Origin of the sequence: Rheinheimera pacifica, from assembly GCF_900108485.1 — a bacterium.
Taxonomy (GTDB): domain Bacteria; phylum Pseudomonadota; class Gammaproteobacteria; order Enterobacterales; family Alteromonadaceae; genus Alishewanella; species Alishewanella pacifica.
The window spans coordinates 1-55711 of the sequence record NZ_FNXF01000021.1; the positions used below are offsets into that span (position 1 = coordinate 1).

At 48.5% G+C, this 55711-nt stretch carries 50 protein-coding genes, 1 tRNA gene and 2 rRNA genes; 35 read left to right on the forward strand and 18 right to left on the reverse strand.

Annotation, left to right across the window (positions count from 1 at the left end; translation table 11 throughout):
* The 3 genes from BLW68_RS18825 to BLW68_RS18835 all read left to right on the forward strand — a co-directional run.
* A 23S ribosomal RNA gene (locus tag BLW68_RS18825) occupies positions 1–441 on the forward strand; the annotation flags it as partial.
* Positions 442–549: 108 nt separating this feature from the next.
* Positions 550–664: ribosomal RNA gene (gene rrf, locus BLW68_RS18830) — 5S ribosomal RNA — on the forward strand.
* Between the two features lie 334 nt (positions 665–998).
* A complete protein-coding gene (locus tag BLW68_RS18835; RefSeq protein ID WP_245728401.1) occupies positions 999–2420 on the forward strand; it encodes an EAL domain-containing protein in 1422 nt (473 codons plus the stop codon).
* Here the strand turns inward: BLW68_RS18835 and BLW68_RS18840 are convergent.
* A complete protein-coding gene (locus BLW68_RS18840) occupies positions 2377–3330 on the reverse strand; it encodes a 1-aminocyclopropane-1-carboxylate deaminase/D-cysteine desulfhydrase (RefSeq protein WP_092796605.1) in 954 nt (317 codons plus the stop codon). The genes BLW68_RS18835 and BLW68_RS18840 overlap by 44 nt on opposite strands.
* 820 nt (positions 3331–4150) lie before the next feature.
* Between BLW68_RS18840 and BLW68_RS21705 the strand changes: the two genes are divergently transcribed.
* From BLW68_RS21705 to BLW68_RS18960, 24 genes are all read left to right on the forward strand, one after another.
* Positions 4151–4909, forward strand: a complete 759-nt coding sequence (locus tag BLW68_RS21705) for a PilN domain-containing protein (protein WP_425438505.1) — start codon at positions 4151–4153, stop codon at positions 4907–4909.
* On the forward strand, positions 4906–5556 hold the full coding sequence (locus BLW68_RS18850; protein WP_092796609.1) for a cupin domain-containing protein: 651 nt from the start codon (positions 4906–4908) through the stop codon (positions 5554–5556). The genes BLW68_RS21705 and BLW68_RS18850 overlap by 4 nt, the downstream gene beginning before the upstream one ends.
* Positions 5534–5854 carry a hypothetical protein gene (locus BLW68_RS18855; RefSeq protein ID WP_068227490.1) on the forward strand — a complete coding sequence of 107 codons (321 nt, stop codon included), beginning with the start codon at positions 5534–5536 and terminating at the stop codon, positions 5852–5854. The genes BLW68_RS18850 and BLW68_RS18855 overlap by 23 nt, the downstream gene beginning before the upstream one ends.
* Entirely contained in the window at positions 5844–7511 is a 1668-nt protein-coding gene (gene mshL, locus BLW68_RS18860) for a pilus (MSHA type) biogenesis protein MshL (RefSeq protein WP_092796611.1), read from the forward strand. The genes BLW68_RS18855 and mshL overlap by 11 nt, the downstream gene beginning before the upstream one ends.
* A 2-nt stretch (positions 7512–7513) precedes the next feature.
* Positions 7514–8431, forward strand: a complete 918-nt coding sequence (locus BLW68_RS18865) for an ExeA family protein (RefSeq protein ID WP_092796613.1) — start codon at positions 7514–7516, stop codon at positions 8429–8431.
* Positions 8428–9558: a tetratricopeptide repeat protein gene (locus BLW68_RS18870; RefSeq protein WP_092796615.1), complete on the forward strand. Its 1131-nt coding sequence runs from the start codon at positions 8428–8430 to the stop codon at positions 9556–9558. Before BLW68_RS18865 ends, BLW68_RS18870 begins: the two co-directional genes overlap by 4 nt.
* A 4-nt stretch (positions 9559–9562) precedes the next feature.
* On the forward strand, positions 9563–11290 hold the full coding sequence (locus tag BLW68_RS18875) for a GspE/PulE family protein (protein WP_092796617.1): 1728 nt from the start codon (positions 9563–9565) through the stop codon (positions 11288–11290).
* A 5-nt stretch (positions 11291–11295) separates the two neighbouring features.
* Positions 11296–12525: a type II secretion system F family protein gene (locus BLW68_RS18880; RefSeq protein WP_092796619.1), complete on the forward strand. Its 1230-nt coding sequence runs from the start codon at positions 11296–11298 to the stop codon at positions 12523–12525.
* 86 nt (positions 12526–12611) lie between these two features.
* A complete protein-coding gene (locus BLW68_RS21610; protein ID WP_092796621.1) occupies positions 12612–13175 on the forward strand; it encodes a prepilin-type N-terminal cleavage/methylation domain-containing protein in 564 nt (187 codons plus the stop codon).
* A 16-nt stretch (positions 13176–13191) separates the two neighbouring features.
* Positions 13192–13698 (forward strand): prepilin-type N-terminal cleavage/methylation domain-containing protein, encoded by a 507-nt coding sequence (locus BLW68_RS18890; RefSeq protein WP_092796623.1) that lies wholly within the window; start codon positions 13192–13194, stop codon positions 13696–13698.
* Between the two features lie 15 nt (positions 13699–13713).
* Entirely contained in the window at positions 13714–14166 is a 453-nt protein-coding gene (locus BLW68_RS21615; RefSeq protein WP_092796625.1) for a type II secretion system protein, read from the forward strand.
* Positions 14160–14708, forward strand: a complete 549-nt coding sequence (locus BLW68_RS18900; protein WP_092796627.1) for a type IV pilus modification PilV family protein — start codon at positions 14160–14162, stop codon at positions 14706–14708. The genes BLW68_RS21615 and BLW68_RS18900 overlap by 7 nt, the downstream gene beginning before the upstream one ends.
* Positions 14708–15451, forward strand: a complete 744-nt coding sequence (locus BLW68_RS18905; protein WP_092796629.1) for a PilW family protein — start codon at positions 14708–14710, stop codon at positions 15449–15451. The genes BLW68_RS18900 and BLW68_RS18905 overlap by 1 nt, the downstream gene beginning before the upstream one ends.
* Positions 15441–15851 carry a type II secretory pathway component gene (locus BLW68_RS18910; protein ID WP_092796631.1) on the forward strand — a complete coding sequence of 137 codons (411 nt, stop codon included), beginning with the start codon at positions 15441–15443 and terminating at the stop codon, positions 15849–15851. The genes BLW68_RS18905 and BLW68_RS18910 overlap by 11 nt, the downstream gene beginning before the upstream one ends.
* The gene (locus BLW68_RS18915; RefSeq protein ID WP_092796632.1) at positions 15851–20266 is read left to right on the forward strand and encodes a DUF6701 domain-containing protein; all 4416 of its coding nucleotides are present in this window, start codon (positions 15851–15853) and stop codon (positions 20264–20266) included. The genes BLW68_RS18910 and BLW68_RS18915 overlap by 1 nt, the downstream gene beginning before the upstream one ends.
* A 218-nt stretch (positions 20267–20484) precedes the next feature.
* Positions 20485–21528 carry a rod shape-determining protein gene (locus BLW68_RS18920; protein ID WP_008219881.1) on the forward strand — a complete coding sequence of 348 codons (1044 nt, stop codon included), beginning with the start codon at positions 20485–20487 and terminating at the stop codon, positions 21526–21528.
* A 28-nt stretch (positions 21529–21556) separates the two neighbouring features.
* Positions 21557–22435: a rod shape-determining protein MreC gene (mreC, locus tag BLW68_RS18925; RefSeq protein ID WP_092796634.1), complete on the forward strand. Its 879-nt coding sequence runs from the start codon at positions 21557–21559 to the stop codon at positions 22433–22435.
* Positions 22435–22917 (forward strand): rod shape-determining protein MreD, encoded by a 483-nt coding sequence (mreD, locus tag BLW68_RS18930; RefSeq protein ID WP_092796636.1) that lies wholly within the window; start codon positions 22435–22437, stop codon positions 22915–22917. Before mreC ends, mreD begins: the two co-directional genes overlap by 1 nt.
* Positions 22860–23489, forward strand: coding sequence for a Maf family protein (locus tag BLW68_RS18935; RefSeq protein WP_331162512.1), 630 nt, complete (start codon positions 22860–22862; stop codon positions 23487–23489). Before mreD ends, BLW68_RS18935 begins: the two co-directional genes overlap by 58 nt.
* Positions 23486–24952: a ribonuclease G gene (gene rng, locus BLW68_RS18940; RefSeq protein ID WP_092796640.1), complete on the forward strand. Its 1467-nt coding sequence runs from the start codon at positions 23486–23488 to the stop codon at positions 24950–24952. Before BLW68_RS18935 ends, rng begins: the two co-directional genes overlap by 4 nt.
* Positions 24952–28857 (forward strand): YhdP family protein, encoded by a 3906-nt coding sequence (locus tag BLW68_RS18945; RefSeq protein WP_092796642.1) that lies wholly within the window; start codon positions 24952–24954, stop codon positions 28855–28857. Before rng ends, BLW68_RS18945 begins: the two co-directional genes overlap by 1 nt.
* A complete protein-coding gene (locus BLW68_RS18950) occupies positions 28850–29695 on the forward strand; it encodes a carbon-nitrogen hydrolase family protein (protein ID WP_092796644.1) in 846 nt (281 codons plus the stop codon). Before BLW68_RS18945 ends, BLW68_RS18950 begins: the two co-directional genes overlap by 8 nt.
* Entirely contained in the window at positions 29692–31134 is a 1443-nt protein-coding gene (tldD, locus tag BLW68_RS18955; protein WP_092796646.1) for a metalloprotease TldD, read from the forward strand. Before BLW68_RS18950 ends, tldD begins: the two co-directional genes overlap by 4 nt.
* 63 nt (positions 31135–31197) lie before the next feature.
* Complete coding sequence (locus tag BLW68_RS18960; RefSeq protein ID WP_092796648.1) at positions 31198–32193, forward strand: branched-chain amino acid aminotransferase; 996 nt, start codon at positions 31198–31200, stop codon at positions 32191–32193.
* Between the two features lie 232 nt (positions 32194–32425).
* Here BLW68_RS18960 and yjgA read toward each other — a convergent pair whose 3' ends face one another.
* Positions 32426–32944 carry a ribosome biogenesis factor YjgA gene (gene yjgA / locus BLW68_RS18965; RefSeq protein WP_068227546.1) on the reverse strand — a complete coding sequence of 173 codons (519 nt, stop codon included), beginning with the start codon at positions 32942–32944 and terminating at the stop codon, positions 32426–32428.
* 117 nt (positions 32945–33061) lie between these two features.
* On the opposite strand from yjgA, the gene pmbA reads away from it, so the two are divergent.
* Positions 33062–34408 (forward strand): metalloprotease PmbA, encoded by a 1347-nt coding sequence (gene pmbA / locus BLW68_RS18970; RefSeq protein ID WP_092796650.1) that lies wholly within the window; start codon positions 33062–33064, stop codon positions 34406–34408.
* An 85-nt stretch (positions 34409–34493) separates the two neighbouring features.
* Here the strand turns inward: pmbA and BLW68_RS18975 are convergent, their stop codons facing one another.
* Positions 34494–36677, reverse strand: coding sequence for a M3 family metallopeptidase (locus BLW68_RS18975; RefSeq protein WP_092796652.1), 2184 nt, complete (start codon positions 36675–36677; stop codon positions 34494–34496).
* A gap of 138 nt (positions 36678–36815) precedes the next feature.
* On the reverse strand, positions 36816–38753 hold the full coding sequence (locus tag BLW68_RS18980; RefSeq protein ID WP_092796654.1) for an ATP-binding protein: 1938 nt from the start codon (positions 38751–38753) through the stop codon (positions 36816–36818).
* Between the two features lie 168 nt (positions 38754–38921).
* Here BLW68_RS18980 and BLW68_RS18985 point away from each other — a divergent pair.
* The 3 genes from BLW68_RS18985 to BLW68_RS18995 all read left to right on the forward strand — a co-directional run bounded on the left by BLW68_RS18985 (position 38922) and on the right by BLW68_RS18995 (position 42649).
* A tRNA-Arg gene (locus BLW68_RS18985) sits at positions 38922–38998 on the forward strand.
* Positions 38999–39135: 137 nt separating this feature from the next.
* Positions 39136–41631, forward strand: a complete 2496-nt coding sequence (locus BLW68_RS18990) for a TnsA endonuclease N-terminal domain-containing protein (RefSeq protein WP_092796656.1) — start codon at positions 39136–39138, stop codon at positions 41629–41631.
* A 1-nt stretch (position 41632) separates the two neighbouring features.
* Entirely contained in the window at positions 41633–42649 is a 1017-nt protein-coding gene (locus BLW68_RS18995) for a TniB family NTP-binding protein (RefSeq protein WP_092796658.1), read from the forward strand.
* Between the two features lie 333 nt (positions 42650–42982).
* Here the strand turns inward: BLW68_RS18995 and BLW68_RS21005 are convergent, their stop codons facing one another.
* From BLW68_RS21005 to BLW68_RS19050, 12 genes are all read right to left on the reverse strand, one after another.
* Positions 42983–43237 (reverse strand): hypothetical protein, encoded by a 255-nt coding sequence (locus BLW68_RS21005; RefSeq protein ID WP_143039988.1) that lies wholly within the window; start codon positions 43235–43237, stop codon positions 42983–42985.
* A gap of 445 nt (positions 43238–43682) precedes the next feature.
* A complete protein-coding gene (locus BLW68_RS19005) occupies positions 43683–44030 on the reverse strand; it encodes a hypothetical protein (protein ID WP_092796662.1) in 348 nt (115 codons plus the stop codon).
* Positions 44031–44039: 9 nt separating this feature from the next.
* Positions 44040–44255, reverse strand: coding sequence for a hypothetical protein (locus tag BLW68_RS19010; protein ID WP_092796664.1), 216 nt, complete (start codon positions 44253–44255; stop codon positions 44040–44042).
* A gap of 19 nt (positions 44256–44274) precedes the next feature.
* Positions 44275–44760 carry a hypothetical protein gene (locus tag BLW68_RS19015; RefSeq protein ID WP_143039989.1) on the reverse strand — a complete coding sequence of 162 codons (486 nt, stop codon included), beginning with the start codon at positions 44758–44760 and terminating at the stop codon, positions 44275–44277.
* A gap of 205 nt (positions 44761–44965) precedes the next feature.
* Entirely contained in the window at positions 44966–45229 is a 264-nt protein-coding gene (locus tag BLW68_RS19020) for a hypothetical protein (protein WP_092796668.1), read from the reverse strand.
* Positions 45230–45261: 32 nt separating this feature from the next.
* Entirely contained in the window at positions 45262–45801 is a 540-nt protein-coding gene (locus BLW68_RS19025; protein WP_092796670.1) for a hypothetical protein, read from the reverse strand.
* Positions 45802–46063: 262 nt separating this feature from the next.
* The gene (locus BLW68_RS19030; RefSeq protein WP_092796672.1) at positions 46064–46273 is read right to left on the reverse strand and encodes a hypothetical protein; all 210 of its coding nucleotides are present in this window, start codon (positions 46271–46273) and stop codon (positions 46064–46066) included.
* Positions 46274–46285: 12 nt separating this feature from the next.
* The gene (locus BLW68_RS21010; protein ID WP_143039990.1) at positions 46286–46651 is read right to left on the reverse strand and encodes a hypothetical protein; all 366 of its coding nucleotides are present in this window, start codon (positions 46649–46651) and stop codon (positions 46286–46288) included.
* A 16-nt stretch (positions 46652–46667) separates the two neighbouring features.
* Positions 46668–46853, reverse strand: coding sequence for a hypothetical protein (locus BLW68_RS19035; RefSeq protein WP_092796674.1), 186 nt, complete (start codon positions 46851–46853; stop codon positions 46668–46670).
* Between the two features lie 128 nt (positions 46854–46981).
* Positions 46982–47626: an Abi family protein gene (locus BLW68_RS19040; protein WP_092796676.1), complete on the reverse strand. Its 645-nt coding sequence runs from the start codon at positions 47624–47626 to the stop codon at positions 46982–46984.
* 738 nt (positions 47627–48364) lie between these two features.
* Positions 48365–48847 carry an ImmA/IrrE family metallo-endopeptidase gene (locus tag BLW68_RS19045; protein ID WP_092796678.1) on the reverse strand — a complete coding sequence of 161 codons (483 nt, stop codon included), beginning with the start codon at positions 48845–48847 and terminating at the stop codon, positions 48365–48367.
* Positions 48840–49208 (reverse strand): helix-turn-helix domain-containing protein, encoded by a 369-nt coding sequence (locus tag BLW68_RS19050; protein ID WP_092796680.1) that lies wholly within the window; start codon positions 49206–49208, stop codon positions 48840–48842. The genes BLW68_RS19045 and BLW68_RS19050 overlap by 8 nt, the downstream gene beginning before the upstream one ends.
* Positions 49209–49483: 275 nt before the next feature.
* Here BLW68_RS19050 and BLW68_RS19055 point away from each other — a divergent pair, with 275 nt between their 5' ends.
* From BLW68_RS19055 to cas6f, 4 genes are read left to right on the forward strand one after another with little or no spacing between them, the layout of a single operon-like run.
* Positions 49484–50680, forward strand: a complete 1197-nt coding sequence (locus tag BLW68_RS19055) for a TniQ family protein (RefSeq protein ID WP_143039991.1) — start codon at positions 49484–49486, stop codon at positions 50678–50680.
* Positions 50681–50685: 5 nt separating this feature from the next.
* On the forward strand, positions 50686–52593 hold the full coding sequence (locus tag BLW68_RS19060; RefSeq protein ID WP_092796684.1) for a type I-F CRISPR-associated protein Csy2: 1908 nt from the start codon (positions 50686–50688) through the stop codon (positions 52591–52593).
* Positions 52571–53593, forward strand: coding sequence for a type I-F CRISPR-associated protein Csy3 (gene csy3, locus BLW68_RS19065; protein WP_092796685.1), 1023 nt, complete (start codon positions 52571–52573; stop codon positions 53591–53593). Before BLW68_RS19060 ends, csy3 begins: the two co-directional genes overlap by 23 nt.
* Complete coding sequence (gene cas6f, locus BLW68_RS19070; protein WP_177172294.1) at positions 53590–54207, forward strand: type I-F CRISPR-associated endoribonuclease Cas6/Csy4; 618 nt, start codon at positions 53590–53592, stop codon at positions 54205–54207. The genes csy3 and cas6f overlap by 4 nt, the downstream gene beginning before the upstream one ends.
* A 576-nt stretch (positions 54208–54783) precedes the next feature.
* On the opposite strand, the gene BLW68_RS19075 is transcribed toward cas6f, so the two are convergent.
* Positions 54784–55071, reverse strand: coding sequence for a type II toxin-antitoxin system TacA family antitoxin (locus BLW68_RS19075; RefSeq protein WP_092796689.1), 288 nt, complete (start codon positions 55069–55071; stop codon positions 54784–54786).
* 313 nt (positions 55072–55384) lie between these two features.
* The coding region (locus tag BLW68_RS19080) for a transposase (protein WP_143039992.1) at positions 55385–55711 on the reverse strand (327 nt) is incomplete at its 5' end.

Genomic DNA, 55711 nt, shown 5'->3' on the forward strand with positions numbered 1-55711 from the left:
GCCCAAGAGTTCATATCGACGGCGGTGTTTGGCACCTCGATGTCGGCTCATCACATCCTGGGGCTGAAGTCGGTCCCAAGGGTATGGCTGTTCGCCATTTAAAGTGGTACGCGAGCTGGGTTTAGAACGTCGTGAGACAGTTCGGTCCCTATCTGCCGTGGGCGTTGGATGATTGAGTGGAGTTGCTCCTAGTACGAGAGGACCGGAGTGAACGAACCGCTGGTGTTCGGGTTGTCATGCCAATGGCATTGCCCGGTAGCTACGTTCGGAACGGATAACCGCTGAAAGCATCTAAGCGGGAAGCCGGCCACAAGATGAGTCATCCCTTAGACTTCAAGTCCACTAAAGGGTCGTTGGAGACCACAACGTTGATAGGTGAGGTGTGGAAGCGTGGTGACACGTTAAGCTAACTCATACTAATTGCCCGAGAGGCTTAACCATACAACGCCCAAGATGTTTTGCGCCTGCTAAGAAAGAGCAGCGTAGAAAGAATACAGTGTGTAAATACTACTCAGCCTGCTAAGTTAAAGAACAACAAACAGTTTTTTGCCTGGTGGCAATAGCGCTGTGGAACCACCTGATCCCATTCCGAACTCAGAAGTGAAACGCAGCTGCGACGATGGTAGTGTAGCATTCGCTATGCGAGAGTAGTTCACCGCCAGGCTCCCAATTAAGTAAACAAGCCTCACGCGCAAGCGTGGGGCTTTTTGCTTTGTTAAGATTATTTTTCTATATTAACCTGCAACTCAGCTGCTAAGCTATAGCATTGTGACAAGGTTCAAAAGGAGTTGTCCTTGGCCCGCACACCTCAATCATATTCTTCCTCTGTTTGGTTGCAGCTTGCTGCGCTTTTGCTTGGCGCTGTGTTTATCAATGCTGTCATGTTGGCTGTTCAGCCGATAGTGTCTGCTGTTTTATTGTATGTTAGTGTTAACATTGTGCTGCTATGTACTGGCGCATATACGCTCTGGTTTAGCATTCGTATACAAAAAATCTATATGGCTGATGCTGATAAACTGCGCTCAGCTGTTGCGTTGTTGGAAGATAAGCTGGAGCTTAAAGCGTCGCGGGATGACTCTCCTGCAGCTGCTTTGGCTAAAGTTACCAGCCAGGTTACGCATTTGCTAAAGCGCGATCAGGAAGTACGGCATCTGGTGCGGGTGCAGGGGCTGATCGATCATGAGCTGGCCGTTGGCAACCGGGTATTTTTTGAAAGCAAGCTGCAGCATTATCTTAGTGACCAGTCTGAAGTGGGTTATGGCGCGGTTTATATTGTCCAGTTATCGCACCCTGAGATCAGCCGTGCAGGCATCAAGCAGGTAAGCCGGCTTAAAGGTTGTGTCGATGTGCTCAATGGTATTGCGGCTGGTTATGCCGATACCGTTATTGCACGTTTATCTGATACTGATCTGGTGATGCTGATTGCAGGGCTGAGCGGAAAAGAAATGGAAAAGCTCGGTGACAGGATGGCAGTGCTGTTAAGCCGGGCCAGCTGTTTTGCCGATTGTGCCGGGCAGGATGTATTACACATTGGCTATGCCGGATATCAGCGAGAGCAAACGTCGTATCAGATTTTATCTGAAGCAGATATGGCGTTAAAGACAGCACAGCTGCATGGCCCGAACGCCGCTTTTGGTTTTATTTTACAAAGTGACAAACCGCAAGCAAAAGGTTCTGTCTGGTGGCGGTCAGAACTTAATAAAGCATTGCAGGAACAACGATTTGCTTTAAGTTTTCAACCTGTGTTTTCCTGGCATGACGGTGAAATTATCCAGCATGAAGTGCTGGTAAGACTACAAAGCAATGATAATGGCCAGATCCCTGCCGCCATATTTTTGCCTATGGCGCATAACTGCGGTTTATCAAGCCAGATTGATCAGCATGTACTTATTAAAACCGCTAAATTGTGTGCCGCAGACATGGGTAATTATAGCCGGTGCAGTGTAAACATTAGCATTCAGGCCTTACTTGAACCCCAGTGGTGGCAGTGGCTGGATCATATGGTGATCTCTGGCCAGTTAGAGCCAGATACACTGGCGCTTGAGATAACTGAACATCATCTGTTAAAGCACTATAAACAGCTGCGTAAGAGTTTAATTAAATTACATACTCTGGGTTTTGCCTTGATTATTGATCAGGTTGGGCTGGTAATTGATAACGCTGTTTATCTGGATGAGTTGCCGCTTGAGTCGGTAAAATTACATCCTTCTGTGGTCCGGAATATTGATCAGCATCTGGAACAACAGTTATTCGTCCGGGGTTTAATCGCCAGTTATGCCGGTAAGAGTATCCGGGTATTGGCGACAGGTGTTGAGCTTGAAGCAGAATGGCAGGTTTTACAAAAACTGGGTATTGCCGGTGGGCAAGGGTTTTATTTCAGCCAGCCGATGAACCAGATAATAACGCAAAGTCAGCTGTAGTAATAAGGTTGCGGTAGTGTAAGCCAGCCAAGCCCTGCAAGCCGCCGGTATGAAAGAAGCTAAGGCGGCTGCCGGGTGGAAAATAACCCCGCTTTATCAGTGTAAATACACCCGCCAGAGCCTTGCCGGTATAAATGGGCTCCAGATAAAGCCGCTGCTGTGCCATGTCACGGCAAAACTGCAAGATACTATTATCAAATCTGGCGTAGCCAGCGCCGCAAAAGTCCGTGTTTAATGACCAGTGTTGTTGCTTATCATCGCTTTGTAATAGCTGGGTAATACGGTCTGGTAAAGACGGATCTTTTACCACCGCGATACCGAGTATCTTGCAGCCTGAGCCATTAATCACACCCGCCAGAGTGCCACCACTGGCAGCAGCACAAATAATATGGCTGGCATTTCCTGCCGGGGTTAAATCCAGATCCAGTTCTGCAACTCCCATTGCTCCTGCTATTGACGAGCCACCTTCCGGCACTATTAGCAAGTGCTGATGTTGCTGTTGCAATTGCAGCAGAAAGTCGGCATCGTTACGCCACCGGTATTGATTACGGTTCAGCAATTGAATTTGCATGCCTTGCTGCAGACAAAACGCCAGAGTGGGGTTATGTTTGTCGAGCTGATCGGCACGTACATAAGCCAGGCTTTTCAGGCCATGATATTTACACATAGCAGCTACTGCGGCTAAATGATTAGAAAAAGCACCGCCAAAGGTCAGAAAACCGGCTTTCTGCGCTTGTTGCGCCAGGGCAATGTGGTATTTTAACTTCAGCCATTTATTGCCCGACAGCTGTGGAATTGCAGTATTTAGCTGGTAAACCCATAGCTCAACCTGATGCTGTAGCAGCACAGGCTGATGCACTTGTTGCCAACCAGCCAAAACAGGTACGGCGGTAACTTCTGCTGATTGCATAACAGTATGAAATAATGACAGTTAACGGAATAGCCGCTAGTATAGCTGCATATAAGGAGATCATGGCACCGCTATGCTGAGAAAAATAATAAAACGGCTCCGCCCGGCAGCAATAAATTCAGACACGGTTGTTGCAATTCATTTGGCAACAGCCAACATCCGGCTGGTGATATTACAAGGCGCTGAGCTTAAACAGAGCCAGGCATTTAGTTACAAAGCTGATAACTGGCAGGACAGCCTGCAAGTTGCATTACGGTCAGTCCCCGCAGGCTGTGTTTTGCATCTGGTGCTGTCTGCCGAGCGTTATCAACTGGTGCAATTAGATAAACCAGCACTGGCAGAGCACGAATTACTGCAGGCATTGCCCTGGCAGATAAAAGATCTGGTTACAATAGCGCCGGAAGATATGGTGCTCGACTACATTGACTTACCCGGTGGTAACACCCAACAGGCAAAAATCAATGTAGTGGTGTGTAGTTATGCCTGGTTAAAGCAATTAACCGCAGTAGTTGATGCAGCGGGTCTTAGCGTTAGTTCGATCCAACCCGAAGAATGGCTGCTCAGCCATATTTTGCCTGTATCGGCGCAAGCGACCATGTTGGTAGTGCATCAACCCGAACAGGAAATGCTAATTCAGATCATCCGTGATGGTCAGTTGTATTTTTCTCGCCGTACCCGTGGTTTTAGCCATTTACACCTTAATTCAGAATCAGAGCTGCGCGAAGGCACGCTGGAACGTTTGCTGCTTGAACTGCAGCGCTCAATGGACTATTTCGAAAGCCAGTTAAAACAACCGCCGGTGCGCGATATCCGTATTTTAATGGCACAAACTGAGCTGATATGTGAGTTGTTTGTGCAAAGTGGGTTTAGCCGGGTAGAGCCGTTAAATGTGGCACAGTCTGCTGCGGCGGTAAACCAGGACGATTTACTGCATAACTGGCCAGCCCTGGCTGCCGCCAGTGCAGCCGCTAAAACCAGCCATATTAAACAACGGGTAAACTTATATCAGGCCCGGCTGCATCCGGTACGTGAGCGGTTAAGCCTGCAACGTTTGGTTGGCAGCGCAGCTGCATTAACAGCAGTAGTAGCGCTGGGATGGCTGCTGTTATCGCAACAACAGCAACAGGCTGGTGCAGCGCTGGCAGAGACTGAGCTGCAGTTACAGCGGCAATTACAACAAACCGATTTATATCAGCAAGCATTAGTGCAGCGTAAACCAGATGAAGCACTGGTAAAACAGTATCAGCAGGCTGAATACGCTGTAACACAAAAACAGCAACTGCTAAGTTATCTGGCAGAACAGCAGCAACAGGCCAGCCAGTTTTATAGCCCGGTGCTGCAGCATTTACAACAAGTTGATCTGGCCGAGTTATGGTTAACTAATTTCACCTTACGCCAGGGCAGCAGCAGCTTTAGCGGTGTGACGTTACAGCCTGCCAGCATTACGCTGTGGCTGGAAGGGTTGCAACAACTCGCTTATTTTAAAGGCCAACGTTTCAGCCAGGTGAGCATGGCGCAGGTACCTGATAATACCGCCGTCAGTTTTGTACTGATGGCACAAAAAGGAGAAACGCTGTGAGCCAGTGGCAACTGCTGTCAGATCGTTTCAGCCAACTACAGCGGCGTGAGAAGTCGCTGTTGTTCTTTGGCAGCTTATTATTATTGCTGTGGCTTAGTGTAATTTATGTACTGGAGCCATTGTGGCATCAAACAAAGCAGACGCGTGCACTACAACTTAAAACCAGCCAGCAATTGCAGGGTGCAGAACAACAGGCTGAGGTATTGCTTGCCCAGCTCAGCACCGATTTAAACCAGGACTACCGCGAGCGTATAAGCAACCTCGAACAACAGCAGCAACAGCTGAACGAACGTATCCGGCAAAGCGCCAGCTACTTTATTGGCGCGGAGCAAATGGTAACCTTGCTGCGCAATATATTGCAAAGCAGTAAAGGCGTGCAGGTAAAAAGCCTGCTGACGTCGGTACCTAAAGCTGTGCGTTTGCAGGGGCAGCAACCTGACGACCCTGTTATGTTATTTCAACACACTACAACACTGGTGATTGGCGGTGGTTACACGGATTTATTCAGAGCATTGCAACGTATGGAACAATTGCCCTGGTTGTTGAACTGGTCCGCGCTGGATTACCAGGTGGTTGAATATCCGCAGGCAGAGCTAACCCTGACACTTATTACAGTGAGTGAGTATGAAGACTTTATTCGTTTGTAGCCTGTGGCTTCTCAGTGCCACGGCACTGGCCGATCCTACCCGGCCCGCGCCTTCCTGGCTGGCAGCTACGGCAACAGCAGACTCGGCAGTACAACCGCAAGCATTATCTTTGCAACTGATAAAACAGACAGCAAATGGCCGCATTGCCGTAATAAACGGTAGCTTGCTGCGTAAAGGTGAAAAAATAAGACAGTATCAACTGCATGATATTGCAGCTGATCATGTTGTACTGGATCTAAATGGCGAACGGCAAATACTGCGTTTAGTTAATACGGCGATCAAACAAGATGAAGAATAAGCCAGTGAATAAGTTAGGGTGGTTGTGCGGAAGTATTTTATTAACCGGATGTCAGGCTTTTCAGCAAAGTGATGTGCCACAAGGCGCTCAGCGTGAATTACAGCAAGCAGCCGCGCTGCAGGCTCCGGCACGCGCTTCAGCCGCACCTGTGCCGCTGGCTGTCACGCAGGATTTGCTTAGCAGTAGTTACACGCCGGTACAGCCCGAGTTGCCACGTTTTGATGTGGCGGCCGCAAATGCCGGGCTGAATGATTTTTTCCAGTCATTGGTTGCAGATACACCGTACAGCGTGGTGATGCATCCGGGGGTCAGTGGCGAAATTAACCTGCAGCTAAAACAGGTAACCCTGCCGGAAACGATGGCAATAGTGCAGCAACTGTATGGTTTTGACGTTCGCCAGCAAGGGCTTATCTACAAAATATATCCGGCAGGCCTGCGTACGGAAAGCATAGCGGTTAACTATTTAATGATGCAGCGCCAGGGGTTTTCTTCTGTGGCGGTCAATTCCGGTGGTGTGTCACAAGACAACCAGAATAATCAGAATGGCCAGAACAACAGAAACAATCGCTCGTCACAAAGTAATTTCAATCAGGGCGATTTCAGTAATCAGAGCCAGTCGCAATCTGGTCAGCAACAATTTAACGGCAGCACTATTCAAAGTGAAAGCAAAACCGATTTCTGGAAAGATCTGGAAAAAGCCGTTAGTACAGTGCTGGGAGCCGGGCCGGAGCGTATGGTGGTAGTGACGCCACAAGCCGGTTTAGTTACCGTGCGCGGTATGCCGGAAGAAATCGCTGCTGTTAAGGCTTACCTTGGTCAGTCAGAGCAGCATTTGCAGCGCCAGGTGGTGCTGGAGGCAAAAATTATCGAAGTGACGCTGAACGACGAATATCAGCAAGGCATTAACTGGCAAAATGCCATAATGAACCTGCGCAGCACCGGCTTTAATTTTACTACCAGCGCCGGTGTCGCCAGCAATGCCATTAGCAGTTCACTGGGCGGCGTAACGGCAATCAGCTTTAACAATGCCGATTTTAACGGTGTGATTAACCTGCTGGAAACTCAGGGTAATACTCAGGTGTTGTCCAGCCCCCGGGTTACCGCCATGAATAACCAGAAAGCGGTTATTAAAGTGGGGCAGGATGAGTACTTTGTTACCAATGTCAGTAGCGAAACTACGGCGACAGTGGGCGGCACCATCAGCTCGCCGTCTATCGATCTGCAACCCTTTTTCTCTGGCATAGCACTGGATGTTACGCCGCAAATTGATCAAAACGGCAGTGTTATTTTGCATGTTCACCCTTCGGTTACAGAAACGGCCGAGCAAAATAAAACGATTCGCTTTAGCAACGAGCAAATAGTGCTGCCGCTGGCACAAAGTAATATCCGCGAGTCTGACACTATTATCCGCGCCCGTAGTGGTGAAATAGTGGTAATAGGCGGTTTAATGCAAACCGTTACCACCGACAACGAGTCGCGTACGCCGGTATTAAGCGCTATTCCGTTGCTGGGTAAATTATTTACCAGCATCAATAAAGTGGAGAAAAAGAAAGAGCTGGTAATACTGCTAAAGCCAACAGTGGTTACCGAAGGCGTATGGCAGCAGCAAATTCAGCAGTCTTCAAAGCTGGTGTCTGACTGGAGCCAGGGTAACTAATTATGTACCTGCAGCATTTTCAGCTTAGCCAGATGCCGTTCGGTTTAACACCGGATACCACCTTTTTTGTGCCGCTTGAGCAGCATGAGGATGTGTTGGCTGTGCTGAAAACGGCGCTGTGTGCCGGTGAAGGTTTTATTAAAGTCTGTGGTGAAGTAGGCAGTGGCAAAACGCTGCTATGCCGTAAACTATTGCAACAAACTGAGCCAGACTGGCAACTGGCGTATATACCGGATCCTTGTCTTACGCCGTTGGAATTGCGCTGGGCTCTGGCATTAGAGCTGGGGCTGAAGCACTCTGCCAATATCGAACCGCCCCAGCTGCTGCAATTGCTGCAACGTCAGTTACTGTTACTGGCTGCGCAAGGCAAAAAAGCCATAGTGTTGATTGATGAAGCCCAGGCTCTGCCGGATGAAACGCTGGAGGCGCTGCGTCTGCTAACTAATCTGGAAACAGAAAAACGTAAATTGCTGCAAGTGGTACTGTTTGCCCAGCCAGAGTTGAATAAAAAACTGGCCGGTTATCGTTTTCGGCAGTTGCGCCAGCGTATTACCTTTTCCAGTAACTTAGCCTTAATGAGCAAAAGCCAGATCAGCGCTTATGTCTGCCTGCGCGTACAGCAGGCCGGGTGCAACCGTGCACTCTTCAGTCGGTTTGCCTTAACTGCTCTGGCCCGCTACAGCCGCGGTGTACCAAGGCTGGTAAATATTCTGGCGCATAAAGCACTGCTGCTGGCTTTTGGTGAAGGTAAGCCTTATGCCGCACTACGGCATGTAAAACTGGCGGCAATGGATACCGAAGATGTTACCGCCAAGCCCAAAGCCTGGTGGTGGTACGTCGGTAGCACGGGCTTGCTGGCAATGGCATGTGTGGCTGCCGCATCGCAATCCGGCTTGTTCCGGCTGGCGGGTGGCCAATGAGTGTCATTAATAAAATGCTGCGCGATTTAGATCAGCGCAACCACAATGCCGCCAATGTAAACCAGGTTATTGCCCGCCGGCCTGGTCAGCCGCTTTGGTTAACCGTGCTACTGCTGCTGACCTTTGGTTTACTGTGCTTTGCTATTTACGCAGTATTAAGCCGTAATCCTGTTATGCCAGCGGCCGATTTAACCAGTGCAGTGCCGGAACCGGCAGCACAACAGCTGCCTGCAGAGCCGGCAATACCGGCCGAAATAGTCATATCAGCCAGCCTTGAGCCAACAGACAGCCTTGAGCCAACAGACAGCCCTGAGCCTTCACAAAGCGCAGCGCCAGAGCAAAGCGCAACACCAGAAAACACAGCCACAACCATTATTGCGGCACCAGAGCTGCCTGTTCAGACAGTAGCAAACGTGACCGAGATTGCATCACAACCAGAGCAACAGCCGGCTGATACAGCAGCACCTGTGCCGCAGTCTACTAAAGTTGCACAGGTACCAGTACCACCAGCGGCTAAAACAGACAGCAGTTTAAGCGTAACCAGCCGTGAGCCTACGGCAGCGCAAAGTCAGGCCAAACTACGCCAGCAGGCACTGGCAGCCGCGCAGGCCGGGCAGGGGCAACAGGCACTGCGATACTGGCAGCAGTTGCAGCAGTTAGCACCACAGGATGCGGTGGTTTATCTGGCGCAGGCAAGGCTTTGGTTGCAACTGGGCCAGCCGCAGCAGGCTGAGGCCAGTTTATTGCAGGCAAAAGCCCAGGGAATTATGGATGCCGATATTCAGCTAATGTTGGCCCAGGCAGCTGCCAGCCGTCAGCAATGGTTGCAGGTAGAGGCATTATTACCTGCCGGTTTTGCTGTGCCATTGCACCCCGATTATTACGGCCTTAAAGCTACAGCACTACAACAGCTGGAGCAGCATCAGCAGGCATTTGAATGGTTTGCCGAGCTAAGCCGCCTGCAGCCGCAACTGGGTAAATGGTGGCTTGGTGGCGCGGTATCGCTGGAGGCATTAGCACGCCCGGCAGAGGCACATCAGTACTATCTTAATGCGTTGCAATGGGGTGACAGCTTGTCAGTGCAAAGCAAAACTTTTATTCAACAACGTTTAGTGGCAACAGAGTAGCCTTATGCAAAGACCTCGTTTAAAAATGCGCTTGGGTGATTTACTGGTAGACGAGGGTATTATCTCGCCACCCCAGTTACAGCAGGCGTTGGCCCGGCAACAGGAAACCGGCCGTAAGCTGGGGTCTACGCTTACCGAGCTAAAATTTTTGACAGAGGTACAGTTGCTGCAGTTTTTGGCGCAGCAGCTTAATGTGCCCTTTCTTGATATTGCGCAAAAACAGATAAGCCCTAAAGCAGTACAGTTATTGCCAGAGGTGCAGGCGCGGCGTTTCAGAGCGCTGGTGCTGGAAGATAATGGCGATACCGTGCTGCTTGGCATGAGCGATCCGGCAGATTTGGCTGCACTGGACCAGATTTCACGGCTGTTGGCGCCAAAAGAGGTGGCTCTGGCGGTAGTGCGGGAAAGCCAGCTGATTGAAGCTTTCGACACCCTGTACCGGCGTACCAAAGAAATTGAAAGTTTTGCTACCCAGCTTAAAGCCGAGCATGGTGCCGACACCAACCTTGAGCTGAATGTACTGGATGAACAGGCCGATGCCGACAACACCATCGCTAAACTGCTGCAGTCGGTGTTTGAAGATGCCGTGCAGGTAAAGGCATCGGATATTCATATTGAGCCGGACGAAAAAGTGTTGCGTATTCGTCAGCGCGTCGACGGTGTGCTGCAGGAAAACATCCTGAATGAAGTCAGTATTGCATCAGCACTGGTGCTGCGGCTTAAATTGATGGCAAATCTGGATATTTCAGAAAAGCGCATGCCGCAAGATGGCCGTTTTCAGATTAATGTAAAAAAACACCAGATAGATGTGCGTATTTCCACTATGCCGGTGCAATATGGCGAATCAGTGGTAATGCGTTTGCTTGATCAATCTGCCGGTTTGCTGCAACTGGAAGAAACCGGCATGCCAGCGCCATTGCTGAGTAAACTACGGCGTATTATCAAAAGCCCGCATGGCATGATTCTGGTAACCGGCCCCACCGGCTCTGGCAAAACCACCACCTTGTACGGGCTGTTAAGTGAACTTAACCAGGCTGGCAGCAAAATTATTACTGTGGAAGATCCGGTAGAATATCGTTTGCCGCGGGTTAATCAGGTGCAGGTTAACCATAAAATTGGCCTGAGTTTCAGCAACGTGCTGCGCACCACCTTACGGCAAGATCCCGATATTATTATGGTGGGTGAAATGCGCGATCAGGAAACCGCCGAAATGGGCCTGCGCGGCGCGTTAACCGGCCATTTAGTGCTATCTACCTTACACACCAACGACGCTGTAACCAGTACCTTGCGTTTAATTGATATGGGCGCTGCGCCCTATCTGGTGGCGTCGGCACTGCGCGCTATAGTGGCACAACGGCTGGTACGGCGTTTATGTGATTACTGCAAACAGCCCTATCAGCCGGACGAGCTGGAAAGTAGCTGGTTACGCCATCATAAAGCAGATACTAGCGCGTCGTACTGGCATGCTAAAGGCTGCCAGTCGTGTAATCACAGTGGTTACAAAGGCCGCCTGGGTGTATTTGAACTGCTGTTAATCACCAAGCCACTGGCCGATGCGTTACGGCGCAACGATACGGCCGGTTTTGCCCATCTGGCGCACCACAGTGAAGGTTTTGTCAGCCTGGGTACTATGGCATTACATTATGCGCAGCAAGGCATTACCAGCCTGGACGAGGTAATAAGGGTGTCGGAATATCTTGATACCGAAAGCTTAGTGACAGTGGAGCCCTAAGCACAATGGCTAACTTTGTTTACACCGCACGCGATACCAACGGCAATGCTGTTAGTGGCCAGATAGAGGCCGGCAGCGAAGGCGCCGCCGCTGATTTACTGCGCCGGCGCAGTTTTATCCCGTTAACTATTCAGCGCCAGGCGGAGCAAAGTAAAACCTCCATTGGGCAGTTAGAGTTATGGCAAGCTAAAGTATCGTTAACCGATTTAATTTTGTTTTCCCGCCAGATGTATTCACTGATGAAAGCCGGCATTCCAATAGTGCGGGCTATTGAAGGCCTGGCACAAAGTACCAGCTCTAAACGTTTGCAAAAGGTTTTGGGCGAACTGGTTGGCCAGCTGGAAAATGGCCGCAGTTTATCGGTAGCGCTGGCCGAACACCCCAAGGTATTTAGCCGCTTAATGGTTAGCATAGTGCATGTTGGTGAAAATACCGGCCGTTTAGACGAAGCCTTTTTACAGCTGAATTATTATTTTGAGCAAGAGCTGGAAACCCGCAAACAAATTAAGCAAGCCACCCGTTATCCGTTTTTTGTACTGATAGCACTGGTAGTGGCCATGTTTATTCTTAACCTGGCGGTTATTCCACAATTTGCCAATATGTTTGCCCGCTTTAATGCCGAATTACCCTGGTCTACCAAAGCATTACTGGCCAGTTCGGCATTTTTTGTTGCCTACTGGCCGTTAATTATTATTGCTGCAATTGGTGCTACGTTTGGCTTTCGTAGTTATATCAAAACCGATAAAGGCCGGGTTGTCTGGGGCCGCTGGCGGTTGGTATTTCCCATTATCGGCAATGTTATTTACCGCGCCACGCTGGGCCGTTTTGCCCGTAGTTTTGGCATGATGCTAAAAGCCGGTGTACCGATGACCAGCGCACTAACTCTGGTAGCTGATGCGGTAGACAATGAATATATGGGCGAAAAAATCCGTGATATGCGGCGTAATATTGAGCGCGGTGAAAGTTTATTGCGGGTAAGCCAGCAAAGCGGGATGTTTACCCCCCTGGTATTACAAATGATCGCCGTAGGCGAAGAAACCGGCGCCATGGACGATATGCTGGGTGAAGTAGCCGGTTTTTATGAGCGTGAAGTGGCCTTTGATTTAAAGAGCCTGACCGCAAAAATTGAACCCATTCTTATCGCTATAGTGGCGGTGATGGTACTGATTCTGGCATTGGGTATCTTTACGCCAATGTGGGATATGCTCAATGCTTATAAGGGTAATACCGGTTAACGTTTTTACAATTGTGGGCTACATTGGGATGTAATTACTAATATTAGCGATATACTAACGACAATAAGCAACTTGGAGGCACAGGTATGAAAAAACAAACAGGTTTTACCCTGATAGAACTGGTTATAGTAATTATTATTCTGGGATTACTGGCCGCAACCGCCTTACCGCGGTTTTTAAATGTTACCGCACAAGCCGAAGATGCGGCGATTGAAGGCATCGCCGGTGGCTTTGCCTCTGCCGTTGGTTTGGTTAGGGCGCAGTGGGAAGTTGAAGGCCGCCCTGCAAATGGCACGGTAAACTATGATGGCGTTACCGTTAATGTGGCGGCCAACGGTTATCCGGCTGGTGGAGCAGAAACTGCAAATGATATTAGTGCAGCAGAATGCCAGACAGTGTTAAATACGATTTTACAGGCAGCACCCAGTTCGGTTATTGCAGGCCAGGGCCTTACTGTTGCTGACATGACGGCTCAGAAGCTGTATATCCGTACTCAGCAAGGTTCGAACCAGCCCCCCGCTACGCCGACATTATGTGTATATCACCAAACTGCTGGTTTAACGGCTATCCCGTCTGATCAGTCAAACAGTAATGGTTTTACATACGCTCCAGCGTTGGGCCAAGTCACCGTATTTTTAACTAAACCCTAAGCTATAAGGTCTTACTATGAAACGTAACCAAGGTTTTACATTAATTGAATTAATTATTGTTATCGTTATTCTGGGTATTCTGGCAGTTACAGCTGCACCCAGGTTTTTAAATTTTTCGGGCGATGCCAGAGCATCTACTTTAAGTGGTGTACGTGGTGCATTGGAGTCTGCAGGTGCACTGATTTATGGTAAGGCGATCATTGAAAGTAAGCATACTCAGGCTTCTGGCCAGAGTCTGAATGCTCCGTTTGCTGCAATATCGTTAATATATGGTTATCCAGCTAATGCTACATCTTTACTCGCTGCGGCAGAGCTATCAACTGATGAATGGGTAGTGCAGGACGTGGCTACAGCGGGTGAACCAGTTAATAGTGCAGTCGGCGACGTTGTGGTTGCTCCCACCGGAACGACAATAAACGCTGATTTAGCGTGCCATGTGCTATATAAGCCTGCTACTGCCAGTGCTGGCTCTCCGGTTGTAGTCACCAAGCCCGTGATTACCGTTGTAAGTACAGGCTGCTGATAGCAGTAAACTAATATGAAATTACAGCACCGCGGCTTTACCTTAATTGAGCTTATTGTGGTGCTGGTATTAATCGGGGTACTCGCGGTTAGCGTTGTACCCCGTTTTTTTGATGCTTCCGGTACATCAGAATATTTATACCGCGACCAGGCGCTGAATATACTGCGCCGGGTGCAAATACAGGCCATGCAATGTACCGACTGTGTATCACAGGGCGTTATAGTACAGAGCGACAGAATATTTTCAGGCACTAATGCCTGTTTAAATGATGCCACACACTTATGTATAGCGCCGCGCGATAGCAGTACTATTACGGTAACCAAAACAGGCTTTAATATTCAGCTGAATTTTGACAGCAATGGCCGCCCGCTAAGTAACTGTGCAACAGGCACTTGCCGCATAACCATTGAGGGGGCCGTGGCACTGCCCATTTGTATTGAAGCCGAAGGCTATATTCACCCATGCTAAAACTCAGCCTGAAACATAGCCGCGGCGTTACCTTAATAGAGCTAATTGTCGGCATAGTCGTGCTGGCCATTAGCTTAAGTATTATTACCTCGGTATTAGGCCCGTTATTTATTAAAAGCGCTGATCCCTGGCATCAGGTGCGTGCTGCTGAGCTGGGGCAAAGTTTTATTAATGAAATACTGGGCCGCTCCTATGATCAAAACAGCAGCCGCAGCGGTAGTTTGCTACGCTGTAATGAAACGGGTGCTCAAAGCTGCACTGCTGAGGCAAACTTTGGCCCGGATGGCAGCGAAACCAGGCTGAGTTTTAACGACGTAGATGATTTTCATAATTTTACCGGCACGGGTGAAATTTTTAGCAATATTTTAGATCTCCAGCCAGAACTGTCTGATTATTATCGTAGTTACAAACTTAATGTTACCGTAGCCTATGCTGGCGCGGAATTTGGTTTAAATAACCAGCAGGTTAAAAGAATTACTGTCTCGGTTACTACCCCAACCGGTTCGCAAATAGATTTTGCCGCCTACAAAGGAAACTGGTAATGCGCAACGCCGGTTTTACCCTGATTGAGCTGGTTATCACCATGGTAGTGCTGGCTATACTGGCTCTGGGTATTACCAGTTATATTGGCCTGGGCGCCCGTATGTATACCGATGCCGCCGAGCGTGAGCAGGTGCTGGGACAAAGCCGCTTTGTTGCTGAGCGGATGGTACGCGAGCTGCGTAATGCCGTGCCCAATAGCGTGGTGTTTTCCAGTACCAGCAACTGCCTGCAGTTTCGGCCGATTTTATATAGCGGTATCTATACCAATGCGCCCTTTGAACAAAACGGCACCAGCATGACTGTAATAAGCCCCGATTTACGGGCGGTGAGTCCGCGTACCTATGCTACAGCAAGCAGGCCGCAGCTGATGGTTTACCCTACCAGCGCAGAAAACCCGGGAGGTGCCGTACAGCTGAACAATATCAGCACAGTAGATTCTGCCACTGCGCGCTTTACGCTGAATTTTGCTAACTTTCGCTTTACCCGCCAATCACCTGAGCAGCGTTTTTATATCGCCGATGCCATAGTGCAGTATTGCCTTGTTGGTGCGGGCAGTGGCCGTTTTAATATTATGCGTAATAATGTGCTTATGGCTGAGGGGTTAAGAGAGTCTCAGGTGTTTCGGGTAACTGACGCCGTACTAACCCGCAACTCGGTGGTGAATATCTTTTTGCAGTTTGGCTATGGTGGCAACGCCGATATGTTTTTTAATTACGAGGTGCATATTCCCAATGTACCTTAACTATCAAAAGCAGCGCGGCAGTGCGCTGGTTATCGCCGTTTTTGTTATCGTTGTTATGCTGGCGCTGGCAGTGGGTTTGTCGCGCCTGCTAATCAGCAGCAGTGAAACTGTAGTATATGAAGTGCAGGGCACACGGGCACTGTTTGCCGCACAAAGCGGGCTTGATATTGCGTTAACACAGCTTTTTCCGCTAAATGGCAGTGTAGCTGGTTGTGGTGCTGTTACAGCGTCGCGCAGTTTTAATGCCGCCAGTTTGCAAAGTTGCAGTGTCAGTATCAGTTGCACCCCTTTTACCACTGCGGCGCCAGACAGCATTACTTTGTTTCAGCTTAGCAGCACAGCCGAGTGCACGGCAGGAGGTTTTCAAACCCGCCGTACAGTGCAAATAGAGGTGCGTTGATGTTGGCAATATATCGCTTCGCGATGTTGTGCATAATGCTGTTACCTGTTGGTGCTTATGCAGCCACTTACACTATGGCCCAGGGAAGCCGCCCGCCATGTAGTACCAGTTGGTCAGTTAATGTTAATACTTATACCTGCACCGGCGATGGCCGGGTAACGTTGGCAAACAGCGATATCATTGCCGCTTCAGCTGCCAGTATTACGCTGATAGCTGCCAATGGCGTTCAACTTGGCACAAATGTTACGCTGGGTAGCAACACCAACAGGGTTAACCTGCAAGCAGAATACGGTACTGTGGTTATTTCTGCCGGCGGTGTGATCTGGGGCAATGTGCAGACAACCAGCGGTGCTGTTTCTGCTACCTCAGCTACCATCAATGGTAATGTGCAGACCAACAATACTTATACCCATAATGGCGGCGTGGTAAACGGCGCTATTAACGCGAATAACGGTGTCACGCTGACTGGTGTGGCCGTGTCGGGTACGGTAACGGCAAACAGCGATGTTAATCTTACCGGTGGCAGTGTCGCTGGCAGGGTAACCAGCAGCAGTAACAAAGTGATTACCAATGGCACTAATCTGACGGGCGGGGCGACTGCTCTGTCCGGGTTTTCTATTACCGGCGGCACTATTGCCGGCAGTTTTGTGCTTAATGCCCACAATGAGGCTACGTTTACCGGTGTAACGATGACATCAGGTAGCATCAGCGGTGCCAGTACCGTTGCTATCAACAATAGTCAGCTTGGCTCTGCCGGTAATATGATTAATGTCAGCAGTAATAGCGGTGCCATTACTCTGAGCAATAACAGTGTGGTATACGGCGTATTACAGGCACCAGGCTATTCAAGTGTTAATGTGCAAACGGGTAGCCAGGTGTATGGCCAATGTTTGCCCAATTCAACCCCAGCCAGTGCCTGCACGCTTTATACCGCACCCAGATATGAATATCGTTTTGATCAGTCTGAATGGACAGGAGCAACCGCTGAGGTTCTCGATTCTATTGGTAATAATCACGGCACTGCTTTTGCTGCGCAAACGAGCGCAGCAAGTGCCGGGCAAATATGCCGGGCGGGCGAGTTCAATGGCAGTAGTTATGTTACCGTGCCTGACTTATCAGTACTAACCGGCACGGCCTCGCTGAGTTTTTGGATTAAAACCACGGCAACAGGTAACGACACAGTGTGGCAGGCTCCGGCTGTAACCGGGGTAGAGCAAAGCGGTGGCGCTGATGATATTTTCTGGGGCTGGATTGATAGCCAGGGACGTATTGGCTTAACCAAAGGTGACTACAACTCTGCCGTTGCAAATACCAAGTCAAGCATTGCAATAAACAATGGCCAGTTCCGCCATGTGGTGCTAACCCGAAACGCCGGTACCGGCGCCTTTCAGATTTTTATTGATGGCACATTAAATCAAAGTGGCAGCTATAACGTAATGCAAGGCACGGTTGGCAACCTGTTTAATGATATCGGCAGAGTGCGGCATACAAATGGAACCAGTTTTAACTATCTGAATGCTACGCTTGATGAAGTACTGGTTTATAACAGTGTACTGGACTCGCAGGAGGTACAGCGCCTTTACACTTTGCAGCGGGAAAAACGCGATCTGGGTGGTGAAGTTCGTCAATGTCCGCAATTGCCACTGCAATGCCTTGCGGATAGCTTTACCGGTACCTTATCAGACAGCTGGATCACTGCCCGCAGTAGCGGTACTTTTACCCCGTCGGTGGTTAACGGGCGTTTGCGTATGACGCAAAATGTCGGTAACCAGTCAACCTCGGTGACCTATCAGCGTTTATACCCGGCAGCAAATAACCTGGTAGTGGTTGAGTTTGATTATTTAGCCTATGGCGGCAACGGTGCTGATGGTATGGCACTGGTATTGTCAGACGCTACTGTTACGCCGCAGCCCGGTGCTTTTGGCGGGCCTTTGGGCTATGGTTTTAAACCGGGTATTCCGGGTTTTTCCGGTGGTTGGCTGGGTTTTGGTCTGGATGAGTATGGTAACTATTCTGCTGAGGGTGGTAGTACCAATGTTGGCAGACGGCAGCAGTCTGTGGTGGTGCGTGGCTCAGGTTCCGGCACCACGGGTTATCGCTATTTACGTGGTGCCTGCAACAACGGTACCACTAACACTAATGGTAATTGCCTCACTCCTGCCGTAGATGGCAACCAGAACAACCCGCACCGTTACCGTTTTACTATTGACTCCCGTCAGGCTGGCTCAACCCTGGTGTCTGTGGATCGCAACACAGGCAACGGTTTTGTTAATTTAATTGCGCCTTTTAATGCGCAAGGCCAAACCGGGCAGGCACCAGTGCCAGAGAATTTCTTTGTTTCCATTACCGGCTCTACCGGTGGTTCTAATAATATTCACGAACTGGATAACCTGAGTATTTGCGCGCAAAGATCTATGCCGGTTGGCCAGCAAATTAACCATATTGAATTAACACACCAGGCAGCGGGTATCGCTTGTGTGGCGTCTGCTGTGCAGGTAAAAGCCTGTCTGAATGCAGATTGCAGTAGTTTGTTTACCAGCCCGGTATCGGTTGATCTTTCTAATTCGGCCGGTAACTGGCAAACAGATCCAATAACCCTAACCAATGGCGTGGGCACGGCTTATTTAAGGCACCCGGCCGGTGGGGTGGCCACTATAGGGGTAACAGAAACAGTACCGCCAAGAAAGGCCTTTAGCCAAACGGTATGCAAGGTAGGTAACAACAGCAGTAATTGTCAGATCAATTTTGCCAATGCCGGTTTATTGTTTGCGCAGGCCGATGGTGTTACCCCTCTTAGCCATCAGACCGCCGGTGTTGCTTTTAACGGCGTGCTAAGGGCCATTCGCACTAATACCACTACCGGCGCCTGTGAAGCCAGAGCCAGTGGCAGCCAAACAGTACGTTTAGGCTTTAGTTGTGAAAATCCGTCCAGCTGTATTGCCGGCCAGCAATTTAGTATTAACAATACTCAGATTGCTGCCAATGGTGCCGCAAGCAGCACTAACCGTAGTAATGTTAATCTGACATTTAATGCCAGCGGCAGTGCACCGCTTACCATGCGCTATTCCGATGTGGGCCAGTTAGCTCTGCATGCCAGCCTGGCATTGGCGGAACAATCTCCTGATCCTGCAATAACGCTAAACGGCAGCAGCAATGCCTTTGTGGTGCGGCCGCATACGCTGGCAGTGGTGCAGGCACTGCGGCAAAACGGTAGCGCTAACCCGGCTACTCAAATCGGTGGAAATGGCTTTGTCGCTGCCTCAGAGCCATTTAATGTGGTAATGGAAGCCCGTAATGCTGACGGGCAGGCCACACCAAATTTTGGTAAAGAACTAAACCGGCAAAGAGTAGAGGCGGTATTTAATCAGCTGGTTTATCCGTCGTCAGGTAACAACGGTACCCTTAGTGGCGGTGCAGTTGATACTGCTACTGCTGCACTTAACGGGCGGCAAACAGTAACAGGCGTCAGTTGGAATGAAGCCGGCAGCATCACACTGCGGGCAAAACTGTTAAATGATACCTATCTTGGCGTTGCCGACATTTCGGCTAAACCGGTAAGTGAAACCGTAGGCCGGTTTTATCCGGATAATTTTGCCCTTGCTAGCAGTGAAGTCAGAAACAGCTGCACCAATTTCAGTTATATGTCGCAACCGGCTCTGACCGTGAATTACCAGTTGGAAGCCAAAGGCCGCGGTGGTAATACGTTGCAAAACTACCACAGTGGTCATTATCCTGCCGGTGCTGCAACTATGCTAACGGTAGCGCAGGACAATAGCACACGGCTGGCGGCAGAGCGTTTAGCCGTGCAGACAGCACAATGGCAGCATGGTGTGTACCGGGTACAGCAGAATAACGTCAGTTTTAACCGGGCAGCAGTGCCTGACGGGCCTTATAGCAATATGCAACTGGGGTTGCAGATAGTGTCAGAGCAGGATAGCCGTAATTTTCCGGCATTTACGCTGGGTACTGATGCACTGGCATTAAGCGGTACGCTAAATATGCGCTATGGCCGGCTGGTACTGCAAAACAGCGGCGGCCCTGAGGATGAGCCTGTGCCACTGGCTTTTAATACGGAGTACTGGCAGGGCGGGCGTTTTATCAATAACATTGACGATAATTGCAGCTTAATCAGCAACAGTTCAGCTTTACTGAGCACAATAAGTGGCACTCCGGCGCTAAGCATGACAGGTGTGGGCGGTGTGGTACAAAATGGCCGCTTCCCTGCACAGTCTTTAACGCTGGCGCCACCTGGTATTCCCGGTGTCTGGCAGGTTGAATATATGGCAGAACCCTGGTTGCAATATTACTGGCGTGGCGCTTCGGCGAATTATCAGCAAAACCCGCAGGCAGAGATTATGTTTGGCCGTTTTCGCGGTAATCCAAGGCAAATTTTCTGGCGTGAACTATTCCGTTAAACGCCAGCCTAATGCAGGCTGAGCGCTGGTAAGTGGTTGCTGACAGATAAATGCAGGCAATACTTGGTTTAATTGCACAAAAATGTAAGATAAGGCTATTCACACGCTGGCGAGTTACTTAGAATAAACGCCGCTATATTTACCATTGCTGCGACCTTAGTGCGGTGCAGTGCTGACCTGCCTTTGGCGGCTCAGGTTTATAAGGATCCGGTTTCTTCATGTTTAATAAATTGCGTGGCCTCTTTTCAAACGATTTATCTATCGACCTGGGTACTGCCAATACACTGATTTACGTTAAAGATCAGGGCATAGTACTGAATGAACCCTCAGTTGTTGCAATTCGTCAGGAGCGTGCTGGCGGGCCAAAAAGTGTTGCGGCGGTAGGCCATGCAGCAAAACGTATGCTTGGGCGCACCCCCGGCAACATTAAAGCGATCCGACCGATGAAAGATGGCGTTATCGCCGACTTTTACGTCACGGAAAAAATGCTGCAGCATTTTATCCGTCAGGCGCACAGCAATAGTTTTCTGCGCCCCAGCCCACGTGTGCTGGTGTGCGTGCCTTGTGGCTCTACCCAGGTAGAACGCCGGGCGATCCGTGAATCTGCCCAGGGGGCCGGTGCACGCGAAGTGTATTTAATTGACGAACCTATGGCTGCGGCTATCGGTGCCGGCCTGCCGGTATCAGAAGCTACCGGTTCTATGGTGGTTGATATTGGTGGTGGTACTACTGAAGTGGCCATTATCTCGTTAAACGGCGTGGTGTACTCGTCTTCGGTGCGTATTGGTGGCGACAAGTTTGACGATGCCATCGTTAACTACATCCGCCGTAACTACGGCATTCTGATCGGCGAAGCCACTGCCGAACGCATTAAAACTGAAATTGGCTCAGCCTATCCCAGCGATGACGTACTGGAAATTGAGGTACGCGGCCGTAATCTGGCCGAAGGTGTGCCGCGCAGCTTTACCATGACCAGCAATGAAATTTTAGAGGCACTGCAAGAGCCGTTAGCCGGTATTGTCAGTGCCGTTATGGTTGCGCTGGAGCAATCACCACCTGAGCTGGCATCTGATATTTCTGAGCGTGGTATGGTACTAACCGGTGGTGGTGCTTTACTGCGCGATCTGGACCGTTTACTGATGGAAGAAACCGGTATTCCGGTAGTAGTGGCTGACGACCCGCTAACGTGCGTGGCGCGTGGTGGCGGTAAGGCACTGGAGATGATCGATATGCACGGTGGTGATGTGTTCAGTTATGACTAACTGAGCCATCGCCGGTGCAGGCAGCGTTATGAATCAAAGTTATAGTCGGGGCTCGTCACTGCCACTGCGGCTTTTTCTGGCCGTAGTGTGCAGTGCTGGGCTGATGTTTCTTGACCGTTACACCGACAGTTCAACCCAGCTTCGCAGTTATCTTACTACCGCAGTAAGCCCGTTGTTTTATGTGGCCAGCTTGCCGGAAACCCTGTTTTCCGGCGCGTCAGAACAATTTATGTCGCAGCAGGCCGTGCTGGACGAAAACGCCCGTTTAAAAGAAACCCTGCTGCAGCAAAGTGGCCAGTTACAGCTATTGCGCTATTTACAGCAAGAGAATGAAAAACTGCGGGCTTTGCTGGGGTCTTCTGCGGTAATTGAAGATAAACGGTTGGTGGCAGAAGTGCTGGCGGTGTACAGCCATCCGTTCAGCCATCAGGTAGTGCTGAATAAAGGCACTAAAGATGGCGTAACCGAGCATCAGGCAGTAATTGATGATCAGGGCATTGTTGGCCAGATTGTCAGCGTAGGCCCCACCAGCAGCCGGGCGCTGCTGATTTCTGATAATACCCATGCCATAGCAGTACGGGCAGAACGTACCGGTGTGCGCGCTATTGTTGAAGGCCTGGGCCAGTGGGATGCACTGCGCGTAATGCACCTGCCACACAGTACTGATATCCGCGAAGGCGACAGGTTGTTAACGTCCGGGCTGGATGGCCGTTTCCCTGAAGGCTACCCGGTAGCAAGGGTAGCGAAAATAAGCCAGGACGCCAGCCAACCTTTTATGGTGGTGTATGCTGAGCCTTACGCCTTACTCGATCGCATCCGCCATGTACTATTGTTATCCAATACGCCGCGCATGCCCGAGCCGCCAGAAGAACCCGCGGCTGGCGCTGTACCACAGGAGCAACCCTGATGCGAAAAGCTGGCCGCATTGGCTTTATTTATCTGTCGTTATTTGTGGCGCTGATCCTGACAGTGATGCCTATGCCGCAACTGGTAAAGCTGGCTCGGCCCGATTGGGTACTGCTGGTGCTGATGTACTGGGCCATGGCCTTGCCGCAGCGGATCAGTGTTGGTACGGCGTTTTTCAGTGGTTTTATTGTTGATGTGCTGGTGGGCACTGTGCTGGGTGTTAATGCGCTGGCGTTTTCGGTGGTGATTTTTATTGTTGCCCAGCACCATCTTAAGATCCGTAATTTCTCCGTGGTGCAGCAGTCTTTACTGCTGGGGTTATTGCTGGCGCTGTATCAGTTACTGCTATTCTGGCTTAGCCATTTTCTAACCGGCGTATACTTTATGCCGCAGTATCTGTGGCCGGTTGTTACCGGTATGCTGGTATGGCCCTGGTTGTTCTGGTTACTGCGGCGCTATCGCCGACAGTTGAAAATTCAATGAGTTATCCACGTATTGCCTTAGCCTCTTCCTCTCCTCGCCGGCGTGAATTGCTGGCGCAACTCGGTGTAGATTTTCAGCTGGTGAAAGCTGATATTGACGAAACGCCCTACCCAAATGAAGCCCCCAGGCTGTATGTTACCCGCTTAGCGCGGCAAAAAGCGCTGGCCGGGCTGGCATGTTTAACCACCGCAATGCCTGTGCTGGGCGCCGATACTATAGTAGTAGCCAATAATGAAATTTTGGGTAAACCAGCCGATTTTGCCGAGTTTAACCGCACTATGCAGTTATTGTCTGGCCGCAGCCATAAAGTGATGACAGCCGTGGCGCTTGTAAGCAGTGAGCGCACTTTGCAGCAATTGGTTAGCACTGAAGTGTATTTCAGGACATTAACGGCGCAAGATATTGACAGCTACTGGCAAAGTGGCGAGCCGCACGATAAAGCCGGCGGTTATGGTATTCAGGGGCTGGCGGCAAAGTTTGTCCAACGCATTAATGGTAGCTATACCGCCGTAGTGGGCCTGCCATTATGTGAAACCGAACAATTATTGCAGCAGTGGCAGGAGCCGGTATGAGCGCAGAACTACTACTGAATGTGACACCCAGTGAAACCCGGGTTGCTTTAATCGAAAACGGCGTACTGCAGGAACTGCATATAGAGCGTCAGGCCAAATTAGGTTTGGTTGGCAATATGTATGTCGGTAAAGTCAGCCGGGTGCTGCCAGGCATGCAGGCTGCTTTTGTTGATATTGGCCTGGATAAAGCCGCGTTTTTACATGCATCAGATATAGTACAGCACGATAGCCTGGCCGAGCTGGAAACCAAACCGGCAGTCAGCAAGGATATCCGTGTGCTGGTGCGCGAAGGGCAGTACTTATTGGTGCAGGTGGTAAAAGATCCGCTGGGCACCAAGGGCGCGCGGTTAACTACCGACATTACCTTGCCGTCGCGTTATCTGGTGTTTATGCCTGGTTCGCCGCATGTTGGCGTATCGCAGCGGCTGGAAAGCGAAGGCGAGCGTCAGCGTTTAAAAGATATTGTCAGCCAGAACCTGGACGACAGCGGTGGTTTTATCGTGCGCACTGCTGCCGAAGGTGCCAGCGCTGAAGAACTGGCACAGGACGCCAGATTCCTGAAAAAGCTGTGGGCCAAAATAGTTAAACGTAAACAAAAAACCCGTAAAGAAGGCGTGGTCTACGAAGATTTAACTCTGACGTACCGTATTTTGCGTGACTTTGTTGGCGCCGATCTGGAGCGGGTACGGGTAGATTCCAAGCTGACCTTCCAGCAACTGACCGCGTTTTGCGAAGAGTTTATTCCGCATTTATCGCCATTGCTGGAGTATTACCCCGGTGAGCGGCCGATTTTTGATATGTTTGATGTTGAAAATGAAATTCAGCGCGCGCTGGAGCGCAAGGTACCACTAAAAAGCGGTGGTTATCTGATCATCGACCAAACCGAAGCGATGACCACCATAGATGTCAACACCGGTGCTTTTGTTGGCCATCGCAATTTAGAAGAAACCATTTTTAATACCAATACTGAAGCTACCCAGGCTATTGCCCGTCAACTGCGGCTGCGTAATCTGGGGGGTATTATTATTATCGACTTTATTGATATGCAAAGCGCAGAGCATAAACGCCGGGTATACCATAGTTTAGAGCTGGCGTTGGCACGTGACAGAGCCAAAACCAATATTCACGGCTTCTCGGCACTGGGTCTGATAGAGATGACCCGTAAAAGAACCCGCGAAAGTCTGGAACATATCCTCTGTTCAGAGTGTCATGTATGTAAGGGCCGTGGCAGTTTAAAAACCGTTGAAACGGTGTGTTTTGAAGTGCTGCGCGAAATCGTCAGGGTAAACCGGGCTTATGCCGCCGACAAATTTGTCGTATATGTGTCGCCGGCAGTAAAAGATGCCTTAACCAACGACGAGTTTCACAGCCTGGCCGAAGTACAGGTGTTTATTGGTAAACAAATCAGTATTCACACTGAACCTTTATACACGCAGGAACAATTTGATGTGGTGATGATGTAGTGCAACGCACAAAACGGGTATGTTTTTATTGTTTACATAAGTTCTGGCTGGCACTGGCTGTTACGCTGGTGCTGCTGGCTGTGTTGATCTCCGTTTTGCGTTACACCCTGCCACATGCCGACAGTTACAAGCACCATATTGAACAACTGATTAGCAGCCGTTACGGCGCCGATGTCAGCATTGGCGAGCTTAGTGCCGGTTGGCAAAAGTATGGCCCGGCGCTGTTGCTGCGAGATGTTAAGTTGTTGGATAGTACCGGCCAATTACAACTGAGTATCAGTGAAACCCGGGTACGGCTGGATTTTTGGCGCAGCCTGAGAAACTGGCAACTGACTGCGCAACATTTTGAATTGAGTGGCCTGCAGTACTATATTGACGCCGACAGTCTGCTAAGCAGTGAAGGCGCGGCAGCACTGGACAGCGCCCCTGTTTTTGCTGCGCTGGAGCAATTGTTTTTTCAGCAGCTGACCTATTTCTCTGTAGTAGACAGCCAACTGATACTGCAAAATGATCACAACCCGGATCTGGTTGTAGATATTAAACAGCTGGACTGGGCTAACCGCGGCAACCGGCATCAGGGCTACGGCGATTTAGCACTGGCTGGTGTTACAGCCAATACGGTGTCATTTATTCTCGATTTACACGGCGATACGCTGGACGATGCCAGCGGCCAGCTGTATCTGGAAAGCGACAAGCTGGACGTACTGCCATGGTTTCGTACCCTGTTACCACCCAGCCAGAAACTGCAGCAGGCCAGCATCAATTTTAAAGCCTGGGGCCAGGTAGACAAAGGTTTGCTACAACGGATACAGGTAGAGCTGGCCGATAATAGCTTAAGCTGGCACCGCGGCGACACAGCCCATAGCCTGCAACTGGGCCCGGGGCAGTTGTTATGGCAGCCGGCAGCAGATGGCTGGGTATTGCATTCCGGCCCGTTAACCTTGTCGGATCAACAACAGCGCTGGCAAGGGCTGCAGTTTCAGTTGCAGCGCAGCGAACAACAGTGGCTGGGGCAGGTAAATAACTTTTCGCTTAACGCCGTTACGCCGCTGGCGAACCTGCTGGCAGACGATATCAGTATTTTGCAACAACTGGTGGCGTATCAGCCCGCCGGTGACATACAGCAGTTGCAATGGCGCTTTGCCGATCAACAGTGGCAGCTGCAGGGCCGGTTAGATAATGTCAGTTCGCTGGCACAGGGCGATATTCCCGGTGTCAGTAATATGCGCGGCGATTTTATTGCCACGCCAACGCTGGCCAGAATACAGCTTGAAAGTTTAGGCGGTGAGCTAAGCTGGGATGGCCTGTTCAGTGAGGCCACTGCTTACGATGTGTTGTCGGCCCGGGTGTATTTACACAACGTAGCCGGTAACTGGCAGCTGAGTATACCGCAGCTGAGTATGCACAGTGCCGATTTGCAGTTAGACGCCAGTATAAAACTAACCGACGAGCTAAGCATTCTGGCCCGGTTGCAGCAGCTTGATGCCAGCCGGGCAGCGCATTATTTTCCGCAACGGTATATGCCGCAAAGTGTGCGCGAATATCTGAGCGACGCCATTATCAGTGGCCGGGTAAACAACGCCACTATGCTATGGCAGGGTAAACCGGCCGAGTTTCCTTACACCGAACAACAAGGCGTGTTTCAGGTACTGACACAACTGGAACAAGGCCGTTTCGCCTTCGCCCCCGATTGGCCGCAAATAGAAGATTTAAGCGCGCAGCTGTGGTTTGAAAATGCCGCCATGACTATTCAGTCTGCAGCGGGCAGCTTAAACGGCATTGAACTTGAACAGGGCGTTAGCGCCGTGATCCCGGATTTGTTTGATGCGCAAACCCTGGATATCCATATTCAGCGCCAGGTACAAGCCAGTGCTGTTACGGCGTTAATGCTGCAATCGCCGTTACACGATAGCCTGGGTAAAACACTGCAGCACCTGGGCGCGCAAGGGCTGGCCGACGGTGATGTCACGCTGGCTGTCGGCCTGAAGCAAACTGCAGTGCTGGCCAGCGGCACGGTCAGTTTTACTGACGCCAGCCTTAACCTGCAGGCACCGGCAATGCAGGTGCAACAGCTTACCGGCAGCCTGAGTTTTGCCAATGACAACATCCGAGCCGATAAACTGCAGCTAAGCTGGCGCGGCCTGCCGGTTACGGCCGCCATGCAGGGCGAAAATACCGCTGATGGTTACCAGCTGGCGCTGCAGTTAAATGGCGGCCAGAACAGCCAGCAATTATTGCAGGCGCTACATGCCCCGGCTGCTACCTTGGTGGCTGGTACAACCGACTGGCAATTGCAGCTGGCGCTGAATCTGGCAGCGGATGACATAAATTATCAGGCCCAGCTGCGCAGCAATTTGCACAACACCGCTTTGTTGCTGCCTGCGCCCTATACCAAAGCTGAAGATGAAACGGCAGAGCTAACGCTAACCGTAACCGGTAACAGCGCGCAATCTGCCATAGCGCTTGGCTATGCTCAACAAAATGGTGCCAAACAGAAGAATGCCCAACAGCTGCACTTTAATGCTTTATTGCAACACGATACCCAGCAACTACGTCGCGCCCACCTTAGCCTGGGCCAGCAAGAACCCGTACCGGCGGCGGATGAGTTTACTATCAGCATTAACTTACCTGAGCTCGATTTTCTGGCCTGGTTTGATTTGATAAAGCAGCAGCTGGATGCCAGTGCCAGCGATACCGAGCAGCAATTTTTTCCGCGCTTAGCTCAGGTGCGCGGTAAGGTAGCGCAACTGGACGTAGCGCCGGGAGTCAGGCTGCACAATACGGTGTTTGACGCTGAGCAACAGCCGGATCATTGGCAATTACAGTTAAATGGCACCGAGCTGGCCAGCCGCTGGCAATTTAGCAAAAACTGGCAGCAGCAGGGTATAGAGGCTGCTTTTGATTACCTGCACCTGCCACTGAGTGAAACGGTCAGCGCCAGTGAGCAGGCCGCCAAAGTAACCGAAAAACTGGCACTGACAGCCCAGCGCTGGCTGTTAGAGTTACCACCGCTAACAGTAAGTTGCGCCGATTGCAGCATAGGTAACTATCGTTTTGGCCAGGTTGAAGCCCAGGCACACAGTAGCGCAGAGCGCTGGGAGCTCACCAAACTTAATGCACGTTATAAAAGACACCAGCTAAATGTACAGGGTTTCTGGCAAGACGACGGCAGTGCCGGTTACAGTGAGTTTACCGGCAAGCTGCAAAGCCCGAATATTGGCGCCATGCTGGCAGAGTTTCAGCTGACATCCGCCATTGCCGGCAGCAATGCCGACATTAAGTTTGCGCTGAACTGGCCCGGTGCGCCTAACCAGTATGCCTTAGCGGATTTATCCGGCAATGTCAGTTATACACTGGGCGAGGGCTCGTTAACTGAAGTCAGCGATCAGGGTTCACGGCTGTTTTCTATATTCAGCCTTGACTCACTGGTGCGCAAACTGCGGTTGGATTTTCGTGACGTATTCGCCAAAGGCTTTTTTTACAACAAAATGAGCGGTAATCTGGCTATTGCAAAAGGTGTGGCGCAAACCAGCGATGCCAGTATTGATGGCGTGCCGGGCAACTTACAAATTCAGGGTTATGCCGACTTGGTTAGCAAACAACTGGATTATCAGATGGCGTTTTCACCTAAAGTAACCTCCAGTTTGCCGGTGATTATTGCCTGGATGGTAAACCCCGCTACCGGGCTGGCGGCACTGGCGCTGGATGAAGTGTTTCAAAGCGCAGAAGTGATTTCGAAAATTAATTTTACCGTTACCGGTAGCTTCGAGCAGCCAGTGGTTACCGAAGTAAACCGCCATAGTACAGAAATACCAGTGCCGGTGCGGATCGCCCAGCCCGAGGCTATTATTCAGCTGCCGGCGGCAACGCAACCAGACCCGCAAAGGAATAAACCGCATGGCTAACTGGCGTGTATCGGCCATTCAGCTAACCAGTACACCTGATCCTGCACAAAACCTGGCGCAGGTAGCACTGTACCTGCAACAGCTGGCAGATACTTATACCGACGGCCTGCCGCATTTAGTGGCACTGCCCGAATGCTTTGCCGTGTTTGGTGGGCGCGACGGTCTGCAATTGCAGTATCAGGCGCCGTTGGGGCAGGGTGTTATTCAGCAGGGCTGCTCTGCGCTGGCCAAACAGTTTGGCGTGTATTTACTGGCAGGCTCTTTACCCACCAGCAGCCCACAGCCGCAGCGTTTTAGTGCCAGCAGTATCTTATTTGCGCCGGATGGCAGCATAGTGGCCGATTACCAGAAAATGCATTTATTTGATGTCGAAGTGAGTGACAGCACCGGCAGTTACCGCGAATCGGCCAGCACTTATCCGGGGCAGAAAATCACGCTGGTGGAACTGGCTGAGTTAAAGCTTGGCCTGACTATATGTTATGATGTGCGCTTTGCTGGCCTGGCGCAGGCGTTAGCCAGTAAAGGCATGAACCTGCTGACAGTGCCATCGGCTTTTACTAAAGTTACCGGCGAGGCACACTGGCATACGTTACTAAGGGCGCGGGCGATAGAAAACCAGTGCTTTGTGCTGGCACCCAACCAAACCGGCGTGCATGCCAATGGCCGCGAAACTTACGGCCACAGCCTGATTATCGACCCCTGGGGCCGGGTACTGGCCGATGCCGGTACTGCAACGGGTTGGGTATCTGCAAAAATAGATTTAACTGACGTTGTGCAACTGCGGCAAAGCATGCCGCTGGCGCAACATAACCGATTTAACAGTGAGCTCAAACCATGACTGCACCAGAGCAGAATCTGATCACCGCTTCCGAGCTGACCGCTGCTGATTTACAGCAAACGCTGGGCTATTTATTTGACCATCAGCTTGATTTTGCTGATTTGTATTTTCAATCCAGCGTGCATGAATCCTGGGTGCTGGAAGACGGTTTGGTTAAAGACGGTTCTTTTAATATTGAACGTGGTGTGGGTGTGCGAGCTATCAGCGGTGAAAAAACCGGTTTTGCCTATGCCGACACCATCAGCGCTGCGGCGTTAAAGCAGGCAGCAACAGCGGCGCGTGGCATAGCCGCTCAAGGCCAGAACGGCAGTGTCAAAGCCTTTAGCAAAAGCAGTAACAGCAATATTTATTTGCCATGCGAGCCGCTGCAAAGCTTAACCAATACCGACAAAGTGGCCCTGCTGCACCAGATTGAAGCTTATATCCGCACGCTGGATAACCGCGCCGAGCAGGTGATGGTAAGTATTTCCGGCGTGTATGAGGAAATACTGGTGGCGGCTACCGATGGCACCTACGGCAGTGATATCCGCCCGCTGGTGCGGTTAAACTGTTCCGTGTTGCTGCAACAGGGCGACCGGCGCGAGCGTGGCAATGCCGGTGGCGGTGGCCGCACCGATTATAGTTATTTCTACGAGCTTGTTGATGGCACACCGCGCTGGCAGCATTATGCCCGCGAAGCCATACGCCAGGCCCAGGTTAATTTAACCGCCATAGATGCACCGGCCGGTACTATGCCGGTAGTACTGGGCAGCGGCTGGCCGGGAGTGTTACTGCACGAAGCCGTAGGCCATGGCCTGGAAGGCGATTTTAACCGTAAAGGTTCATCAACATTTTCTGGCCGCATTGGTGAGCAGGTAGCGTCTAAGCTGTGTACTATTGTTGATGACGGCACTCTGGCACACCGCCGTGGCTCGCTGAATATCGACGATGAAGGCGTACCCAGCCAGCACAATGTGCTGATCGAAAACGGTATTTTAAAAGGCTATATTCAGGACAAACACAACGCCATGCTAATGGGTGTGGCGCCAACCGGTAATGGCCGGCGCGAGTCGTTCGCCAACCTGCCGATGCCGCGTATGACTAACACCTATATGCTGGCCGGCCAGAGCGACCCGGCTGAGATTATCGCCAGTGTGAAAAAAGGCATTTATGCGCCTAACTTTGGTGGCGGCCAGGTAGATATTACCTCCGGTAAGTTTGTGTTTTCGGCCTCTGAAGCCTACTTAATTGAAAACGGCAAAATTACTGCACCGATTAAAGGCGCAACGCTAATTGGTATGGGGCCGGAGGCGATGCAACAGGTTTCAATGGTGGGTAACGACTTAGCACTGGACGCCGGCGTAGGTGTGTGTGGTAAGCAGGGCCAGAGCGTGCCGGTAGGTGTGGGCCAGCCGACATTAAAACTGGATGCCATTACCGTAGGTGGCACCCAGCACTAAATAACAGGCAAAGCCGCGTGAAGGCGGCATTTAAACCAAAACAACAGCAGGAAATAGAACAAGATGGCAGCGTTTGGCACTGTGTTTGTCCCAGAGATGGTGATCTCCCGTTATGAGCAATCCGGCTGGAGCCAGCCACAAATGGTTCCGGTTGACAGCATCCGCCTGCACCCGGGCGCGCATGTGCTGCATTATTCCAGCACTTGCTTTGAAGGCTTAAAGGCATTTCGCCACGCTGATGGCGGTATTTATGTGTTCCGCATGGACCGCAACGTCAACCGTTTGCAGCAAAGCAGCGAGCTGCTGTCTCTGCCCAAAGTAGACGGCGCCATGCTAAGCCGGATGATTCTGGATATTGTGAAGCACTATGCCGCAGATGTGCCGACTCCGCCGGGTTCTATGTATATCCGCCCGACGCATATCGGTACTGAGGCTTCAATTGGCAAAGCCGCGGCACCGAGCCTGGAATCCATGCTGTATGTGTTGTTATCACCGGTAGGTGATTATTTTGCCGGTGGTGCCAAGCCACTGCGCTTGTTGCTGGAAGACAACGCCCGCTGTGCCGCCCATATGGGTATGGTAAAAAGCGGTGGTAACTATGCCAGTGCACTGCAGCCCATTATGAAAGCCCGCGCCGCAGTGCAGGCCGATCAGGTACTGTTTTGCCCTAATGGCGACGTACAGGAAACCGGCGCAGCTAACTTTTTGCTGATCGACGGCAACGAAATTATTACCAAGGCACTGGATAGCTCGTTCTTACACGGCGTAACACGTGATTCTATTTTAACGCTGGCGCGCGACCGCGGTATGAAAGTATCCGAGCGTGAGCTAACGGTAGATGAACTGCTGGAACGTGCGGCAAAACCGGGCGCAGAAGCCGCCTTATCGGGCACCGCTGCGGTATTAACGCCGGTGGGTACGCTGATCCATAACGGCAAAGAATATCAGGTGGGCTCAGGTGAAGCCGGCAGTACTACCAATGCACTGCGCCAGGCACTAAATGATATTCAGTGGGGCAAGGCTGAAGATAAACATGGCTGGCTAACCAAAGTTTGTTAAGTCGGGCTTGTTAAGCAAGGCTTGCTGAGATTGGAATTCCGCTGTGCTCGCCACAGTGGAATTCGGGGCAATCCTGCCCCTCATCTGGCGGGCCAGCTTGCGCTGACGGCATTCGTTCCTGACGAATGCCTTACCCGCCTTCGCTAACGCGAAAATGGTCTGTGGCTGTGCGCAACGGCATCCCAATCTGGCTCTGTTAGCACAACAGAGTTGTAACACCAGCTAGCTCTAGCTATTCTTGAATAATCAAAGGCTTAATTAGCTGGAATAACTCGCGGAATGCTTTAGGCGGCTGCTGTTTTTCCTGCTCTTTTTTCGCATTACGAATAAGCTGGCGCAACTGTTGTACGTCAACATCAGGGTAGGCGGCAATAAAGTCGGTTACGGTGTCATTGTCGGCCAGCAGCTTATCGCGCCATTGCTCTACTTTATGAAACTGCCGTGTGGCCGCCTGGTTGGTGTTACGCAATACCGCTAAGGCCTGTTCTATCGGCTCCAGCTCACGGGTACGCATTAAGCGGCCAATAAACTGAATATGGCGGCGCAGTGCTTCGCGCTTATTGCTTAGCTTGTCGGCCAACTGCAGCGCATCTTTTAACTCGTCATCCAGTGGCACTTTGGCGCGGGCAGCCGCACTTAACGACACCAGCTCTTCGCCCAGCTTTTGTAACTCGTGCATTTCACGCTTTACCTGAGATTTACTCTTACCTTCTTCTTCATCCCAGGTATCGCCGTTAATAAAATCGGTCATGCTTGCTTCACTCTTAACAATAATGCCGCTAAGTATACATGATAGTGCAGCGCAGCAGCAGCCAGCTTACGCAGACTATGATAAGCTTGTGGCAAATAATTTAGCTGAACAGACATTATGCAAGTAACTCAACCGACTATCTGGCAGGAAATTGACGAAGTAAAGCAGGCTGTAGCTGAAGTGCTGGCCCATGCCAAGCAGCTGGGCGCCAGTACGGCTGAAGCCTCGATGAGCCGCACCAAAGGCTTAAGCGTAGAAACCCGTCATGGCGAAGTAGAAACGGTAGAATTTAATCAGGATGGCGGTTTAGGGATCAGCCTGTATTTTGGCCAGCGTAAAGGCTCGGCGTCTACCGCCGATTTAAGCCCGCAGGCACTGCGCCGCACGGTTGAAGCCGCTGCTGATATTGCCCGTTATACTTCTGAAGATCCGCACGCCGGGTTGGCAGATGCCAGCTGGCTGGAAATGTCACCGCCGGATCTGGATTTATTCTACCCCGACAGCATCAGCACCGATGAAGCCATAGCGCTGTGTGCATCATCTGAAGAGGCGGCTTTTGCCACCGACAAACGTATTACCAACTCTGAAGGCGCGTCGTTCTCAACGCATCAGGGGTTAAAGGTGTATGGTAACAGCCATGGCCAGCTAGTGGGTTATCCCAGCTCACGCCACAGCTTTAGCTGTGTGGTAATAGGTGAAGATGGCGACGATATGCAGCGTGACTACAGCTTTACCGTAGCACGCCAGTACAGCCAGTTACTGGACCCCAAACAAATTGGCCGTGAAGCGGCGCTGGAAACTATTGCCCGCTTAAATGCCCGTAAAATTGCCACGCAAAAAGTGCCGGTAATTTTCCGCGCAGATATCGCCAGCAGCTTGTTTGGCCATTTAGTGTCGGCTATTGGTGGTGGCGCCATTTACCGTAACTCCAGCTTTTTAGTGGGTAAAGTGGGCCAGCAGATTATGGCGCCGGGTATTACCATTGTAGAGCAGCCGCATTTAAAGCAAGCGCTGGCGTCCAGCCCGTTTGATGGCGAAGGCGTAAAAACCCGCGATTTAGCGGTAATAGAGCAGGGCGTACTGACTACTTACCTTACCAGCACTTACTCTGCCCGTAAGCTGGGTATGGCCAGCACCGGCCACGCCGGCGGCATTCATAACTGGCTGGTAAATCACGGTGATGAAGATTTGCTGCAACTGTGCCGTACTATGGGCAAAGGTTTATTGGTTACCGAGCTGATGGGCCAGGGCGTAAATACCGTAACCGGTGATTACTCGCGTGGTGCGGCCGGTTTTTGGGTAGAAAACGGCGAAATTCAGTTTCCGGTATCAGAAGTGACTATTGCCGGTAACCTAAAAGATATGTTGATGAATATCAGCGCCGTAGGTAACGACATTGACCGCCGTGGCGGGGTATTAACCGGTTCGGTACTGATCAGTCAGATGCAGGTGGCTGGTAGTTAATTAAGCGGCCACCAACAAAAAGCCCGGCTAAGTTAGCCGGGCTTTTTTATACGCAATTTAATGAGAATCGGTTATATATTTCTCATTAATCTACTTTGGTTTTCAGGCCGCGGCGGATTAACAGTGCATCTGTAGTAGGCTCCTGACCACGGAAGGCTTTGTAAGACTCCATTGGTGGGCGTGAGTTACCGACAGACAGAATGTTTTTCCGGTAGTTCTGGCCGTTTTCCAGCTTTAAACCACCTTGTTGTTGTACATAAGCGTAAGCATCAGCCGCTAAAATTTCACTCCACATATAGGCATAGTAACCGGCAGAATAGCCGCCGCCCATTGAGTGTGAGAAGAAGGTAGATTTATAACGCGGTGGTACCGCAGCTAAATCTACACCGTGTTTTTTCAGTGCTGCTGCTTCAAAAGCGTTAACATCCTGCAGTGGCTCGTCTGCCGACAGTGAATGCCATTCCATATCCAACAGCGCAGCAGACATATATTCCAGCGTGTCAAAGCCCTGGTTGAAGCTGCGTGAGTTCATTACTTTTTGCAACAGTTCAGCCGGAATGGGCTCGCCGGTTTCATAGTGCTTAGCGTAGTTAGCGATCACTTCAGGGTGTGCTGCCCAGTCTTCTTCAAAGGTAGATGGAAACTCAACAAAGTCGCGCGATACTGAGGTACCGGCCAGAGTCGGGTATTTCACGTCTGAGAGCATGCCGTGTAAGCCGTGGCCCAGTTCGTGGAAGATAGTAGTTACGTGGTCATAGCTTACCAGCGTAGGCTGACCTTCAGGTGCTTTTGGAATGTTCATTACGTTAACCACTACCGGTTTTTGGCCGGTTAAATGTGATTGACCAACGAATGAGCTCATCCAGGCGCCACCACGTTTGCCTTCACGGGCAAAGTAATCGGCGTAGAAAATTGCCAGGCTGGTGCCGTCGGCATCAAACAGCTCGTAAGCGTCTACATCCGGGTGGTAGGTCGGTAAATCCGGACGCGGTTTAAACGTCACGCCGTACAAGCGGTTCATCGTAAAGAACACGCCGTCTTTTAATACGCGGTTAAACTCAAAGTATTGTTTAACTTCGTTTTCATCCAGATCAAACTTAGCCTGGCGCACAAACTCGGCGTAGTATTCCCAGTCCCACGGTGCCAGCTCAAAATCACCGCCTTTTTGCTTGATCATTTCCTGAATGGCAGCCGCTTCCTGGTTGGTATTAGCGATTACTGCAGGCACCATGCTGCCTAGCATATCAAACACCGCTTGTGGTGTTTTTGCCATTTGCGCTTCCAGGCCATAGCTGGCCCAGTTGTCATAACCTAACAGTTTAGCGCGCTCAGCACGTAGCTGGGCTAAACGGGCTACCAGTGGGCGGTTGTCGGTTTCGCCGCTTTGCGCGCGGTTAGCTGATGCTTCCCATACCCGTTTACGCAGCTCGCGGTTGCTCAGCTGCGACAATACCGGCTGGCGCGTGGTGTTGGTAATGCTCAGCAGGTATTTACCGTCGTGGCCGGCATCTGCAGCAGCTTTGGCGGCAGCGGTAATATCTGAATCTGACAAGCCTTCCAGCTCTTCTTTAGTATCAACAATAACGGCGATTTTTTTGGTTTCAGCCAGCAGGTTTTGCGAGAACTGGTTAGTAAGCTTAGAGTGCTCTTCGTTCAGTGCGCGAATAGCGGTTTTTTGCTCTTCAGTCAGCTGGGCACCAGCACGCACAAAGCGCTCGTAGTACACTTCAATTAAGCGCACTGATTCGCTGTCGAGCTTCAGCTCGTTGCGTTGCTGGTACAGGTTTTTAATGCGGGCAAACAGCTGTGGGTTTAAGTTAATGTTGTCTGAGTGTGCGGCCATTTTCGGCGCCAACTCTGACTGAATGCTGCGCCGCTCCGGGTTAGAATCTGACCCCGCCAGGTTATAAAACACCCGTGAAACCCGGGTTAATAACTCGCCGCTTTTTTCCAGCGCTACCAGCGTGTTTTCAAAGGTGGCCGGCTCCGGGTTGCTGGCAATGGCCTGCACTTCGGTCATGTGCTGTTTCATGCCCTCTTCGAAAGCTGGCAGGAAATGCTCATCTTTTATTTCAGTAAAGTTTGGTGCTTCGTACTGCAGCATACTTTTGGCAAATAACGGGTTAGTTGAAGTCACATCGGCCACCGGTGCAGCATCTTGCTGCGTCTGAGTTTGAGTGGTGTCGGTTTGTTGTGGTGCCGTGTTGTCAGAACAGGCGGTAAGCGCCAGTACAGTGCCAACGGCCGTGGCGATAAGCGTTTTACGCATGAGTATCTCCCTGGAAGATGTATAGCTTTGTTGTAATAATTGCGCCTTAGCGCAGGCTGCCTGACCGAGTATGCCAAAAATACTCAGCGATAAACCAAGTTTGCAGCCAGACGCCAACAAATTAAGACAAAAACCGGCTTAGGGCAACTGTCCTGGCTGAATTGATGCATCAAATGGCAGTTCTATATAAAAACAGCTGCCCTGCGGCGTATTGGGCATATAACCAATGCTGCCATGCATATGGCCAATCAGGCTTTTACTCACGGCCAAACCCAGGCCGCTGCCACCATGCAGGCGGCTGTCAGAACTATCGGCCTGGCTAAAGCGGCTAAATAATTTAGGCACAAATTGCTCACTGATACCCAGCCCCTGATCGGCAATGACCACCCTTAGCTGGTGCTGGCGCAGCTGTACATTTACCTGCACTGTGCTGTTTGGTGGTGAAAACTTTACTGCGTTACCCAATAAATGCAGTAACACCTGTTTTAAACGCAGGCTATCGGCCTGCACCTGTGCCTGTTGCAGCTCGGGGGGACAAAGCAGCACTAACTCAATACGTCGTTGCTGGGCCAGTACCTGGCTGTCGTTAATACATTGCTGTAGTAGTGGCAACAGCGGCAATATAGTTAACTGAAACTGCATATTGCCGCTGGCCAGCTTTTCTACATCCAGCAGCGTATTTACCAGCGTAGTAAGTTGCTGGCAGTTTGTTTGGGCCAATTGCAGCATACGTAGCTGTGATGAGTTTAATTCGCCAAGGGCGCCGCCTGTTGCCAGCCCCAGTGCGGCTGAAACAGAGGTTAGCGGGGTGCGCAGTTCATGGCTGACTGTAGCAATAAACTCTTGTTTTAACTGTTCGGTTTTTTGTTGCTCAGACAAATCCCGCAGCACCAGCAATTGGCGGGCCTGACGCTGCAGCCGGATATTGCTGCGCCTTATTGCCAGCGGAAATAAGCTGTTGTCGCGCCGCCGGCCCAGTGTTTCATATTCTGCTTTGTTAGTAGAGGTGGCCGTATACAACTCGTCCAGTCGCTGCGGATCAGCCAATAAGGCAGACCAGTGCATGCCCGGCAGGGTGGCCGCTGTATAGCCAAACATCGGGTAGCACGACAAGTTTACCTGCTCTATAGTGCCGTCCGGCATGGTGGTAATAATGGCATCGGCTACGTTATCCATAATACTGCGCAGTTGTAGTTTGTTGCGCTGTTGCTCTGCAACACTACTACGTAAATGCTGGCGTGACATAAACAACCAGCACAACAGCGCCAGCAGTAATACTGTTACGCTGTATGCAGTGGCACGAATAGGCAGCGTGCGGTCTGGTGGTGGGGTAAGCGAGCGCACGGCCATTTGCCATAAAGCACCCCGCAGGCTAATAGCAAGCAGCATACTGTCGTCATGAAACAGCCGCTCATCACCGTAAAACGCTGCACTGGCACGGCCTTTAGCCGACAGGCTGCGAATGGCAACCTGCACCTCTTGCTCAGAAGTTTGCTGCTCCAGCAGCTTCCATACTGAATCGATATTAACCACTGTGCTGATAATGCCCCAGTAGCTGTTAGCATTCATATATACCGGCAGGCGGTAAATAAAAGCCGTGCCGCCCTGCAGCAGGGTAATAGGCCCCACCAGCCGGGCTTCGCGCTGGGCAATAATGGCTTCAATATCCGGCCATTGTTCTTTTATATCGGGGTAATACAGGCCAATGGCTTGTTCATTGCCGATCAGTGGATACAAATAACGCAAAGTATTGCCAGGCGCGATACCAATATTGCGGATATGCCGGGCCTGGTGTACCAGTTCGGGCAGTAATAAATGCATTTCGGCCGGCGAAATTTCGCCATTGCGGGCCTGCACATGGGCAGTAAGGCCAATGGTAAGGTACAACGGTATATTCAGCTCAGACTCAATCAGCGCCCGCAATTGCCCTGCACTGGCAATTTCATGGCGTAATTGCTGGCTGCGGGCATGTTGTTGCTCGTGCTTTACTAACGTTTCGGTAGCAAATATCGCAATAAGCAGCAGTGTTATCAGTAACAGCCATTGCCAGGAAGAAGGCAGAAATGTATTGCGCATGAGTTAAAGCATTACACCAAAAGAAGGTCGGATACCACTGTAGCGCTAAGGCGGCGAACTTGTAAATACGTCTGCGCAAACTGAGTGCCGAAAAAACGCTCAGCTAAGCGATAGACACACAAGGCAAGGCTGTCTATAATGCGCAGCTTCTGCATAACTGCAGATTGTGCACCCGTAGCTCAGCTGGATAGAGCGCTGCCCTCCGGAGGCAGAGGTCCCGCGTTCGAATCGCGGCGGGTGCACCAAAACAAACAACCGCCATTTCGGCGGTTTTTTGTTTTTGATGTCGTTTTAAGTATAAAGTGAACTTTTTTAAGCATAACTTGAACTTTTGTAATTTTCTGCCACGCTTATGTAACTTAGTTACAAACAGTGCCCTCTTATGCAGAAACGGAAAATCACTAAATCTGCAGTCACTAATATTTTTAGATTTGTTTCCTCAAACAAGCCCGCCCCTATCACCGTAGAGGGTTACAACGAATTCATAGCATGTCACTACTTTGAATTCTCCCCTTTGGTAGTCGATTTTGAAGCCCAACCTCAGCGTTTTGCATTTCCGGTAGAGAACAGCAATAGACCTCTTATCTATACACCCGATTTTCTAATTCGACTGTATGGCCAACCAAGTGTCTATATGGAGATCAAACCCTATGCTGTGACTCTCACAGAAAAGTTTAAGCATAAGTGGGAATTGTTGCAAAAGGAGTTTTCCGATAGAGGGCTTTACTTAGTGTTAGTTACAGACAGGCAACTTATGCGTGGTCAGATGGCTGAAAATCTGAAACTGGTTCATCGATATATGACACGTGAACCCAATACTGCTGAGCAAGAAAGTATTCTAAAGCTCATAAGTCATTCCCCGCTATCAGTAAGCAACTTATCTACGCAACTTCAACTACAGGAAAGTATGACAATTTCATACTTGCTCAATCTGGTTGCCAAAAAACTGCTGTCTTTCCCACTATATGCGGAGTTAAACCTCAATACTGTATTTCAGATACCACAATCTGTAAAAGAATGCGGGATAGATAAAGTTTTTGAGCAATTATTTCCTGTACCTGATGATATTACTCACGACGAATTTACAGAGTCTTTCCGTAAAGAAGTAAAACAAAGTTTGGACGAAGCCGACTCCTATGAGCATTTGGACGCTCTAACAGAGAAAGAACGTGAGCAGGCTATATTTCGCTGGAAAGTACTAAGTAAAGTCGACGAATTATGCAACGGGGTGCTTTCGAACCAACGGCTTAAAGAGGTTTATCCAGAACTTGAGTCAGAATTTTCGGATAAAACGCCATCAATATCTTCAGTTAAACGTTGGTCAAAAATTTATATAGAGTCTGGCAGGTCTATAAAGGGATTATCACCCAATATCAATAAACGTGGTAACAAAGCGCATAGATTATCCAGTGAAATGGAAGATCTCATTCAACAAGCGTTGGACAGAATCAAAGACTCTAAGTCAGGAGCGGTATCCAGCGCCTACAGTTATCTTCAGCATTTGGTGTTCCAATTTAATCAAAAATCTGGTTTAGCCCTCAAGGCACCATCAATTCAGACTTTTTGGGCACGTTTTAAGAAAATTTCGCCATATGAAATGGCGGTAAAATGCAAAGGCAAGTTTAAAGCAACCAAAGAATTTAAACACATTGGTGAAATGATAAAAACAAACCGTCTCTTGGAACGAGTAGAAATTGACCATACCAAGCTGGATTTTTTCGTCGTAGAAAAGGACAGCTTTATTCCGCTCGGAAGGCCTTGGATCACAACGCTTTGTGATGTGCATTCAAGATCTGTACTTGGTTTTTATATCGGGTTCACACCTCCCAGTTTTGTCGCTGTTGCCAGAGCGTTAAAGCACGCACTTTTACCCAAGGACTATATTTTAAGCAGATATCCCGCCGTTAAAAACGCTTGGCTCTGCTTTGGTAAGCCTGAACTCATCGTGTCGGACAACGGCAAAGAGTTCGATGATAAGGATTTCAAGTTGGTATTGGGCAAGTTGCTGATTAATTCAGGCAAGAATCCAACCGCAACGCCCTATCTAAAACCAATTATTGAAAGATTCTTTGGGAAGCTGAATTCTGAACTACTGCGAGCACAGCCCGGTCATACTTTGGCTTCATTAAAAGGCTCAGTAGATTATGATCCCGCCAAAACAGCTGCTGTTGATATGGATAGGTTGCTGCAGATTATTCATATCTGGATTTGTGATGTCCTCCAGGCGGGCCCTAACTCTAGACGTGACCGCATCCCTAATCTTACATGGGTCAAAGCTTTAGATAAATTTGCGCCGGTTCAATATGATTATGATGCTGAAGATTTAAATCTAATCATGTGCCGGACCTTTACCGGCCAGTTAAGAGTAGGTGGAGTGACGTTCAGACGCCTCCACTACTCCTGTGATGCTTCAGCCCAACTCCGAGGACGCATTGGTGATCATGAAGTAACATACAAAATAGACCCAGAAAATCTGGGCTATATGTATATTTCTAACCAACTAAAAAAGTCTTTTCTTAAAATTCCGGCAGTTAAATTTGAGTATGCATCTTCAGTAACTCTCCATCAGCATAAAATCAACTGTATCGTTGCCCGAAAAATCGTTGGGGACAACTATTGCGAAGAGGACATTATCGAAGCAAAGAGTAAAATTCATCTGTTGATTGACGAAGGGTTATTGGCAAAAGGTCAGTCCAAAAGACGGACAGGCAGTATTTCCAAAGCGGCCAGGTATGTAGAGGATTCAAAACTGGCAACGACGTTGGCCGCTGAGCAGCATGATAAGCATTCGGTCACACTTCCTGACACCAACAGTGAAAAGAAATTGAAAAAGAGTACAACTAAAACTATAGACACCACTGGCTGGGAGTTCCTTTAACATGGCAGCAAAACTCAGTGAAGAAGACATCAAGGCAAAGCTAGCTCGTTTTCGTTCAGCATTTCTTGCAAGCCCGTTTCTCAAAGCCGTGCTAGATGAGCTTGATGAGTGCCGCGAGTTATCAAAGCTTGGTGGCGACCCTGAATGTATGATTGTTACCGGTGATACGGGAGCCGGTAAAACCTCACTCATTAACAAGTACCTCGAACTGAACGCAAGAAAAAACTCATATGAAGGCACCGTTATACCAGTTTTGTTGACTACTTTGCCTGGCGAGGCCAATTCAGTGGCCCTGTTTCAACAAATTCTGACTGATCTCGGCCATCCTTATCCGTTTGAATCAAATAACGAGGTACAACTGCGTAAGCAAATCAAGGACCTTGCGCGCAACTGCCGATTGGAACTTATCATTGTCGACGAATTCCAACACTTGATGGAGAAAAAAAGCCTGACAATACTCAAGAAAACGGCAAACTCTATAAAAAGCCTGATCGTCGATACCAAAATACCTATGGCGCTATTTGGTATGCCGTACAGTTCGGTGATCTTGGATAGCGTCAGTCAGCTATCAAGCCGGTTCGAGCGCCGAAGAACACTAAGCCCATTTCGTATCAGTACCGAGGATGAACGAAACAAATTTTTAAAGTTATTATCATGTTTTGAAACCCTAATGGATTTGCCAGAGCCATCAAACTTTCAATCTGATGATATGTCTCGTCGATTATATGCATATTCGAGTGGCAACTTTAAAAAATTAAAGAATTTACTTAATTCGGCTTATAAAGCCGCTATCGAAAACGGCGAACTTCACATAAGTAAAAACAGACTTGCCGAAGAGGCTAGATCCCGCAGCTCTACCGTTGAAGAAAAAAACAACCCATTTTTGCTGCCTATGCATAAGTTAAAAGTTATAGAGCCTGGAAAATATGTAGGCTGGGACGACTATACCCAAGGAAAAGGAGTTAACCTTCGTTTCAAAGATAACCCTAAGGAGCTTAGCTTTTCTGATGTGTTTTAATACGGTTGTCAATTCCTGCGATAAATTTTACTAAGTATTTATATATATCTTGTCTCCATGTAAAATAACCTATCACGCCTGAATTCACCGCTGCCACAAAAGACACATAAATAGACAGTGCAATTAATTGCACTTAGATGTACTACCACAAACGAATCACGTATATCACTGCAGCTGCACATGTGGCATTCGCAAGTTTGTTGTCTAAACAACCTGCATCTATTTTATTCATTTCTCTTACCCAAGCACGAAAAACCGCACGAAGGTGTGAGCCCCAACGTAAATTTGTACCAGTAGCGTTTAGCGTTGTAAGGTGTGTCCTATATCCGTAAATTAGTCAGATGAAGTAAATGTAACAGGGACTGAGCTATATAATTTCTTGTACCTGTTCAACTCTTCAGCCGTTGTTTGAGATAAACGAGTTGAATTGTAAGGATCATTTTCTAACTCACCCATCTCCTTAAAATAATAGGACGTACCACTTTGTGAACAACTATGCTCATTAAAAACAAGCCTGTCCACAGGCACAGAACGAGTGTAGCCACCAGGCGTTTTGAAGGTTAAAAATTCCCCTGCTGATGTATTCATCTGCTGTTTCCTGCCAGGTTAATTATTGGTTGGTTTTGTAACCACAGTTCGGAGGCATCCAGTCGCATTCGCGCAGATCCTCAAATTTTGGAGTCATCATAGACAATCGGTACTCAGATTCAGTGATCGGATCAAAATCCATGTCCCCGTCAGTTGTCCGAACATACCAGACGCCATCTGGCCCTTTTTGCTTGCAAATGCCGGTAAATTTCACTTCGGGTGTCCTATATCAATTAATCCAACTTAACTCGGTTTCATCAAACAGGCCTTCCTCCATTTGAGGCGGCACTGATGGAAATCGGAGTACCCATAGTTTTTTTCCGGAGCTGTTAAGGCGGCTAACAGCAACGCCGGTCTGGCCGATAAACTTACTGCTCCATCTGCCGCTTGAGCTAATAACTTTTGCGTCACTTCCTATACTGGCCATCAGTTAATCTAATTTGATTTATTTAGTGCTGTTTGCCACTGATTGAACAGCTTTGTCTACGGAAAACGGCCTTATTTCGTTATTAGAAAAATGAACCTTGTAACATGGGTGAGTAACCCAACTATTGCCTATTTTCCGCTTCTCAAAATCTACGCTAAACGCAGTAATCAATCTTCCGTTTAACTCATAACCAGGAGAATTGTCACAATACCTTTCGTACACATCCTTCAAAGCATTAAATAACAGGCCTTCTTTAATCGGCCCTTCGGGCAATAGCTCTTTCTTCTGGCTCTTAAAATAATCCTGAGCTTCACCTTGCGAGGTGAACATTCGCCCAGCGATTGTTACTGGCTTTGCTTTACCCATCGTTTTTTCCTATTCAAATTTTTCGTGTTCTTCACACATTGCTTCACCATTAAAGCCAGCAAATTCACCGCAAATAGTGCAATCTGAAGCCTTGCTAATTTCAGATTCAATGATAGAAAGTTGTTTTGTCGATAACTGACCATTAGTATCGAGATGCAACTTTGCCAGTTCAGAAGGTAGTCCTCGATCAGCGATTGAAAGCTCTATAATCAGATCTTTTTTCATGGTTTTTCCTATTCAGTTGTTATGACTTAAATTGGTCATTGTATTTAGCTGCTCTTGCGCTTAATTCAGCGCACACACCAGTTAGTTCCTGCACTTCCATGATAGCCGCAGCAACCTGAGAGACGGCTACACGAGCAGTCTTTTCTTCACCAATACCGGTTGACGCAGATGTAATTGATTCAGAGAAATATGTATTGCCAAGTTCATCAAAGAACAGAGCAGACAGAGGGGTATATCCATCCGCAACTCGCAAATGAAAGCTCACCACCCCAATAAATCGACTCTTAGTGCTGTCATAAGTAAATTGAAATTCTGGTTTTACTTCGCGGGAAAACAAAACGAAAGATGCACTGCCAGCGTCCTTAACGTCAATCGGGAATTCACGCTTGCTGCTTACCAAATATTGCAGCAACGCTTGTGTGAATTCATTGTACAAACTATTGAACTTACCGACGTTCAATGCAGCACGTTTTGCCAAATCGGTATTTCTAATTTCAAATTTCATCGCTTTCCCTACTTCGCCAATCGTTTCGTTGAAAAGCTCCCAGCAGACCGCTGTGAAGCTGAATAATCGCAGCCCTTGTAGGGGCACTCATAGTGTTCATTCTCAGTTGGAATACCATCAGCATTGTGCTCTGTTAGTTCAAATTTCCGATGGCAACTAGGGCAAGTAATTTGTTGGGTTTCATCAGCCATAATTGTGTCCTATATCAATATTCGCCACGGATCAGGCCATCGTCGCTTTCGTCAGCCGCGCCATGACCACCATTAAAATCACCATCCAAAACGGCAAGGAAAAGGTTTCCATTGCCACGGTCATCAAAGCGGAGACTACCAGAACCAGAGCCACCAAAAACTTCAATACCGAGCTTCTGCGCTTCTTTTGCATAGCGCGACAAACCTTGAGCAATCCGTTTAACGTCCAATGGATTTAACCCCGCTGCTTCACATTCTTTTTCATTAACGCTGGCCATAGCCGGGGTATCCTCTCTGGTTAATTGTTTTGCTACTGTACGGCAGGCGCAGGGTCATAAGGCGTGATTATTTCAGAACCTAGAGTCTCACCTGGTTTATAGGGACTGACGAAATCCTTGTGCAGTGTACAAAGAGCGATTAGTAGTGAAAGATCATCAGATAGCTTTATTGCCGTTTCCTTAAGACTTAAGATTTCGGAATAACTCATAGAAATCATCTGGTTTGATCCTTTGTGAAACCTAAGCATCTCAAACCCTCCCCCGTCTACCAGTGCCAACACACCATGAGCGATGTGATTTCGTTTATCCAGCAAAGCCTTTGTGCGGGTAAAGATTCGATTGATTCGTTGAGTGGCAGGTGATTCCGGAACATCCCTCAAGACACTTTCAACTATTTTTAGACGTTCAGCAGTGGTAGCCTTCATCCACTTCGCTGGTAACTTAATTGGTATTGGTTGTTGAGTGACTATTCCATAGACATTTATTAATAGGTAGTCAATTTCGTTCATGGAGTAGATGACCCACCCAATACTCGTAGCCCAATGACTGCGCTGCGGATTACCTGTATTCATGCTGTTTCCTATCGCTTAATTTCGTTAAAATCGTCATCGAATTTGCGGCCATAATCAGCACGGGCCGCTTTAGCTGTACAGCCATCACCCTCATACATGCAACCGCCTACACAATGAACGTTACTGCACTTGGTTTTCCAAACTTTTTCGAGCACTGCGCCGGAGCCACTGGTAATCTGACGCGACAGTGTTTTTGTTGGCTTACCGCATGACGGACAAAGCAGGTTCGGATTGCTGGCCACTGTCGGTTTTCCTATTAAGGTTATTTACCTAAATACCTTTTAACGACCCAGAATATTGCAAAAATCGCCGCAAGAAATAATCCCCAGCCTAAACCAATTGCGGCTGAAAAAAATAATGCATCAGAGCCTTCAACACCTTCAGGCGCATCCAAAAATATCATCCCCACAACAGGAAAAACAAATAGCGCAATAATCAAAACCCAGTTAAATATTTTTTTATCTTGTTCCACTGCTTGTGATTCCTACTTTGACTTTGGAGATGCTTCTGCTTCTTGGAATAACTTAAACTGGTAGCTTGCCGGTGGAGGCATTTCAAAATGGCTGGACCTTAAACTAACAGAGCTCACTGTGTTGCCGCAGACCTGCTTTGTCACTGATACATCAAAAAACTGAAGTCGGTTACCATGTATATTTGTATTACCAATCTCTCTCACATTGCCGTAGAATCGACAATCTGAATTTAGATCTCTAAATTCAACGCGAGCCCCTGTTTCAACGCGAGATAAAGGGGTGATAGGTTCGACAGTTGTCACAGCAACATCATGTACGGACGCCTGAGATACTGAAGCGAATAAAAGGGCTAAAACGGTTATTTTTATTTTTTTCACAAATGTTTCCTCTATTTTAAATTTTACCTGTCAAAGAAAGCCAAGCTATCCAGGCTCCGTTTGCCATGTCTTCTTTGTACCAGCCAGAATCAAAAACAGGCTCCCAACTAAAACTGAGCCCATGGTTCGGATGGATCTTAGTGAACCAAGCTTCAAACTCGGCATGATGCGCGTCGTACAAGTTTTGAATTTTGGAGGCCATTGGGTGCCCTGTATATCCTGAATCGATTAAATGTTGATATGAACTATACTAACGCAGTCTTTGCGCACAGCAACAAATCGGACAGGCCTAAATTGGCACTTCTAAGCAAATAGTCCTGAGCCTGACCATTAAATTACTGGCTTGGTCATTAATCGAGTCACATCTTCCAAGTTTGATAGCCATACTTTAGATACCGCGCATCGCCAGTCAATTGCTTTAATTATGGCAGGGAGGAGATTGGCTAGGTTTGGCTGGTTAAAGATTGGCTCATGGTGGGCAATTCTATTCCGAAGCATTCGAATGACGAAGCAGTCGGATTTTAGCTCATCACGAATGGTGTCCTCGTCCGGTCCCATAGAGTGCGGGAATACCATTTTTATATATGGTACCCATATCCTGACATTGTGGGTATTTTTAAGCATATTTTCGAACCAAACCAATTTTAATTCTGGCAATACTTTACCAACACCGATGTAGCCGGCTGAAGCTTTTATCAGTTCAGTTTTCTGTTTGCCCGATAATGAATTTCTAAATGCTGGATCAATTGGCCAATCGTTACCATATCTGAGCGCAATTGCCTCACTAATTGCATTTCTTAATGTGATCTCGTAAATGTGAAGCGGCAATATGAAGGAAGCCGAAAGCTTCGCGTTCCATTCGTAAAGCTCTATAGCGAATTCTACTGAGTCTTGACCAAGAAAATTGAGTATGGCGTTGCGATAGGTTGAAAGCCTGTTTATTGAGAGATTTTTCTCTATTGCGGCGTGGGACATCAGGCTTCCTTAATTAGTATAATGATTGACGGAAAGGTCAATAACGTCTAGTATTGTCAATGAGGGCTCTGGCACATCACTGCGAAAGCAGACCACCAGGGACAAAAGATATCGCAAAAACCCATTGCTTAGGCTGTGGGTTTTTCCGTTTAAAGAGATCATTTAACTTCATCTTTTGGTTTACGTCCACGCTTTTTGGGCTCCGGCATCATCCTGGCAGCACAAGCTCTAATGTGATTGAAAATCAATATCAGTGTAATCACGCCAGAGAATCTGGATCTCGATGATGTAACAGCTGCTGCACTATGCGCTGCGCGTCAGGGGCATTCCGGCGCTTTCATGAATATAAAAAAGCCCAGCAATGAAGGTGGGCTTTTATCATTAAAATGCCTACGATAGGCATTAATTCCGTATCTAAAACTTACTTATTGCTGCAACACTTGCATTGAGGAAAGACAAAAACTTTACCGTTCTTTGGGTAAATGGTTTTGCCATTCTTTGTCACATAACGTGCAAAGACTACCTCGCAAGTGTTACCACATTTCGGACAGTATCCCGTCTTCATGTAGTAACCCCTATGGCTTTCGCAAATATCGAACCCACAAAAATTTGCGATTTGCTGGGAGAACCACTAGACTTACTAACGCCAATTAGAAAGTGTCATGGTGGGTTGCCTCCATACACCAGTAGATGTGCCAACATCTACCCCCTACAAAGCCCTGTGCCAACAGGGCTTTTTTAATAAAAGTCGAAAGTTAATTGTCTCATTTCATAATTCAAATGCGCTAGAGCATATTCTGCAAACATATCCGCCTGCCACTCAGCGTCCTCAGCCTGTGTAGGGGGCATCACTGAAAAGTGCATACTCGGTTGGTGCCCTAAAACTAAATGGCCTAATTCGTGAAATAATATTGCCAGTGCTGTTCTATCGCCTTTACAGGCTTCGACGTATTTACTATTTGGAACCCTGATAGTCAGAGTTTGTGGATCGTAATGTCCAATAATTGATAAGTGTGTCGCTGAACTCCAGTCTCTATCTTCAACAGGATCTAATGTGATTCCATATTCAGCCAATCGCTCAAAACACACATCAAACTTTTTATTTTTTGATCTGCTGGGTTTAAACCCCAGCACCTCACATAATATTATTGCTGAATTCTGTATTTGAGCTTCAGCTAAAGGACTCACACGCTGTCCACGAAATTGATAATCACTACTCATCGTTATCCTTACGACCATTTAATTGGTTCAACAAACCGGCAAAGCGTTGTAGCTCTTCAGGTGTAAATTGAGATTTAGCAAAACCAGCTACCAACATTTTTTGTTGAAGCGACAACCCATCAACTGGAATGCTCTCATTTGATACGTGAGCCAATTCACTCAAATGTTTAATTTCGTAATCCTTTGACTTAAAAAAGCCGTAAATAGAATCGACCCATTTCGCAGGTATTTTTTTTGCACCAGTCTCCATTCCACTTAAGAACGCAGGTGTAGTGCCTAACTCTTCAGCCATTGTCAAAAGAGTGTAGCCAACATCTATCCTGGCTTTTCTGACCGCCTTTCCAAATTCAGTTAGAGCCATTTCATATTTCCTCAGCAACCGATCCCCAAGCCCCTATAATTTAACAGCATCCCAGCTGCTATGTTGATTTTATCTAAAACAAACTTAAATTCAACCATTTTGGTAAATTAATTTTGTTTTTTAGTTAATTCGGAATTATTTCAACTGCTGGACATGTTGTAGTCAACCATCTAGTACCATCGAAGCTATCTTCGTTACGAATCTGAATATTGAATTAAGCAATAGGCGGTCTATGCTTGGTTTACAAAGAGATATTTGAATAATCTGAGACTGCCTTGCGCTACCTTGTCCGCCCCAAACCCAAATCTGACGAAAGTCTTGAATCCTTTATGCTGCGGGTTGCCAGAGGTAACGGTTATTCAGATTTTTCAACGTTCATTCAGTCTGCAAAAAGCAGTGTTATTGGCTCCTCAGCTGGAAGATTTGAGTCATTCTTACCTGAAGACATCGCAAGTGCTAACTTACACCACTCTCAAATTTCCAGTCGTCGTCGTATCGACATGTTGCGTCAGTTCGCAGAGCTGGCCGGTTGTACGCTGTCTGATTTACTGGATATTTGTTTGGCCCGCGGCGCGGTTACCTTTTCGAAAAGACGCGTGAGTCTGTACAGACAAGGTGTAAATATACCGCTCGATGAGCTGCGACCACTTCACGAAGTTCCTGTATGTCCTTCATGTATTAATGAAAATGGATATCGCCGGCAACTGTGGCATTTTCGATCCTACACGGCCTGCCATCAGCATGGCATTTCGCTGATAAATCATTGCCGTTGTGGCGCATCTTTGAATATGGTTGAACAGGAGTTTTCTGGCAGTTGTCATTCTTGCGGGGCGTCTTTGCTTGAGCAAATTGAAAATGCGTCCGATCCCGAGCTAAAACTATCAGCCTGGCTATCAGGAGAGACGACGGAGCATCTTCCAAGTGTTGCACAAAGCCATAGGTGGGGGCTTGTTCACTGGTTCAGGCATTATGTCGCATTTGATGATTGTATCGCTGAGGACTCATTTTTTAGCTACTTCAAGGCTTGGCCTGATTCTTTATTCGAGAAGCTAAAATCGGACTTCACAAAGGCCATTGAACTTGCTGTTTCACCTTTAAATGAAATGACCTTTCAGGACGTTTTTGGTGATCTCTTGATAGTATCTTGCCGGTTGCCGGGCTCGGCACTTGCAGACAACATTGTACTTAGAAGCATTGTGAAGTTTTTGTCTGATGAGGTGATCGATAAAGGTAGTGTACTCGGCGATTTGGCCATTAACAGTATTGAGGCTGCGATTTTGCTTAACACTACCACTGGGCAGATAGCATCACTTTATGACCAAGGTATCTTACAAACCAAATATCAACTTAGGAGCAGTCAAATTGTGGCCGTGACTGCTCCGGTATTTCGTTTGTCGGATGTGCTCTGCTGCTGGCTCACGTCCTATCAGAGTGAGACGTCAAACCGGCGCTATCTGGTTTCAAAGTGGTAAATCGGATGCACTTAACAGAGCTTTTACAGTTGCCAGATGTGCAGGTTAGAAATGTCGAGTTGAAGCGGGCTTTTAATGCTCTTAGTGAAGGAGTTTGTATTGACGGTTTGGAAGTTCAGGCTATCCATATATTGGCAAATCTGACTTTAAAACTCAGTGACGCGTTGGATGTCACCTCGGCAACAGAATCTTGTAGCCTGTTAAAATCTCAAGACTGGTTATGTAAATGCCTTTCGGCTGTGAGGTTCAGACATTCACATAATTTAAAGTATCCTGACTATAAGAACCGTGGCGTATTGCGACTTGAGCCATTAGGGAGTCTCCCGACTGGCTACATATCGTCTCAATGGTGTAAGGACCATGCCAGGCTTGGCTGGTCACATAATTCTGCCGATATCAATTACCAGCTATTTCTCTGCGCCTCATTCAATTGGCTGGGCGGGTTAAGCTGTATAGCTGACTTGATCCGCGAGGGGGATTCGAATTTTAAAGAGCTTCTCTCTGAAGCTGGGGTGTATAAAAAGGATATTATCCGGCTGACTCAAGAACTGCAGAGAATTGCGCCCAAACAAACCTTGCTTGAGCTTGGCCCGGAGTTACGCCAAATTCGGCTACCTTATCGCAACGCTTATTGTGCTGTCACTCCGATCCCATCGCATATGTTGCAGCGAGAGATACATCTGGCGTTAAAGGCCGAGAAACGGCATCGAGGTGTTATTAAACACACCAGAGCGGCAAGCGTAGGTGATTTGGCTGCTGCAACTGCCGGCCGGGTGTTCACTTTCAGGACTGTGCCAAAAAAACTTTGGATGTGGCACAGCCTTAATCCGAAGTATTCAATGTCGGACACAGGTTTGCTGGCATTAGAGCAGCTTACCAAGGCTGAGCAGATGCTGCTGACAGACAATAATCGAAAGCGCCTGGTCGATGAGTGGAAACAAGAAGTCCTTAATTACATTGATATCTGGATTAAGAAATACGACATCCAAATAGAGCTCAATGCCAGCACTTTAGTCGCGCAATTTAACGTGCACCTCAGCAAGACAAAGATCGGTCGTGAACTAGCGTATCAGCCCGATGTAACAAGACTACTCAACCAGCTGATGAGCAAAGCAGCATCCGATTATGACGTTTCTCCGACAACGCAGGGAAACTATCAATATCTGGTATTGCCAGGCATTAAAATTTCCGGTGCTACGGCATTTAGCTCGGCTTACACAGTGGGCATCCCATCGCTAATGGGAATATGGGGCTTTCTGCACGCATTTGAACGGAATATCCAACGCCGGACGAGTAGTACTTTTCAAATTGAGAGCTTCGCCCTGTGTTTGCATCAGTTTGTATTAGACGACCGTGGATTAACCAGAGAAGTTAAACTAGACAGCAAAAGGCTTGTTACCCCTGCAACTCTGCCAACACGTTATTGTGATTTCGTCATCAGTTTTGTTTTAAAAGTACGCAAAGCTCAGTTACAACTGGAGCCCATCCAGTTGATTTCATACTTGCCAAATTCACTGTGTCAGGGGGCGGTGCACGCCCAAATAGATCGGCTTGAGAGTTTTCTCTGGATGGATTCGTTTTATCGCGCAGTCCAAGCGATACCGGAAAAAAGAGGACGCTGGCTGACACCGGATCTTAACTTTTCACCAAGTGATGTCGAAACATTAACTCTTGTACCCGAGCTACTGCTCACAACAGTGGGTTACCAACTTCTGGAAACGCCTACTGAAAAAACGGGAGCTGTAGATGATATGCCACATGCCTTTGCTGAACCGGTTCTCGGGAACGTGTACCAGCGCCATGCCGGCGCTGATGCTTTGGATCATGAATTTTTCTGGAAGCTTGCAGTACTTCCAAATGCCTTTCTATTAGGGACTGAAGGAACTGAACATGAAGCTGCCTCAACGATTTAGCTACCGCCGCTCACTGTCACCCAGCATTGGTGTTTTCACTTATGTGAATAAGCAAGGAGAGGAAAGATCACTGCCGTTTAAAACAGTGAAAGTACTCGGTCAAAAAGAGGGGGTGGCGGAAGGATTTGATAACAAAATGATTCCCAAAGCCTCAGCTACAGCGAAGAAACTTGGCGAGGGAAACCCACATACTATTGAATATTGCCATGTCCCTTACGACGCGAACCGGGTCTTCTGCAGATTCTCGTTGACTGTTAATGCAAACTCTATAGCGCCCGAGGTGTGCAATGACACTGAAGTTATAGAGGCCATGTCTGAATTTGTGAAGTCCTACATAGCCGTGAAAGGCTATAACTATCTTGCCGAGCGTTACCTGATACAGATCATTTCTGGTGCCTGGTTATGGCGAAATCAGTATTCACTGGGTACTACAATCAGGATCCGAACCCACAAAGGTCGAAATCTGGTAGCTGAAAATGTACAGCCGCATTCTGGGCAAAAAGGCTGGCAACAGAATTTAGCTGGCTGGGCAGATTTGGTTGATGAGTTTAGTGAAGCACTAATTAATCCGGGCACATTTTTACTTTGCGAGGTAGAGGCTGAGATTATCCCAATAACCTGTCAGGAGATATACCCCAGTCAGGCATTTAGTGATCGGGATAGCGCAGATACTGCCGGGCGGATATTCCAAAAAACTATGGTAGATGGCACTGAGAGCCCAATTTTAGGTGCCTATAAAATTGGAGCGGCAATCGCTCAGATTGACGATTGGCTTGATGACGCTGTCGAGCCATTACGAGTGGGTCAATACGGGGTAGATAAAAAGATAAGTGCAGCATTGCGCACACCTGAAAATGGATTAGATTTTTTCAGTACCATTACGCAGGTTGAGCAACTGACCGACGAGATAAATGCAAAAAAACAATCCAACAACAGAGCTCACTTTTTGGCAGCTAATCTGATTAAAGGTGGTTTATTTCAGAAAGGGGCCGCCAATTGAATAGGTACTTTTTTTACATTCGCTATTTACCAGAAGTCGTAAATTGCGAGTTCCTGGCAGGTAAATGTATTCGTATTTTACACGCGTTTCAATCACGGTTTGAACTTCGAAGCATTGGAGTAGCGTTTCCTGAGTGGAGCGCTTCCAGCATCGGAACTTCAATTGCATTTGTCTCTGAATCTGAGCGCTCATTGGCAATGCTAAGGACTCAACACTATTTCACGCGGATGGTTGAGGAAGGATATTTTGCGTTGAGTGACATCTTACTCGTACCTATAGAGCTTGGTGTACCGGAAGTTATATATTACAGAGAGCGTCGTTTGGAAAAAGAAACAGCTGCGGCCAAGAAGCGAGAGTTTAAGAGGTTGCAGAATCGCGCGATAAGTAGAGGAGTAGAATACAAGCCCAAAGAATCTCAATCGAAAGAATCTGTTTTACCCTTGTCTCATCTTATTCCATTTTGCAGTTCAAGTGGGCGTGTATTTAATTTATGTATCGGACGGTTAGATTGCAATCAACTGATAAATGATCAATTTAGCAGTTATGGGCTAGGTAACCGGGTGAATATGACAGGCTCGGTACCCGGCTTGGCACCATTTATTAAGACGCTCTAGTAAGTGATTGATTAGTTGAGAATATTATTCTAGGTTTTTTAAATTGGGTTTTATCTGTCAACTCTGGCTAAAGCCTTGATTTAATGGGTTCATCTTTTAAACTATTTATAGTGCTCCGCCGAGCAGGTGGCTGAGAAAATAACAATGCAAGTTTTAAAGTTGAGGTTATGGTGCTCCGCCGAGCAGGTGGCTGAGGAACCGGAAGCAAAAGTCGCAGGTTCAAATCGTGGATTCCGCCGTATAGGTGGCTGATAGTGTATTGAAGAAATCTTGCAATATAAGTGTCAATTACAATGAAAAATTGGAATGCACAGCAATAAAATAGACAAGGATAACGTGTACCATCCTTTAACTAGAAACATATTTGAGGATCACGTAGAAGTTCTAGCTCTCGGTGAACTGCCTCCTAATCTCATATCATAGACACTCTCGTTGAGATGACTGTATGTTGTTGGCACATTTTGGGGTGACTATTAGCAATGTTAAGAGTTATCTAGATTCAGCCAACTGAGTAACCCGTTAACACGAGAAAGAGTCCTCCCGAAACAGCCGTTGTATGTCTCGCTAAACACAATATTAATGCTCAGAAGACATCAATTTTTTCAGTGCATCAGATGCTGGCTTTGGATTCTTGATTGCGCGATTCAGTGAAGCCCAGGCTAGGTCATTCAGTACCGTCGTGTGTCGACATGCCAACACGTCGTGAGCATGTTTAACGGCCTGGTTCAGGATAAACGCATTCACGCTTAAATCGACTTCTTCTGCGGCTAACTTTAGCAGTTTTTTGATCTCAGGAGTTGTCCTAAGCTCAATTCGTACATAAGTGCTGTTATCGCCGGGTATAGGCTTTTGGGGCTCTTGCATAGCTGCTGTACTCTTTTTCACTAATATCAATAATCTAGCAGAGCTGTGAAGAACAGCAATAAAAACTATCTTAATTAAGGTATTCAGGTTAATTCACTTTCATCTATTCTGGTAGTCAACACCTGAGGATTCCTCGGTAGTTCGAACTCAGCAAAGATTAGCAATCTCATTTAGCCTAAACTAATAAACAAAGTATCGCCTTTACGAAAAATATGGACCTAAGTTACATCCGTGAACTCATACGCTTTGGGAATGCATGCCCGGTTCCCGCCAAGAGTGAAGAGAGGGTGTTCAATATTCTGTGTCAGCTTGGTCACAGGTCGATATGAGCGTCTAAGCGCCCCTCGAAGTGTATCGACAGCTGTGACAGCGTCAGATTCCAGTTTTGCACCGGGTGTGTCCAACGCTCAGATGCCTGCAAGATACCGGCATAAAGCAGCTTAAGCAAACTGTTTTCATTGGCGAATCCGCCCTTGGTTTTGGTCAGTTTACGGAACTGGCGATGCACGGCTTCCACGGCATTGGTGGTGTAGATAGCCGTTCTGACGTAGTCAGGGTATTTAAAATAGGCTGATAGCGTTTGCCATTTGTTGCGCCAGGATTTAATCACCACCGGGTACTTCTCACCCCATTTCGTCTC

Coding starts and splice junctions, on each gene's coding strand:
- BLW68_RS19015 (WP_143039989.1), bottom strand. CDS start 44,760: ATGAAATTTGAAATTAGAAATACCGATTTGGCAAAACGTGCTGCATTG.
- tldD (WP_092796646.1), top strand. CDS start 29,692: ATGACTGCACCAGAGCAGAATCTGATCACCGCTTCCGAGCTGACCGCT.
- BLW68_RS21005 (WP_143039988.1), bottom strand. CDS start 43,237: ATGAATACATCAGCAGGGGAATTTTTAACCTTCAAAACGCCTGGTGGC.
- BLW68_RS18835 (WP_245728401.1), top strand. CDS start 999: ATGGCTGATGCTGATAAACTGCGCTCAGCTGTTGCGTTGTTGGAAGAT.
- BLW68_RS18980 (WP_092796654.1), bottom strand. CDS start 38,753: ATGCGCAATACATTTCTGCCTTCTTCCTGGCAATGGCTGTTACTGATA.
- BLW68_RS21615 (WP_092796625.1), top strand. CDS start 13,714: ATGAAATTACAGCACCGCGGCTTTACCTTAATTGAGCTTATTGTGGTG.
- pmbA (WP_092796650.1), top strand. CDS start 33,062: ATGCAAGTAACTCAACCGACTATCTGGCAGGAAATTGACGAAGTAAAG.
- BLW68_RS18855 (WP_068227490.1), top strand. CDS start 5,534: ATGAAGACTTTATTCGTTTGTAGCCTGTGGCTTCTCAGTGCCACGGCA.
- BLW68_RS19035 (WP_092796674.1), bottom strand. CDS start 46,853: ATGGCCTCCAAAATTCAAAACTTGTACGACGCGCATCATGCCGAGTTT.
- BLW68_RS18890 (WP_092796623.1), top strand. CDS start 13,192: ATGAAACGTAACCAAGGTTTTACATTAATTGAATTAATTATTGTTATC.
- BLW68_RS18875 (WP_092796617.1), top strand. CDS start 9,563: ATGCAAAGACCTCGTTTAAAAATGCGCTTGGGTGATTTACTGGTAGAC.
- mreD (WP_092796636.1), top strand. CDS start 22,435: ATGCGAAAAGCTGGCCGCATTGGCTTTATTTATCTGTCGTTATTTGTG.
- csy3 (WP_092796685.1), top strand. CDS start 52,571: ATGAAGCTGCCTCAACGATTTAGCTACCGCCGCTCACTGTCACCCAGC.
- BLW68_RS19075 (WP_092796689.1), bottom strand. CDS start 55,071: ATGCAAGAGCCCCAAAAGCCTATACCCGGCGATAACAGCACTTATGTA.
- BLW68_RS19050 (WP_092796680.1), bottom strand. CDS start 49,208: ATGGCTCTAACTGAATTTGGAAAGGCGGTCAGAAAAGCCAGGATAGAT.
- BLW68_RS18920 (WP_008219881.1), top strand. CDS start 20,485: ATGTTTAATAAATTGCGTGGCCTCTTTTCAAACGATTTATCTATCGAC.
- BLW68_RS18975 (WP_092796652.1), bottom strand. CDS start 36,677: ATGCGTAAAACGCTTATCGCCACGGCCGTTGGCACTGTACTGGCGCTT.
- BLW68_RS18870 (WP_092796615.1), top strand. CDS start 8,428: ATGAGTGTCATTAATAAAATGCTGCGCGATTTAGATCAGCGCAACCAC.
- BLW68_RS19025 (WP_092796670.1), bottom strand. CDS start 45,801: ATGAATACAGGTAATCCGCAGCGCAGTCATTGGGCTACGAGTATTGGG.
- BLW68_RS18990 (WP_092796656.1), top strand. CDS start 39,136: ATGCAGAAACGGAAAATCACTAAATCTGCAGTCACTAATATTTTTAGA.
- BLW68_RS18865 (WP_092796613.1), top strand. CDS start 7,514: ATGTACCTGCAGCATTTTCAGCTTAGCCAGATGCCGTTCGGTTTAACA.
- BLW68_RS19005 (WP_092796662.1), bottom strand. CDS start 44,030: ATGGGTAAAGCAAAGCCAGTAACAATCGCTGGGCGAATGTTCACCTCG.
- BLW68_RS19060 (WP_092796684.1), top strand. CDS start 50,686: ATGCACTTAACAGAGCTTTTACAGTTGCCAGATGTGCAGGTTAGAAAT.
- BLW68_RS18960 (WP_092796648.1), top strand. CDS start 31,198: ATGGCAGCGTTTGGCACTGTGTTTGTCCCAGAGATGGTGATCTCCCGT.
- BLW68_RS19040 (WP_092796676.1), bottom strand. CDS start 47,626: ATGTCCCACGCCGCAATAGAGAAAAATCTCTCAATAAACAGGCTTTCA.
- mshL (WP_092796611.1), top strand. CDS start 5,844: ATGAAGAATAAGCCAGTGAATAAGTTAGGGTGGTTGTGCGGAAGTATT.
- BLW68_RS21705 (WP_425438505.1), top strand. CDS start 4,151: ATGGCACAAACTGAGCTGATATGTGAGTTGTTTGTGCAAAGTGGGTTT.
- BLW68_RS18995 (WP_092796658.1), top strand. CDS start 41,633: ATGGCAGCAAAACTCAGTGAAGAAGACATCAAGGCAAAGCTAGCTCGT.
- BLW68_RS18950 (WP_092796644.1), top strand. CDS start 28,850: ATGGCTAACTGGCGTGTATCGGCCATTCAGCTAACCAGTACACCTGAT.
- BLW68_RS18900 (WP_092796627.1), top strand. CDS start 14,160: ATGCTAAAACTCAGCCTGAAACATAGCCGCGGCGTTACCTTAATAGAG.
- BLW68_RS21610 (WP_092796621.1), top strand. CDS start 12,612: ATGAAAAAACAAACAGGTTTTACCCTGATAGAACTGGTTATAGTAATT.
- BLW68_RS18905 (WP_092796629.1), top strand. CDS start 14,708: ATGCGCAACGCCGGTTTTACCCTGATTGAGCTGGTTATCACCATGGTA.
- rng (WP_092796640.1), top strand. CDS start 23,486: ATGAGCGCAGAACTACTACTGAATGTGACACCCAGTGAAACCCGGGTT.
- BLW68_RS19045 (WP_092796678.1), bottom strand. CDS start 48,847: ATGAGTAGTGATTATCAATTTCGTGGACAGCGTGTGAGTCCTTTAGCT.
- BLW68_RS19010 (WP_092796664.1), bottom strand. CDS start 44,255: ATGAAAAAAGATCTGATTATAGAGCTTTCAATCGCTGATCGAGGACTA.
- BLW68_RS18880 (WP_092796619.1), top strand. CDS start 11,296: ATGGCTAACTTTGTTTACACCGCACGCGATACCAACGGCAATGCTGTT.
- BLW68_RS18915 (WP_092796632.1), top strand. CDS start 15,851: ATGTTGGCAATATATCGCTTCGCGATGTTGTGCATAATGCTGTTACCT.
- BLW68_RS18840 (WP_092796605.1), bottom strand. CDS start 3,330: ATGCAATCAGCAGAAGTTACCGCCGTACCTGTTTTGGCTGGTTGGCAA.
- mreC (WP_092796634.1), top strand. CDS start 21,557: ATGAATCAAAGTTATAGTCGGGGCTCGTCACTGCCACTGCGGCTTTTT.
- BLW68_RS19020 (WP_092796668.1), bottom strand. CDS start 45,229: ATGGCCAGCGTTAATGAAAAAGAATGTGAAGCAGCGGGGTTAAATCCA.
- yjgA (WP_068227546.1), bottom strand. CDS start 32,944: ATGACCGATTTTATTAACGGCGATACCTGGGATGAAGAAGAAGGTAAG.
- BLW68_RS18935 (WP_331162512.1), top strand. CDS start 22,860: ATGGCCCTGGTTGTTCTGGTTACTGCGGCGCTATCGCCGACAGTTGAA.
- BLW68_RS18910 (WP_092796631.1), top strand. CDS start 15,441: ATGTACCTTAACTATCAAAAGCAGCGCGGCAGTGCGCTGGTTATCGCC.